Below are 57,671 nucleotides of genomic sequence, written 5' to 3' on the forward strand. Positions count from 1 at the left end.
AATTGATGTTGTTGACGTAGCTACAGGTTGCGTTGCAACAACAGATGTGGACGTTAATCAACCAGCAACACCATTACTATTAACACTAGTTTCTAATGTTAATGCGAATTGTAATTTTGGTGCAAAAGTAAGCGTTGTAGGTTCAGGTGGAACGCCTGGTTATACTTACGCTTATGCTGTGAGCCCAACGGCACCGGCAGCAGGAGCTTACAATACTAGTCCAAGCGCAGTTTTAGATCCATCTAAAGTTTGGATTGCTTATGTAAAAGATGCGAACGGATGTATTGCTCAGTTACCATTGACTATTGCGACAGATCCTCTACCATCAATTGACCCAATTACGGGTGTTTGTTACGATGGTTCTCCAGTAAATGTTACTTTGGTAGGTCATGGAGTTGGTCCATTAACATACAGTATTGGTAATGGATTTAAAACAAGCCCAGACTTTGTGCTTAACGCGCCTGGTACTTATACTTTCTACGTAAGAGATGCTAACAATTGTGATGCAGCTACTCCATACGTTTACCAATTGGATCAGAAATTATTATTAGATGCGGTACTTCAGGATTTAACCTGTGCGGCTCCTAATATGGCAACTGTTACATTAACAGCGACTCAGGGATCTACGGTGTATACAAACTATGATGTTTCATTTAATGGAGGTCCGTTTACACCAACGACATCTCCATACACAACGAATATTGCAGGAACTTATACTTTTAGAGTTACAGATAATAAAAACTGTCAGTCAGTTTCAAAACCTGTAGTGGTGAATCCTATCGTGATGCCTACTATAGCTACTTCGGAATTCAACGTAAGTTGTAACGGAGGAAACGACGGAAGCATTACAATTACTGCCGGTAGCGGACTTGCTCCTTACGAATATAGTATTGATGGTACAACATATCAGGCATCGAATATTTTCGGAACATTAGGTCAAGGTTCTTATACAGTATACGTAAGAGATGCTAAGAAATGTGTAGTGAGTAAAACAGTTTCTATTTCAGAGCCAACTATTTTGAATGCTACTGCTGCAGTTACTCCATTTGGATGTACTGTAACTAATACACCACAGGATGCTGTAGTAACTTTAACGGCTACTAATGGTACACCAGGATATAAATACAGTTTTGATAATGGTGTTACTTTTGGAGATGCTTCAACATTAAATGTAAGCACTATAACAGCTCCTAGAACAGTGTTCTATGTTGTAATTGATGCGAATGGATGTAGAGTTTCAGGAAACGTAACGGTAAATCCTTACACGCCTCCTACTGATATGAACATTACAGCAACACCAATTTATTGTAATACTATGGGAGGAGTTTCTACTGCTACAGTAAATTCAGTAACAGGTGGTGTAGGGCCTTACAAATACGAAATAGTTTCACCGGCAGCGGCTGTTACTAATAATACAACTGGTATTTTCCCTGGATTATTACCAAATACTTATCAAATTAAAGTTACGGATGCTAATGGTTGTAGTACAACAAAAGCTATCGTGATTAAAGAATCTGATAAAATTAAAGCTACTACTCAGTTATTAACGGATGTGTTATGTAATGGAGGAAGCACCGGTACGGCATCATTTGTTGTAAGCGGTTATATTACGCCTGCTGATTATATCTATTCATTGGCACCAGTTGCCGGAACAGCGACTAAAACAGGTGATGTTATAAGCTACACTGGTTTAGCTGCAGGTAAGTATACATTTACAGTAGTAGACAGAATTTCAGGATGTCAGGATCAGGTTGTTGACTTTGAGATTAAAGAGCCTTCAATTTTAGATTTTACATCTACTGCTACAAATACAAATTGTAACAATAAAACGGCTCAAATAACGATCACAGCAACCGGAGGTACTCCTGCTTATCGTTATGCTGCAGTTGTTTCATTGTCAGCGGCTCCAACGGTTTTTGGAACAAATAATGTTATTACTGTTGATACTAACAATGGTGCAAATAGAAATTGGGATATTTATGTACAAGACCTTAACGGATGTCCGGTAATGAAAACTCAAACTATTGTGGAAGATGCATTACCAACAACTCCGTCAGTGGCACCATTTAGCCAATGCCCGGATCCATTAAACGGAACGTATACCTTTACGATTACAGGAGTTACAGGTGTAGCACCAATTGAATATAGTATTGGTGGTGGATTCCAATCCAGCCCAACATTTACAGTAAGTACATCTGGTACTTATGATGTAACCGTAAAAGATGGAAATGGTTGTGAAGTAAAAACGACAGCAGTAGTTAATATTTTCCCAGCTTTGGCTTTAGATGTTAAGATCACAGCTTTACCAGACTGTAACACTAACAATGGAGCTATTACAGCTACAGCTTCTGGTGGTTCAACCCCAGCAAATTATAGCTATAGCCTAAACGGAAACTTTGGTCAGACATCAGGAATATTTACCAATATCGGTCCTGGAAACCATACAATTACTGTAACAGATGTGACTACAGGTTGTACCAGAACCGTTAAATTTGAAATTATACCTGCGACTCCAATTAAAGGATTTACTTTAGCACACACAGATGTTACTTGTAATACATTTACTAATGGAACGATCACTGCAACTATTGATGAAACAGGTGGAAATGACAACCCAATTTACTATTACAGTATTACAGCGGGACCAGTTCTTAGACCTAATCAAACTTCAAATGTGTTCACAGGATTACCAAAAGGTCAATATACAGTAACAGTTACATCTGGAAGAGGATGTAAAGATTTAGAAGATGTTGAAATTTTTGAACCAGCTCCAATTGTTGTTTCTAATGTTGTATTTACTCAGTTTGGTTGTACAGCAGGAACAAACACAAATACAAATGCGACAATTACAGTAAATACTGTAACTGGAGGATCTGGTAAGTATGTTTTATATCAATTCATGAAAAATGGGGTTGAAGTTCAAAATAGTACTTCAAATACTTATACTGTATTTGATCTTACAGGAGGAATTTATACTGTAAATGTTTTCGACGATAAAGGTTGTGTTGGATCATCGACATCGGTAATCGATATTAAGCCTTTTATTAGCCTGGACGATGTTACAGTAACAGTGGATAAAGACATTACTTGTGTAAATAATGAAGACATTACTGTTAAAGCTGGTGTAACGGGTGGTACACCGACACCGACTCAAATAGTTTACACTATTAAGGGAATAGGCGGAAGTACTTTTACTGATACTAACACGACAGGAGTGTTTACAGCATTACCAATTGGTAACTATTTAATTACAGTTGAGAATTCGTTAACTGGATGTAAAATTGAGAAAGCCCATTACGTAACTAATCCAAATACATTCGAGATTAAAGCTACTCCGGTAGTAGCTGAAATTTGTTTTGGAACTGCTGATGGAAGTGTGAACTTAACTTTTGTTGATAATCAAAAACTTCCAAGTGATGATGCAGGTATATTTGATTACACAATTACAGGTCCTGTAAATGTTCCATTAACTCGTTCAGCAAATGCTGGTCCGGTTTCGATTACAGGTCTTCGTGCAGGTCAGTATACGGTAAACGCTACTTTAGTAGGCAAACCATATTGTTCAGTTTCAACTATTTTCTCAATAGGACAGCCTACCGCTGCTTTAGTTGTAACAACAACAAAATCTGAAATCACTTGTGTGGCAGGTAATAATGATGGCGAAATTTCAGCTACCGCAACAGGTGGTTGGGATACGAATTACCAATATGAGTTAGTATTAAACGGAGCAGTTATTGCAAATAATACAGACGGTAATTTTACCGGACTATCTGCAGGTAATTACACAGTTAATGTTAAAGATGGTAAAGGATGTCAGGCATCAGCAACACAATCATTGAAGATTCCTGATCCAATTGTGGTTAGTGCAACAGCAACAGCTTCAGTATTACCATGTTTTGGAGACAGGTCTGGAATAATTACGGTAAACCCTCCAACAGGTGGTCAGGGAAGTAACTATATGTACACCTTGAATATGTTGTCAGAAAATCCGGTTGTTTCATCAGGTCCACAAAGTAACCCTGTTTTCACAGGCTTACCGGCAGGAACTTACAGTATCACAGTTACTGACGGATTTACATGTTCTGCAACATCAGCAAATGTTGTAATTACAGAACCAACAGAAGTAGTTCCAAGTTTAGTGCTGGCAACAACACAGACTTGTAATACACAATCAACACTTACGTTAAGTGCAACAGGAGGTTCTGGTCCATATACATACAGTACCGATCAGACTTTTACAACAACAACTGGTTCATTTGCAACTTCTGTTACCTTCGCGGTACCAGTGGGTAAATACCAATATTATGTAAAAGATGCTAAAGGTTGTGTGGCGAAAATTTCTAACGAAGTTAAAATCGATCCATTAGAGCCATTAGTAATAGAATTAGATGTGACCAATGCAGTAGTAAAATGTATGGGCGAAGCTACAGGAGTTATTGTAGCAAATGCAAAAGGTGGTTTAGGAAACTATATCTATACTTTAGAAAATACTGCAGGTGGTGTGGTTAGACCGGCACAACCTACTGGCAGATTCGAAGATCTTCCAATAGGAACGTATGTTGTAAAAGTAGCTAGTGGTGATTGTCCTGCGACATCAGGCGCTATCGAAATTAAACAACCTGCTACAGCTATTCAGGCTACATTTACACCAACCAATGTTTCTTGTTTTGGAGAAAGTAACGGTCAGATCGTAGTTGCTGCAACAGGTGGTACAGGAGTTATTAAATATGCAATATCACCGGATTTAGATCAGTTTGATGTTAAAAACACATTTGATAAACTTGCACCAGGTAAATATACAGTTATAGCTCAGGATGAAAATGGTTGTTATGTTATCGATGAGATCGAAATCACTCAGCCAAAACCTTTAATCGTTACAGAACTTCCAAACTCTATGATTCCGGAAGTTTGTAAAGGAGATAAAGATGGAGCATTCAGTATCGAAGTTAAAGGAGGTACTGCACCATATAGTGTAAGTCTTGACAATAAAAACGGAACGTATACACAAGGTACGGCAACTCAAACTATATTTGATTTTACTAATCTTTCAGGAGGAGTTCATACCGTTTACGTTAAGGATGCTCAGGGATGTGTGAATGAATTTGTAGAAAACATGCCTTTACCGGTTGTTCTTGATCCAACTACCGTAACCAATTATGATTGTGTGAACAACGCTCAAACAAATATGGTAACCGTTTCAGTAGATGAGAGCAATACAGATCTTACACAAATAGATTATTCACTTGATAGTGATGTAGGTCCTTGGCAGGCAGCAAATATCTTTACCAATATTGCTCCTGGAACGCACTACATTGTAGCAAGACATACGAATGGATGTAAAGTGCCAACGGCAAGTTTTGAAATAAGAGCTTATGAGAAGTTAACACTTGCTGAGTCAACAGGAAAACCTGAAATGAACATCATTTCGGTTACTGCAGCCGGTGGAGCACCTGCTTACGAGTACAGTTTCAACGGAGAGCCGTTTACTTCTTCTAACAAATACAAAATCTACAAAACAGGAGATTATGTAGTAGTAGTAAGAGACCAAAACGGATGTACAGCAACAATAACAGTTCATGCAGTTTATGTAGATGTGTGTCTTGACAATTACTTCACTCCAAACGGAGATGGTGTTTATGACACTTGGGGTCCTGGTTGTACAAACATTTACAACAACCTTGAATTCTCAATCTTCGACAGATACGGTCGTGTAATTGCCAAGTACCGTTACGGACAAAAATGGGACGGTAGATACAATGGTGCCGAATTACCATCAGGAGATTACTGGTATGTTCTTAAATTAAATGACGAGAAAGATGCACGTGAGTTTGTAGGACATTTCACTTTATACAGATAACAAAATAAGAGCCCCTAATGATGTTATCTAAAAAAATTATTACAATGAAAAAGTTTATTTTATCTTTAGTACTCATGGCTGTAACAACAAGTTACAGCCAAGAGTTAAACCTACCGGTTTTTACACAGTATTTAGCCGATAATCCTTTTGTTATTTCTCCGGCCTTCGCAGGTATCGGCGATAACCTTAGAATTAGAGCCAATGGACTTACCCAGTGGGTAGGGATAAAAGATGCGCCGGACAACCAGTCGCTTTATGCCGATTTTAGAGTTTTGGACCGTTCAGGAGTGGGTGTCAATGTGTACAATGATAAGAATGGATATACGCGCCAGACTGGAGCTAAGATCTCCTTTGCGCACCACATTATTCTGGATTATTATTCGAAACAATACTTGTCTTTCGGACTTTCGTACAACTTTAATAGTTTCCGTATTGATATTGACGAATTCAATAACACCATCGAGCATCCTATTTTAGATCCAAGTGTAACCGACAATCGATATACCGCAAACAGCAACTTCGATGTAAGTGCTTTGTACCGTAACAAAGCATTTTATATCAGTTTTAATGCGAATAACGTACTAAAGAAAAACACTAACAAATACAGAGGAGTAGAGCCTAGTTTACTTTCCAATTATCAGGTATATACAGGATTTGTTTTTAAAGACGGAGAAAACAGCCGTATCGAATACGAACCATCGCTTTACTACCAATACTTCGCAAGTGATAAACGTTCTACAACCGATTTTAACTTCAAGTACAGACGTTACAACCGTTACGAGGATTATTACTGGATTGGGGTTTCGTACCGTTTCTTAAACGATCAGTTCCCAAAACCATTATCCGTTGGGCCAATGGTAGGTTTTATGAAATCTAAGTTCTACTTTGGGTATTCGTATCAGGTAATGTTTAACAATTTAGGGAATTACAACACGGGGACACACTCGGTAACTATTGGTTTCGATTTCTTGCAAGCCATTAGTAACTGTCCTTGTACACAAAGCCCGGTTCACGACTAAGCAAACATTTTTAGCGTTTTTAAAGTTAATTTGTTTTTTTTCATAGATTATATCGTTTTTGCTGTTACAGCGGGTTTATTTTTATATTTTTCAAATTTGTTGCAACCTTAAAAGTTCTATATTTGTTTTTCTATCAGAAAAAATTAAAAAATTATCAAATGAAAACTCTAAACGATTTCGACTTTAAAAATAAAAAAGCAATTATCCGTGTGGACTTTAATGTGCCATTGGATGAAAACTTTAATGTAACGGATGCTACACGTATCGAAGCGGCAAAACCAACTATCGATGCAATTTTAGCACAAGGAGGAAGTGTAATTTTAATGTCGCATCTAGGCAGACCAAAAGGAGCAGAAGATAAATATTCGTTAAAGCACATTTTAAAAACAGCTTCTGAAATCTTGGGAGTTCAGGTGAAATTTGCTGAAAATTGTGTTGGAGAAGTAGCAAAGACCGCCGCTACAAATTTACAGCCGGGAGAAGTTTTGTTGCTTGAAAATTTACGTTTTCACGCTGAGGAAGAAGCCGGAGATGTTGCTTTTGCAAAAGAATTAGCATCATTAGGAGACATCTATGTAAACGATGCTTTTGGTACAGCACACAGAGCACACGCTTCAACCACAATTATTGCCCAGTTTTTTCCAACTGAAAAATGTTTTGGAACCTTATTGGCAAAAGAAATAGAAAGTTTAAATAAAGTACTTAAAAATAGCGAAAAACCCGTAACAGCAGTTCTTGGAGGTTCAAAAGTATCTTCAAAAATTACCGTTATCGAAAACATCTTAGACAAAGTAGATCATATGATCATCGGTGGTGGAATGACATTTACATTCGTTAAAGCACTGGGAGGTAAAATCGGAGAATCTATTTGTGAAGATGACAAACAGGATTTAGCTCTAGAAATTTTGAGATTAGCCAAAGAAAAAGGAGTTCAGGTTCACATTCCCGTTGACGTAATTGCGGCAGATAGTTTTTCTAATACTGCAAATACTCAGGTAGTAGATGTAAACGCGATTCCTGACGGATGGCAAGGTCTTGATGCAGGTCCAAAATCTTTGGAAAACTTTAAAAAAGTAATTCTGGAGTCAAAAACAATTTTATGGAATGGCCCATTAGGAGTTTTCGAAATGGAGTCCTTTGCTAAAGGAACGATTGCTTTAGGTGATTATATTGCTGAAGCTACAGAAAATGGTGCCTTCTCATTAGTAGGTGGTGGAGATTCTGTTGCAGCAGTAAAACAGTTCGGTTTTGAAGATAAAATGAGTTATGTTTCTACCGGAGGTGGAGCTATGCTTGAAATGTTAGAAGGTAAAATTTTACCTGGAATCGCCGCGATTTTGGACTAAAAAATCACAATTAACATTTTTTTACATAGTTTTCTTCAATAAACTGTTTAAGTTTGTAAAACTAAGGTTTCTGTAATTTATTGAATTATAGAATTTTAAAAAAATGTTATATGATTGTAAAAAAAATAGTAATAGTGGTTTCCGCTTTTTTTTCTATTTCTGTGGTCGCACAGAATGTTACAAAAGCAGATGCTGAAATTAAACCGGTTGTAAAAATATCGTATTTAGATTCTGTTAAAAGTACCTTCAAAAAAAATGAACTGGCAACACGTGTTGACAGTCTTTGGATGAACGAATTAGTAAGTCTCGATATTTACGACGATTTAACAAAAGACATTCAAACCATTAACACAGATGTAACAGTTGATGAAGAACTGCCTACAGATTTGCTAAAACAGCGATTGCAGGCAATGAATGGGAAATCACCTTTTAATATTGAATACAATCAGGGATTAGAAAACATTATAAAGTCATTTCTTAAGAATCGTAAAAAATCGTTTTCACGATTGATGTCTTTATCAGAATATTACTTTCCAATTTTTGAAGACGCTTTTGCCAAACAAAATGTGCCTTTAGAAATTAAATATTTAGCCGTTGTAGAATCTGCTTTAAATCCTAAAGCAGTTTCTAAAATGGGCGCCACCGGACTTTGGCAATTCATGTACGGAACCGGAAAACAATACGCACTTAAAATAGATTCTTATATCGATGAACGCAGTGACCCGCTTAGAGCAACTGCCGCGGCATCAGAATATATGACTAAAATGTTCAGCATCTTTGGTGATTGGGAATTGGTTCTGGCCTCTTACAACTCAGGACCAGGAAATGTGACCAAGGCCATTCGTCGTTCCGGTGGAAAAACAAAATATTGGGACATTCGAAGCCATCTTCCAAAAGAAACTCAAGGTTATGTACCCGCTTTTTTAGCCACCATGTACCTTTTTGAATACCACAAAGAACACGGGATCAATCCACAAAGAGCCGTTGTTAAAAATTTTGAAACGGATACCGTTCAGATCAAAAGCCAAATGACATTCAAACAAATTGCTGATTTGTTAGACATGCCGCAATCTCAAATTCAGCTTTTAAATCCATCGTATAAATTAAACGTCGTTCCTTTTTATCAGGGTGAGGAGCATTATCTGCGTTTACCGAAAGAGAAAATTGCCACCTTTGTTTCAAACGAAGACAAAATTTATGCCTATGTGGCTTACCAATCGCAGAACAAAACCATTCCGGTTCAATTGGCGATGAGGACAGCCCCAAGAGCCAAATACATTGCGAAAGCCAAAGAAAAAGAAGAATCTCCTAAAGAAATTCAGTTTTACAAAGTTCGTAAAGGGGATAATCTGGGAGCAATTGCCGAAAAGTATAACGTAAGCATTGTAGATCTGAAGAAGTGGAACAATCTGAAATCAAACTCAGTGGCCTTTGGAAGAAATTTAAAAATTAAATCTGAAATAGAGGCAGTTGTTAAAAATCCTAAAGAAGCTAAAGCAACACTTGCAATAGATAAAAAATCAGAAGAGGCTATTGCTTCAGCAGATGATAAAGATAAAAATAATGCACAACCGCAGGAATATGTAGTAGCTGCCGGAGACAATTTAGGCAGTATTGCAAAGAAATTCGGTACGACTATTGCGGAGTTGAAAGAACTTAATAGTCTAACTTCAAATAATATTGGTTTGGGGAAAACATTAGTGATTTCTAAAGCAGTTCCTGAAATTGTAGATGAGAATGCTGTAACAACCGCTATTGCATCAAACAATTCAATTGATTCGTTTAAGAAAAAAGCAACATCAAAAGCTTTGGGTGAAGACTATTATGTTAAAAAAGGAGATTCGTTGTATAGTATTTCTAAAAAATATCCGGGAGTAACTATTTCCGATATTAAAAAATGGAATAATATTAAAGACGGAGACATTAAACCCGGAATGAAACTTAAAATAAACGGATAATTCAAAATCTTATATAAATTTGGGTTTTATTTCATAACTTAAGAGAATGAATAAAACCCATTTTTTATTAATACTACTTTCGCTGCTGTTCATTTCATGCTTTAAAAATAACAAGCAGACTGAATCTGTGTCTGGAAAAACCAATACTATTTCCGTCATTATAGACGATCAATTGTGGTATGGTGAAGTAGGCGACAGTATCCGAAATAAATTTGCCTCACCGGTTTTAGGACTTACACAGGAAGAACCAATATTTACCATCAATCAGTATCCGGCTCGTTTGCTGGAAGGTTTTGTTACCGACAGTCGTAGTATTATAGTGGTAAAAAAAGCTGTTGCTGATAAGTTCGAAGTCACACACAGTGCCTCGCTGCCTCATAATACTTTTAGAATTTACGGAAAATCGGTAGATGATATCATATGCAGTATCGAACTCAATTCCGCGCAAATTATTAAGGTAATCCGCGATACCGAAATCAAAAAAATTCAGGAAGATAACAGTAAATCCCTGTTGAATCCGGCGATTATAAAAAACAAATTTCATGTCGATCTTCAGATACCCGTTGGATATGAATACATGTTGCACAAAAAGAACTTTATCTGGCTTAAAAAAGACATCATTAGCGGAAATACCAGTCTGCTCATCTATCAAATTCCGATTCGCAGTTTTGAAAAAAGCTCAAATGTAGTAGACAACATTATCCGTATGCGGGATTCGGTTGGGTACTACATCAAAGGCAAGGAACCCAAAACACGTATGATTACAGGAGAGGCTTATGCTCCCTATTTCTCGACGATTTTATTAGATGGAAAAAAAGCTTTTGAAACTAAAGGCACCTGGGAGCTTAAGAATGATTTTATGGCCGGACCTTTTATCAACTATGCCATTGTTGACGAAATGTATAACCGAATTCTGGTAATCGAAGGATTTTGTTATTCACCCTCCAACGAAGAACGTGATTTAATGTTAGACCTGGAAGCGATAATAAAATCAGTTAAAATTGATAAGAGGTAAATCCGTCGCTCTGAAAGAGCTTCAGCTAAAGCATAGTGCAACGCACTATGAAGCATGTAAAAAGTTTGTTTGCGCCCTGAAAGGGCAAAAGCCCAATACCAAAATTATCAATTTGCAGCTTTTTATAGAAATCATGTTAAGTTTTTAGTAATGAGGTGACAAACTAATTTTTCTTAATTTTGTTTTACAACTAACATTAAAACAGATCATTATGAAAAATTTAATTGCAGCATTATTACTAGTCATGTGTTTTGCTTCCTGTAAAAAAGAGGCAAAGACAGCAACTGAAACAGTAGGCTCTTCTGATAGTATTAAAAAGGAAGAACCAATAGCAGAACAACCGGTTGATTCGGCAGCACAAATGAAAGCCTGGCAAGAGTATGCAACCCCTGGGGCTCCTCATAAATTAATGGCGGATGAGGTTGGAACCTGGAATTGTGACATGACTTTCTGGTCAGAACCAAACGGGAAACCTGAAAAAGCCACTTCAACAGCAAACGTTAAAATGATTCTTGGAGGACGTTATCAGGAATCGAATTATCAAGGAACCATGATGGGGCAAGCTTTTGAGGGTAAAAGTACATTAGCTTACAACAATGCCAGTAAAGAATACACCACCACTTTTATCGATAATATGGGAACCGGTATGCTGGTGGCAATGGGTAAGTACGATGAAAGTACCAAAAGTATGGAGCTAAAAGGGGACATGGTTAATCCCGTAAACGGCAAAAAAACACCCTACAGAGAAATTTATACCATTGTAGATGCTAAAACACGTAAAATGGAAATGTTTGATGTAAAAAATGGGGAAGAGTTCAAGAGCATGGAAATCATTATGAAGAAAAAATAGGATTCTCATTTCATCATAAAGTATAAATCCCGATTGCAGTTTGTAATCGGGATTTATAGTTAAGAATATTTGGTATAATTTTGTTTTTAGCGTAAGTTAGAACCGTAAACAATAAGACAAAAACAATAAACAAAGAGCAAATGGAGCTAAAATGGAAAATAAAGCCTTTTGAGGCGTTAAATGTAAACGAGCTATACGATTTACTCAAATTAAGAAGTGAGATCTTTGTAGTCGAGCAAAACTGCGTTTATTTAGACCTTGACGGTAAAGACAAGAAAGCATTACATCTGATTGGGGAATACGATGGAAAAACAGTCGCGTATGTACGTTTATTCGATGCGGGGATTAGTTTTGATAATGCTTCGATCGGACGTGTGGTGGTAGATGCCAATTACCGCGACCGAAAATGGGGACATGATCTGATGCGTGAAGCAATTGCAGCCATAAAATCAAATTTTAATAAAGATGCGATTACGATTGGAGCTCAATTATATTTAAAAAAATTCTACGAAAGCCACGGATTCGTGCAAACCAGCGAAATGTATCTGGAAGATGATATTGAGCACATAGAGATGGTCAGAAGCTGATTGATAGTGAAGACTATTAGTTAGAGATTTATTTCTTTAGATTTTAAATTTTGTCAAAATCATATAGAAGTCTTATTTACTTTATTAAGTAGATAAGACTTTCCTTTTTTTTATGATTTGGATAACATTTTTGAAGACTGGATTTCTCTAATTTAGGTTGCGATTAATGTCTAATAAAATAAATAGTATATGAAAAGAAGAATACTGGTTTTTGTGTTTTTAGTTTTTAATGTCTTATGTTTTGGTAATAGTAGGGAGGTAAGTAGTGATGAAAATCAACGCATCGAAAATTTGGCGAGCCTTGCAAAAATTTGGGGATTTTTAAAATATTATCATCCCAATGTAGCTAAAGGTAATTTCAATTGGGATGAGCAATTGGTTACAATGATTCCTAAAGTTGAAAGCGCAAAGAACAGAGAGGATTTATCAAAAGTTTATTTGGACTGGATTGCAACCTTAGGCGTTGTAGAAGAATGTAAATCATGTAAAGATGTGTCCTCAAAAAATTATTTTGATAAAAACTTTGATCTTGCCTGGGCGGATAATTTAGCTGTTTTTACACCGGAGCTTTCTCGTAAACTTAGATACATTGAAGAAAATAGAGCACAAAGTAATAGCTACTATGTCACCAAAAGTTCAAGAGATAATGTTGAAGTCAGAAATGAATCAAAATATAAAGATTTTGAATATCCGGATAAAAATTATCGGTTACTAAGTTTGTTCAAATATTGGAATACAATTGAATATTTCTTCCCCTATAAATATTTAACGGATCAAAAATGGAGTACAGTTCTGGAGGAAATGATTCCTCAGTTTGAAAAAGCCAACAATGCGACTGAATATCAATTGGCATTGCTTGTAACCGTTATTAAACTTGACGATACACATGCAAGTTTGTATACGGATAAGAACTTTGAGTTTTTTGGGAAAAAGTATATTCCGGCTTTCAGTAATGTAATTGAAAATAAAGTTGTTATCGTTGGAATTTACAGCGATTCACTCGCGAAAATAAATGATATCAGAAAGGGGGATATTATTGAAGAAATTGAGGGTGAAAATGCTTTGAAAATAATGGCTGATCGAAAAAAATACGTAAACGGTTCAAATAATAGCACCAAAGCTAAGAATTATAACCATCATCTGTTTAATGGTTCAACGGATTCAGTAAAAGTAAAAATAAGAAGAGATGATGTTGTTCTGGTAAAAATGGTAAAACGTTACAAAGGATCAGATTTAAAATCAAACTTGAGTCGCACCAAAGAAAAATTTAATTTGGATGCAAACAATATAGGATATATTAATTTGGCTAATATAGAAGTAAATGATCAGGACGAGATTATGGAAAAGCTGAATTCGACAAAAGCTTTAATTATAGATATTAGAAACTACCCTCCACTGATGCCTTATAGAATTGCGAGAAGACTAAGTTTTGAAAATAAAGAGTATGTCAAGTGTATTGCCCCTGATTTAAAATATCCAGGAAGGTTTATTTGGAAAAAATCTCTCGTGATAGAGCCATTAAAAAAATCATATTATAAAGGAAAAGTAGTTTTGTTGGTTAATGAAGAGACCCAAAGCAGAGCGGAGTTTGTGACTATGCTTTTACAAACGGGTGATAATGTTACGACTATTGGCAGCCAGACTGCGGCAGCGGACGGTGATGTGTCCCGACTTGAATTTTCCGGCTTTGAAACGGCTATAAGTGGACTAGGTGTTTTTTACCCCGATGGAACCGAGACACAAAGAAAAGGGGTCAAGATCGATATAGAGGTTCGCCCAACAGTTAAAGGAATTCAGGAAGGGAAAGATGAGGTTTTGGAGAAAGCAAAAGAATATTTAGTAACAGAAAAGAGCTAGAGGATTATTGTTTTTAAATCTTAGTAATCAAAAATTCAACACGACGATCCAGATTATCACCTTTTCCCAACGGGTATTTATTCCCGCAACCCTGATAAGTCATTCGGTTTTTGGAGATTTTTTTGGAGCTGAGGTAGTAAAAAACAGTTTTGGCGCGGTTCCAGGAAAGCCTTCTTTCATTGGTTGCTCTGTCAATTCCGTCGGAGTAGATATCAGGGGTGCAGCAAACATGACCTCTGATTTCGAATTTTAAACCATTTTGTTTTTCTAAGATTGCGGCAACCTTATCTAATTCCTTTTTAGAGTTTGAAGTAAGTTTTGAACTTCCGATATCAAATAAAATATTGTCTAAAAAGATCTTGTCACCAATTTTAAGTTTATTAGGAAATGAGTTGTAAATTCCTTTACCAAAGCTGTTTTTCTTTACAGCAATTAAGTCAACCCGCCGGTTTCGGGTACGGGTTTCATGTAAGTTTTCAATAGTGTCAGGCCGTACAACCACACGGCCTTTTCCTTCCAGAATAACAATTTTGCCCTGGTTGAAGCCTGCGCGAACCAATAAGTTTTGGATGGTGGCTGCGCGATTGTTAGACAAACGAAAGTTGTATTCGTCGTTTCCGCGATCATCACAATAGCCATATATTTGTACCGACTCAACTTTAGAGGTGTCGATACTTTTAATAAAACGGTTTACAACTTCGGTTTGTTTCGGTGTAAGGTCGAACTTGTCAAATTCGAAATAAATGGTTTCAATAGGTTTTTGCTGTGCCGATAAATTGTAAATAAGAAACAGAAATAGAACTCTGTAAAGCTTCATTTTTTTACATTTTTAAAATCGTTTTATACTCGGTCTGGTTATTTAATACGTTTACTGCTTTTTTAATTTCTGAATTGTTTTTAATGTAATATTGATACAAACCTTCCTGATACTGATATCTTTTAATCAGTTCTTCCTGTATCAGGTTTCTGATCTCCTTTTGATTTTTATCCAGCAGAGTGCTTTCGCTTTTTTCAAGAGCTGCCTGTAATTGTTGGTATTCCGTAGCAATAGTTTCGTCTATTTTTTCATTTTTGGCTGCAGCCATCATATTTTTCAACGCCACTTCCGATTCCGTGTCAAAACTAATTTTGTTGGTTTTCAGGAACTGTTTAAAACTGCTGTAATCAGCATCTGTAATCGTTGGTGTTTTGTCTCCTAAGTTTGGATTCTTGTAATAGTACGTGGTAGCATAATCAAAGATCCCATCATTTTTTAGCAAGGCCGTTGTAATCGGACTCATTTTGGTTTCGTCCAGTTCGATATCCGGTAAAACACCGCCTCCATCATAAACCGTTCTTCCTTTTCGGGTTTTAAAAGCATTGAAATTTTTAGCATCCGTTTTTTGAGCCACACCATTTTTGTCTTTATGGGCATAATCCAAAGCCTGAATACAACGTCCGGAAGGCGTGTAATATCGTGAGATTGTCACTTTCAACTGAGTTCCGTAAGTTAAGTCAACAGAGCGCTGCACCAAACCTTTTCCGAAACTGCGGCTTCCCAGAATTACGGCACGGTCTAAATCCTGTAAAGCTCCGGAAACAATTTCTGAGGCTGAAGCACTTCTGCCATTGACTAAAATGGCCAAAGGAATCGCAGTATCAACAGGTTCTTTAGTTGTTTTATAAATGTTGTTGTGTTTTTCGATTCTTGATTTTGTCGTTACAATAACCTCATTCTTCGGAACAAATAAATTACAGATATCAATAGCTTCATTGAGCAAACCACCCGGATTCCCTCTTAAATCCAGAACGATTTGTGTAGCACCGTCCGCTTTAAGTTTCTCAAGTGCGTCTTTCACCTCGTTGGATGCTTTTCTGCTAAAGTGCGCCAGAACAATGTATCCTGTTTTAGCATCGATCTTTCCAAAAAATGGAACTGATTTAATATCCACTTCATCCAAAACGAGTTGAGTGGTGAAGGTTTGCCCTTGTCGGAGGTATTTGATGTTGATTTTCGTGTTTTTAGTTCCCTTCATTAATTGCGAAGCATCATCTTTAAAATCGGCAATCAAAACATCACCAATCTGAATGATTTCGTCTCCCGCTTTCAGTCCGGCCTTGTCGGCAGGATAGTTTTTATAAGGTTCACGAACAATTAAACGGTCTTTTTTTCTTGAGATCAAAGCGCCAATCCCGGTATATTCTCCGGTATTGTTGATTTTAAAATTCACCACATCCTGTTCGTTAAAATAAACCGTATAAGGATCCAGACTGCCCAGCATGCTTTTAATGGCTTTGTCCATCAAGTCACCGGGGTTGGTCTCGTCAACATAATTCGTGTTTACGGCTTTAAACAGCGTAGTGAAAATTTCGATTTGTTTGGCAATTTCAAAAAAGTCGTCTTTGAAACTGGTTCCGATAAATAAAAACCCTGCAGCAACAGCAGGTATGATGAATTTCTTCTTGAAATAAGGATACATGATTATATTTTTTTTCTTTTAAATCTTTTTCTAATAAAGTAGACAAGTACGCAAAATACGATTATAAACGGCCATATACTAATGATCGAAATTAAAAAATCGGACAGGCTGAAAAATCCGGATTGAATAGCAGTCCATATTTTAGAACCATAAGAAATCTTAACGCCTTGTTTTTGAGCTATGGTTTTGTAAAATGATATCGTTACAGTACTTTCTGAAACGCGGCTTTCGAGGTATTTTAACTGACCTTCTTTGGCTTCAATTTCTTCACGAATAGCCGAAATTTGTTTTTCAATTTCCAATATTTCACTAATCTTAGTAGCTTTTTGTAAAATCTCTAAATAGCGGGCTTCAAGTTTACGTTTTGTGTTTAATCTTGAAGTTAGGTCAATGTATTGTTCGGTAACATTTTCTGCTGAAATCTCTTTTTGTTCAAAGTACGAAACACCCTTAGAAACTGCATTTATAAAAGAATCAAAGTTAGCACTGGGAACGCGAATCGTTATGGTTCTGTAAATGTTGTCATATTCTTTGCCTTCAGAATCATTCTGAATGGTGGCTTTATTGGCAACAATCGCAGTTTGGATTTGTTTGAAAGTATCCTCTAAATCATTGGTTTCGAATCGAAGTGAAGCCTGCTTAATAATTTTTTGTGATATCTGTGGCGCATCCGGGGCAGCGGGGTCATACTGTGCATCTGACGCTGCAGCGGATTCATTTTTTGGAGTAAGCTTGACGGCGCTAACCATCATATTAGCAGATGATTCCTCATTTTTACTGCAACTTGAAAAGCCTAAAAAGAGCAAGAATAAAAATAAAATATAGCGCATAATATTTCAAATTAAATTTAAAACTACAATTTTTTTATAATTTTTCGTATAATTTGATAAATAAAGTTGCCTTAAAACGATTACAATTCTGTTTTATTTTCAGAATCAGGGGTTTTATTTACCTGTTGAAGGAATTTCTCAAAAAGCTGAATGGTCTTGGTGTTGATTTCGTCATAAGAGAGTCTGTCTTTCGTTTGATAAAAAAACATCAATGAGTAGGGCTGTGAAATGTTATCCAAAAGTAAGTGTTTGTTCAGTCGGTACGTTTCTCTTAGAACTCGTTTGAAGTAATTTCGGTCTACGGCCTTTTTGAAGTATTTTTTAGAAACCGAAACGCCAATTTTGATTTTTTCTGGTGAATTTTCTTCTGCCGGAGCATAAACCAAACGCAAAGGATATTTTGAAACCGATTTCCCTTCAGAAAACAGTAAAGTTATTGTGGTTTTGCTCTTTAAGCGTTCATTTTTAGGGTAAGTGAAGTTCATTTAATTCAGAAAAAATTTGCAAATTTTAGGGCAAAGGTACAATTAAACCAGAAAAACGGTTATTGTTTTCAATTTTTATACCGCTAAAAATTTATTTATTACTTTTGGGCATTAATTTTTTAAGCATGCAAAAGATAATTTCGTACCCCATTTCCGTAATTTATTACTTGTGTTTTGGTTTTTGTCTGGCGGTATTTCACCCGATACAATGGTTCTGCCTGAATGTTTTTGGGTATCAGGCACATAAAAAAAGCGTAGATTATCTGAATTTCTTCCTGTTAAGATGTACCAATCTGGTGGGAACAAGATACACCGTTAGTGGAGTAGAGGGTATACCAAAGGGAGTTCCAATCATTTTTGTTGCGAATCACCAAAGTATGTACGATATCGTGACAATGATTTGGTACTTTAGACGATTTCATTGTAAATTTGTAAGTAAGAAAGAGTTAGGAAGCGGAATCCCGAGTGTGTCTTATAATTTACGCCATGGAGGATCTGTCTTAATCGACCGAAAAGACCCTAAACAAGCGATTCCGGTAATCAAAGGCTTGTCTGAATATATCGAAAAAAATACCAGAGCCGCTGTAATTTTTCCTGAAGGAACAAGAAGTAAAACAGGAAAACCTAAAGAGTTTGCACAAAGTGGTTTAAAAATCTTATGTAAATATGCGCCGTCTGCTTATGTAGTGCCGGTAAGTATCAATAATTCATGGAAAATGGTTCGTTTTGGAATGTTTCCGGTTGGATTAGGAAATCATTTAACTTTTACAGCACATAAAGCAATGGCCGTAAAAGATTATGATTTTGCCGATTTAATGGCTTTGACAGAAAAAGCAGTGGTAGAAGGAGTAAATGAGTATAAATAGATTTTTGTTTTAGTACAAACGAAAACTTAAATCCCAATCTTAAATAAGTAATGTCTATAAAAAACATTAGATTAGAAGTAATGCAGTTTTTGGAAAAAAACGTGGATAGCTTCGTTGAACAGTATTTAATTCCAGTGGAAAAAATTTGGCAGCCGTCAGACTTTTTGCCTAATTCTGAAGGAGAAAATTTCTTTGAGGAGGTAAAAGAGTTACGTGAAATTGCTAAAGAACTGCCTTATGATTTCTGGGTAACTTTAGTGGGGGATACCATCACTGAAGAAGCTTTGCCAACATATGAGTCATGGTTAATGGATGTAGAAGGAGTCAATCAGGTAGAAAACGGTGGAAATGGCTGGTCGAAATGGATCAGACAATGGACCGGAGAAGAAAACCGCCACGGAGACCTTTTAAATAAATACTTGTATTTGTCTGGTCGTGTAAACATGCGTGAAATCGAAATGACTACTCAGCATTTAATCAACGACGGTTTTGATATTGGAACCGGATCTGATCCGTACAAAAACTTTGTGTACACCAGCTTCCAGGAATTGGCTACTTATGTGTCGCACAACAGAGTGGCACAAATGGCAAAGAAATTTGGGGATAACAAATTGTCTAAAATGTGTAAAATGATTGCAGGCGACGAAATGCGTCACCATCATGCTTACAGCGAGTTTGTTACCCGTATTTTTGCCGTTGATCCAAGTGAAATGATGTTGGCGTTTCAATACATGATGAAACAAAAAATCGTTATGCCGGCGCACTTTTTAAGAGAATCAGGTCAGAAAATAAGCAGTGCTTTTGAGCAGTTTTCAGATTCAGCACAACGTATAGGGGTGTACACCGCTAACGATTATGTTGATATTATGCAAAAGCTAATCAACAAATGGGAAATTGATAAAATTTCAAATTTGACAGACGAAGCAGAGAAAGCGCGTGATTACCTGATGAAATTACCGGCCCGTATGGCAAGAATTTCTGAAAGACTTGTAATCCCTGCAGAATCTCATATCTTTAAATGGGTGGAGCCTGCCAGATTGTAAAGTACAGATTTCTGATTTTAGAGTTTAGATTTGTGAAACTTTAAGCAGAATAGCTGAAAAACATATTGTTGATTGTTGAGGTTTCAAAACTTTGACAATCAACAATTTTTATTTAAAGTGCAAAATACCAGAGTAAATCTGTTTCACCTGCTTGAGGTGTGTGACATTTATCGCAAACTACAAATACTATGAATAATTCCGAACTTATAAATAAAACGATTGCTTTCGTAAAAGAGAAATTAAACGATGCCGAAGGCGGACACGATTGGTTTCATATTGAACGCGTTTATAAAAATGCACTTTTAATTGCCAAAGGAACTGACTGTGATCTTACCATAGTACAATTGGGAGCTTTGCTTCATGATATTGCCGACAGTAAATTCCACAATGGAGACGAGACTATTGGGCCTAAAACAGCTCGTTTATTTCTGGAATCAGAGGAAGTTGCTGAGGAAATAATTCAGCATGTGGTAAACATTATCGAAAACATCTCCTATAAGGGCGGAAATTTTGAAAAGAGGTTTTCTTCTGTAGAATTAGATATCGTTCAGGATGCGGACCGTTTAGACGCAATTGGGGCCATTGGAGTGGCAAGAGCATTTAATTATGGCGGCTTTAAGAATAGAACGCTCCATGATCCTGCAATTGCACCCATAACCAATATGACAAAAGAGGAATACAAAAAGAATACGGCACCAACGATCAATCATTTTTATGAAAAGCTTTTGCTCCTGAAGGATAAGATGAATACCGAAACCGGTAAGCAAATTGCCGCAGAAAGACATCGTTTTATGGAAACATTCCTGGCGCAGTTTTATGCGGAATGGGAGGGGGAGAAGTAGTATTTAGTCTCAGTTTTCAGTTTTTAATAGAGAAGAGGCTTTCGACTCCGCTCAGCCTGACACCAGCAGAATGCTAGTGGAATGTCCCCCTGAGCGAAGTCGAAGGCTTATGGAACCGTAAGTTTTTTTTAAACCTAAGTTTCAGTTTTTAGGCTCTCGATTACTTTGATGCCGTTTTCTGAACAAATGCCTGCACAGCGTTTTTAAATTCTTTGTTCTTCTCGTAATATAAAATGTGACCTCCTTTTATAATCTTTACTTCCCGGTTTGGAAATTGAAACATACGGTAGTGATCCGGTCCAATACTATGATCCTGCGATCCTGTGATTATAAGAACAGGTACTTTTATCAGTGAAGTTTGTTTGGTAAAATTGCTTAAGTAAACGGGCATGCTTAGTGCCTGCTGTCCAAAAGAATAATTTCTTTTAAAACTACTGTCGATACTATCGAGTTTTTCTACGTTCTGTTTGCTGTCAGATAATATCATGTAATCCTTGCCTGCTTTTTTAATGCGTTTCTTTGAAGCTATAAAAGTATCGAGTGCAGTTTCATTATTTTTTACCGTTATGTTTTCACCAAGTGTTTTGCCCATAAAATCAATCTGATTCAGCAACGAATCGTTGATATCCAATGTTGCATTTAAAAGAATTAAGCCCTTAACATGTTCCGGGTATTTTTGAGCGTATGCGGAAGCTAAGATTCCTCCAAAGGAATGCCCCATGATAAATACTTTTTCGGTATTCAGGGTTTTACGAATGTCTTCAATATCTTCTAACATTCTGTTGAGACTGTAATTGTTATCCGGGGAGGATGCGGAACGGCCACAGCCTCTTTGGTCAAAATAGCAAATAGTCAGTTTATCTTCAAGAACATTTCCTCCCATTTCTTCAAACGATTTGCTCCATGCGCCGGGACCACCGTGCAAAAAAATACAGAGATCACCTTTACCGGAAACTTTTAGAAACAAAGGAACTCCATCAGAAGTAACAACGGTACTATCGTTTAGTCTTGCAGGAGTATTGCTTTTCTGGCTGTGTCCATGATATCCAAAACACAAGAGCAAAAGAAAAAGGAAAGAAACTTTCGAACTCATTTTAGAATTTGTTGTTTGAGGTTGAACTTATTTGGTTTTTTAAAACCTGCTAAAAGTATAATTAAAACCACAAATTAAAAAATTAAAAGAGATCCTTTTGATTAGTATTTAGTTGATATATAGAGGAGTAAAGGTTTTTTTTCCGCCGAGACACACTAAGAAAACACAAAGCTTCACAAAGGATTTAAAATCTCTGTGAAGCTTTGTGTTTATTTGGTGAATTAATTATTCTTCTAAATTTAGGGTTTAAGTACTTTTAGTTTATGCGGTAAACCCAATCTATCTGTAAGATTGTGGTCATTATAAAAAGCAGATAAATTAGAAAATCCTTTTGTACAAAGACATATATACCTTTATTGAAATAATTAAAAGTGTTCTTTTTGGGTTCCATTAGCTTTAATAAAAGGTCATTGAAGTAGAACCAGAATATTAAATGAATACTAAAAAAGGATATCGTTCTAAAATCGGATGAATTTATTTTATTGTCAATGAGATTGTATTGGTGCGCTAAATAAACAATTATAAAAAAAGCAGCAATGCCTAAATTGATGTATCGGTTTAAAAGGACTTTTTTAGAAAGAATTAAAAATATGGACAGATTTAAGGTTATGAAGAATAGATAATAAATTAAATTAGTCATCTTTTAAATTTGCTTTTTTAGAATATCTGCCAGCTGTAAGGCTGAGCAAAGTTGTATGGTTTTAAATCTTTGTTCCTATGAATCTCCTTCTAAGAACATCCACAATTGTGATCGCCACAATCTTTCTTCTTTTTAGATTTCCAGAAGAACTTCTTGATGAGGTACCCAACGGCAATGAATAATATGATAAAGGCAATAATTTCTTGTACCATGATCGTTTATTTTAAAAGTTGATACGTTATAAGTGCGACAAAATAAGCAAGACCACTCATCAGGACAAGCTGCATGGCAGGCCATTTCCAGGAATTGGTTTCTTTCTTGGTGATGGCAAGCGTACTGGCGCATTGCATGGCAAAAGCATAAAAAAGCAATAAGGATATACCCGAGGCAAAATTAAAAATCTTATGACCCGTTTCCGGATTGATCTCTTCCTGCATTTTACTTCTTATGGTAGATTCGTTGTCCGTATCTCCAACACTGTATATGGTTGCAAGAGTTCCCACGAACACTTCACGTGCGGCAAAGGAACTAATTAGTGCAATTCCGATTTTCCAGTCGTAACCTAAAGGCGAAATAACAGGTTCTATGGCTCTTCCCATCAAACCGATATAAGAGTTTTCCAGTTTTTGCGAAGCGACCTCATTTTCAAACTGAGTTTCATCTATAGTAGTATCTGCAAATCTTTCTTTTACAATAGTCTCGGCCTCATTAAAATCTTTTCCCGGACCATACGAAGCTAAAAACCACAAGATCACAGATATGGCTAAGATAATTTTACCCGCACCCACTACGAAAGCTTTTGTTTTCTCTACAACATTAATCGCAACGTTTTTGAACAACGGCAATTTATAGCTTGGCATTTCTACCACAAAATAAGTCTTTGAACTAATTTTTAATATTTTGTCCAGGATATAAGAAGCGAGAATTGCGGTTGCAAAACCTAGTAAATACAATAACATCAACGCTAATCCCTGCATGTTTAAGATTCCAAAAAGGCGTTTGTCCGGAATTACCAGTGAAATAATGATCGTATAAACAGGCAGTCTGGCAGAGCAGGTAGTAAAAGGAGTGACCAGAATTGTAATCAGTCGTTCTTTCCAGTTTTCAATATTTCGGGTAGCCATAATGGCCGGAATAGCGCAGGCCGTTCCTGAAATTAAAGGCACGACACTCTTTCCGGACAAACCAAATTTTCGCATGATTTTATCCATCAAAAAGACCACACGGCTCATATAACCGCTTTCTTCTAAAATCGAAATGAACAGAAACAGAAAGGCAATTTGTGGGATAAAAATAATCACACCGCCAATTCCCGGTACAATTCCCTGAGAAAGTAAGTCGGTTAGAATTCCGCTTGGCAGTTCTGCGGCAACCCAGCTGCTTAAGGAAGCAAAAGAGCTGTCTATGAAATCCATAGGAATAGTTGACCAACTGAAAATAGACTGGAAGATCAAAAATAAAATAGCCAGGAAAATAACATAACCCCAAACTTTATGGGTTAAAACACGATCCAGTTTCGCTCTGATATCCTTCGCCATTGAGGCATCTACTTTTAAACCTTCTTTTAAAACATCGTTGATAAACTGATATCGTTTGATCGTTTCCTTTTGCTGTAAGCGTTTTAGTTCCGAATGTGATTTGGTAAAAGTGCTTCTGATTTCATTTCGATCCAGGTTCGAAAAATTCACATCCTGTGTAATTACCAGCCAAAGTTTGTATAACAACTGATTCGGAAAAGCTTCCTGTAGTTTTTCAAAATACGCCTGATCAATAACCGATGCGTTCAGGCAAGGCTCATGCGGAATATTTTTATACGAAACAATTAGTTCTTTCAGTTCTTCAATTCCCAAACCTTTTCGGGAACTTACCAAAGCAATTTTCGTTTTTAGTTTTTCCTCCAGATAAGGAATATCCAAAGTAATACCTTTGCTTTCCATACGGTCTGACATGTTGATGACCAGAATCGTTGGAATTTCAAGATCTTTAATTTGAGTGTAAATCAGTAAATTACGTTTCAGATTTTCGACATCTGTAACCACTACCGCTACATCCGGATATAATTTGTCGTTTTTGTTGAGTAACAATTCAATAACCACACTTTCGTCCATAGAACTGGCATTCAGACTATAGGTTCCCGGCAAATCCAGAATGTTGGCTTTGATATTGTGTGGTAACTTACAGAAACCGATTTTTTTCTCAACTGTAATTCCGGGATAGTTCCCAACTTGTTGATTTAATCCTGTAAGCTGATTGAAAACAGAAGTTTTTCCGGTATTCGGATTCCCGATAAGGGCGACGTTGATATTTTGAATGCTCATTACAAATTGGTTTTGATAAGTTCAACTTCAATTTCACGAGCAGTTTCAACGCGAATGGCAACATGCGAGCCATTAATGTCTAAATATAAGGGGTCGCCAAAAGGCGCAATTTGCAGTAATTCAACTAAGTTGCCCGGCAAACAACCCATTTCTAGTAGTTTTAGAGGAATAAGATCGATATCAAAATCTTTGATAATGGCTTTTTCGCCTTTTTTCAGAGTGTGGATAGTATTTTGCAAGCTTATTTAGATTGAATTTAGATTGCAAAAATAGGCAATTATTCTTTATTTCAAGGTATTTAACACTTGCTGAAATGCTAAATCTTTCTAAAAATAAGGGATTTTAGACCGATTTTAATGAATTTCGCGATTGTTCTTTTGAGGGATTACTCCTGGCACAGAAAATTAATGTCTTCTAAAAGACGTTTAATTTCTTCCTTATTTGTTCCGTCATAAAAACCACGAACACGTCTTTTTTGATCCACCAAAACAAAATTCTCAGTATGCACCATATCGTAAAGCTGATCAGGACGTCCGAGTTTTACAGCCAGGTATGATTTTCGTGCCATTGTATAAATTTCTTTTTTATCGCCCGTAACCAGATTCCATTTGCTGTCGACCACACCATGTTTTATGGCGTAGGCTTTTAGTACAGGAATGCTGTCAACCTCAGGAAATACGGTATGAGAAAGCAACATCACTTTCGGATTGTTTAAAACTGCTTTCTGAACATCCTCCAGATTGGTCGTCATTTTTGGGCAGATTGAACCGCAGGTGGTGAAGAAAAAGTCGGCCACATATATTTTTCCTTCGTAATTCTTCTGATTAATAGTATCTCCGTTTTGATTCACAAACGAAAAATCGGCAATTGTATGGTATTTGCTTTTATATTGAACCGTGCTGTCTACCAGTTCCGGATTTACATCGGCAGGATTGTAAATAGGTAAAGTTTTTTGCGGTTTTAAAGCCGAGTAAAATAAAGATATTGTAACGGTTGAAAATACAATAAGAACAATAAAGAATTTACGGTATTTGTATAAAAAAGATTTCATAAAAGCAATTTGGAGGCAAAAATACGAAAAGCACTTCTCAAAATCCTAAGAGCGCTTAGTTTTTAACAGGTTATAGGGAATGAAATAGGGCTGAAAGCCCAAAAGCATGAGCATGACGCAACGCGCTATGAATGATAATGATGATAATACCCAATGCCCTGTAAGGGCTAAAGCAGATTGACAGCAATAAGCAAATTTTTTATTTTTTGGTTTTCCGAATAGTCTTGTTTACCAAATACAGTCCCGTTAAGGTTACGATGGTACCAATCGCGATCGCCTGCGTAAGGGTTTCTCCAAAGATGAACGAGCCTAAAATCATCGCAACAATTGGATTGATGTACACATAAATACTGCTGATTTCCGTTGGAAGATGCTGCAGCGAATAGATAAATGCGATGAAAGTTAAAACTGACCCAATAAGAACCAGATAGACAATAGACCACAAAGAAGGCAGTGGAATTTCGCTTAGGGGAATATTAACTCCCGCAGCTTCCGTAATTCCAAAAAGAAAAACACTGGAAATCAGCATTTGCAATCCTAAACTGAAATAGGGGTTAAAACTCGATGCTTTCTTCTTTGTTTCAAGTATTCCGAATGCCCAGGTTATGGTAGAAGCCGTCATCAGTATAATTCCGAATTGAAAATCAGGTCGGAGAAAATCAGAGATATAGTCCATAAAAATAACACAAACCCCACCAAAACTGATCAGGATGCCTATCAAAGCCATTTTGGCAATTTTCTGACCGTTAAAGAAGTTGATGATAATAATCCAGATCGGAAATAAAGCACTAATGATCGCTCCAAGTCCGCTGCTCATGTATTTTACACCCCAGGTACTTAAGCCGTTGCTGCATACAAAATTCAAAAAGGACAAAATTAGGATCGTACGCCACTGTTTGCCTTTTGGCCAGGGCTGTTTTTTCAGAAGAAAATATCCGACATATAAAATTCCGCCTAAAAACTGACGAATGGTGGCCAGTTGTAAAGCAGGCATGTGTTTTACTCCTTCTTTAGAGGCCAGCCAGGTGGTTCCCCAAAAAAAACTTACCCAGCATAAAGCCAAAATCGGTAATCCGATAGCTTCAATTTTTCCTGAAACGGCATTCTGAATTTTTGCTTTCACATTTATTTAAATTCGGTGTAACAAATATTCGAAAAAGTATTCTAATATAGAGTTAAAAACCGATGATAAAACATGAAAATATTTCAAAAGATCTATTTTGATGTTATAATAATGGAGTTTTTGCAATTATTTTAAAAAATTTAACATTACGTTCCGGATATTAGGAATACGTTTGTACAACCACCAAAATTTAAATATAAATGAAAAGACAATTTAGCAGACCTTTGTTCTGCGCCCTTTTTTCAGCAGTTTCATTTACAGCAGTCAATGCTCAGAATGCAACTTCCAAAGAACCAGGTATTAATGTTTCGTACATGAATCCTAAAATCAGTGCCGGTCAGGACTTTTTTCAATATGTAAACGGAACCTGGCTGAGTAAAACTGAAATTCCAAGTGATCGTACCACTTGGGGAAGTTTTAATGAATTGATCAAAAAAACAGATAAAGACGCAATGTCTATTCTGAAAGAAGCTTCTAAAAATCCAAAGTACAAATCAGATACCGATCAGGGTAAAGCAGTAAACTTGTTTTCAACGATTTTAGATACAGTTGGGAGAAACAAAGCAGGTATAAAACCGCTGCAGCCTTACTTTAAAAAAATTGATGCGATTAAAAACATCGCTGATCTTCAAAAATACCTGACTGAAATCGGACAGGAAGGTAATAGTGTATTTTTCGGAATTTATATTGGTGCCGATGAGAAAAACAGCTCTAAAAACTCCGTAATGCTTTATCCAAACAGATTAGGATTGCCGGATCAGGATTATTATATCTCTGAGGATAAAGATTCTAAAGAAAAGCGTTCAAAATACGTACTTCATTTGGCCAGAATGATGCAGTTTGCTGGTGAATCTCCGGAAAAAGCAAAGCAAAGTGCTGCCGGAATTTTAGCCTTAGAAACACAATTGTCAAAACCGAGATTGAATCGTGTAGAAAGCAGAGACAGTCGTTTGCAATACAATCCAATGACCGTTGCTGAACTTCAAAAATTAACGCCTGCCATTAACTGGGATGCTTATCTCTCAAGTCTTGGTTTGGCAAAATTGCAGAGTATAGTAGTGACAGAACCTAAATACATGAAAGCTTTACAAACTGTTTTTACAGAGAATAAAGTAGCACTGTGGAAAGAATACCTGAAATGGGATTTGCTGAACTCTTATGCAAGTGAACTGTCAACAGATTTGGAGACGGCTAATTTCGATTTTTACAGCAAGACTTTAAGAGGTGCAATCAAACAATTGCCACGTGAAGAAAAAGCATTGCAGGTGGTAAACTCAAGTGTTGGTGAAGCATTAGGTAAGTTATATGTAGAGAAAGTGTTCCCTGCTGAAGCAAAAGCAAAAGCGGTAGACATGATTCATAACGTAATTCAGGCATACAAAACCCGTATCAATAATTTGAGCTGGATGTCTGCGGCTACAAAGATAAAAGCGATTGAAAAACTGGACAAGCTTACTGTAAAAGTGGGGTATCCGGATAAATGGAAAGACTATTCGGCCCTTGAAATTAAAGATGTAGCAGAGGGAGGAAGTTATTTCGAAAATATGGTAAATCTGTCTAAGTGGAATTTCAAAAAAGGAATCGACAAATTATACAAACCGGTTGATAAAACCGAGTGGGGAATGTCGCCACAGACTGTAAATGCTTATTTCAATCCGTCGTACAACGAGATTGTATTCCCGGCAGCAATCTTGCAGCCTCCTTTCTACAATTATCAGGCAGACGAAGCAGTGAATTACGGTGGTATCGGAGCGGTTATTGGTCACGAAATCTCTCATGGTTTTGATGATTCAGGGGCACGTTACAATGCCGAAGGAAACCTGGTAGACTGGTGGACACCGGAAGATTTAAAACAATTTACGGCACTTGGTACTGCTTTGGCTGATCAATACAGCGCTTTAGAGCCTTTACCGGGCATTCACGTTGATGGTAAATTTACGTTAGGCGAAAATATTGGTGATTTAGGAGGTATTAATGCTGCTTACGATGGTTTGCAGTTGTATTTAAAAGCACATGGTAATCCGGGATTGATTGACGGATTCACTCCGGAGCAGCGTTTCTTTATCTCATGGGCAACTGTGTGGAGAACCAAAACGAGAGACGAAGCCCTTAAGAATCAGGTAAAAACAGATCCGCATTCACCTGGAATGTACAGAGCTGTTGTTCCGGTTCAGAATGTAGATGCTTTTTACGATGCTTTCGGAATTAAAAAGGGAGACAAAATGTATGTTAATCCTGATAAAAGAGTAAAAATCTGGTAATAAAAAAACCATAGAAAACGACGCTAAACCAGCGTCGTTTTTGATTTCTGTAAAGTTCTTCCTCTATTTTTTTCTCACACAGATTTGGGAGATCTTTAATTTTAAGAGTGTACTACAAAAATAAAGGAGTGTAAACCATCTAACTAATCATCGGTATAGAAGCAGGCCGTGGTCTGAAGGCGTTCCCTGAGTCAATTTTATGTGAAAAATTTAACATGACGTTTGGAATAATTAGAATATGTTTGTGTATATACTAAAAACTACAAAGAAAAATGATCAAACAATTACGAAAACCAATGTTTTGTGTTGTTTCTGCAATGGTTACCATTACCGCAGTAAACGCACAAAGTGCAAAACCAAAAGAGCCCGGTATCAATCTGTCTAATATGGATACCAAGGTAAGTCCGAAAGAAGACTTCTTTAAATATGTGAACGGGACCTGGTTAGACAAAACTGAAATTCCTGGTGATAGAAATTCCTGGGGAAGTTTCAATGAACTACGTCAGAAAACGGATAATGATGCACTTGCTATCTTAAAAGAAGCATCAAAAGATCCTAAGTACAAATCCAATACAGATCAGGGTAAAGCGATTGCTTTATTCAATACGATTTTAGATACTGTTGGACGTAATAAAAGAGGAGTTACACCGCTTCAGCCTTTCTTAAAAAAGATCGACGCCATTAAAAATGTAACAGATCTTCAAAACTTCTTTATCGAAATGCAGCCACAAGGCGGTATTGGTTTCTTTGGTGTTTTTGTGGGACCAGATGCAAAAAACAGTAACAAAAATACAGTTAACTTAGGTCCGGGTGGTTTAGGATTATCAGACAAAGATTATTACAACGCTGATGATAAAGATTCAAAAGAAAAACGTGAGAAGTATGAAGTACACGTTGCCAGAATGTTACAGTTTATTGGCGAATCTCCTGTAAAAGCAAAAGAAAGTGCCAAGCAAATTCTGGCTTTAGAAATCGAATTGTCTGCTCCAAGATTAGACCGTGTAGAGCGCAGAGACCGTAGAAAACAATACAATCCAACAGCAATTGCTGATTTAAAAAAGAACACGCCTTCTATTCAATGGGAAAAATATTTTACCGGAATTGGAATGGCAAAATTGGATAGTGTAAATGTGGCGCAACCGCGTTATATGATCGCTTTGGAAAAGACATTTTCTGAAAAGAAAGTAGAGGCATGGAAAGAATACTTAAAATGGTCTTTATTAAACAGAACTGCTTCGACTTTGACTACAGATATCGAAAATGCTAATTTTGATTTCTACGGAAAAACGTTGACAGGTGCTTTAAAACAACGTCCTCGTGAAGAAATGGCGTTACAGGTAATTAATACTGCAACCGGTGAAGCCTTAGGAAAATTGTATGTAGAGAAATTATTCCCTGCTGAAGCAAAAGACAAAGCAAAGAAAATGATTGCTAATGTAATGTTAGCTTACGAAAACAGAATTAATGCATTGCCTTGGATGTCACAACAGACCAAAGTAAAAGCCATTGAGAAATTGAAAAAACTAACTATTAAAATCGGATATCCTGATAAATGGAAAGACTATTCAGCTTTAGAGCTTAAAAATGTAGGGGAAGGCGGAACGTATTTTGACAATATGAGAAGTATCTCAAAATGGGCTTATGCTGAGAACCTGGCTAAATTAGGAAAACCGGTTGATAAAACAGAGTGGGGAATGTCTCCGCAAACGGTAAATGCTTATTTCAACCCATCTTACAACGAGATTGTTTTCCCGGCAGCGATCCTTCAACCGCCTTTTTACAATTATCAGGCAGACGAAGCCGTGAATTACGGTGGAATAGGAGCAGTAATCGGACACGAGATTTCTCACGGGTTTGATGATTCAGGAGCACGTTACAATGCTGATGGTAATCTTGTAGACTGGTGGACACCGGAAGATTTAAAACAATTTACAGCTCTTGGAGGAGCTCTTGCAGCACAATACAGCGCTTTAGAGCCTTTACCAGGAATTCACGTAGACGGTAAATTTACTTTAGGTGAAAATATTGGTGATTTAGGTGGAATAAATGCAGCTTACGATGGATTGCAATTGTATTTGAAAGCCAATGGAAACCCTGGATTAATTGACGGATTTACGCCAGAGCAGCGTTTCTTTATTTCATGGGCTACGGTATGGAGAACGAAATCGAGAGACGAGGCTATAAAAAGCCAGGTTAAAACAGATCCGCATTCACCTGGAATGTACAGAGCTGTAGTGCCAATTCAAAATGTTGATGCTTTTTACAAGGCTTTCGATATTAAAAAAGGAGACAAAATGTACATTGATCCTGATAAAAGAGTTAAAATCTGGTAACAGAAAAACCATAAAAAACGGCGCTAATTTTAGCGCCGTTTTTGTTTTTGTATTTATGAGATCGCAATATAGATATCAACTTCTGCATCTTCAGGATTTTGAGCCTGTTCTCCGTAAATTTCAAAATCTTCGGTATAAAGCCTATCTAAATCCGAGTTCCAAATTTTCATCCATTCGTTAATCACAATGCCGTCGGCCAGATTGCCTTTGGCAGTAAACTTTTGGTAATGAACTCCGGAGATCGTTTTGGCAACCATTCCTTCCGGAATAAGAGTTAGATTTTCTACTACACAGCCCAATATTGTGGTATAAGGACGTGTATAATCCTTTTCATAGTCCGTATAGATACAATAGATCGCATTACTAGTTTTATTGGGAATTTTTTGAAGAATTCCTTCTGACATAAATCGATTCCAAAGTGCCGGAATATCTGTTCCCGATTGGCCATTTTCGTTAGTCGTTCTTATTGAAATACCAATCACATTGAATTTTTGTTCCATCTTACATGTTTTTTATTAAGCTGTAAAGGTAAAATGATGCAATGACAACAGTATGTCAGCAGGAAACGATAATCTTACTTTAAATGGCTGTAAATATAGGTTTCAATCGCTTTTAGTTCTTCATCCGACATCGCCTGTGTTACCGGAAAATTAGTCTTCATAACGGCAAACTGACTCGGATCAACAATAGGGTCAGCTTTTCCTTTCAGGAAAGTAACAATGTCTCCGTTTTTGTCTTTGTATATTTTGGCTATTTCCTGAATACTTGGGCCAATTACTTTTTTGTCCGGCTGATGACAGGAGAAACAGTTTCCCTGTCCTTCAAAAATTTGTTTTCCAAATTCTTCCGGAGTTTTGGCTTTTGCTGTTTCTCCTTCTGAATAAGCTTCCGTTGTAGTTTCAACTGGCGTTTCTGCAGTTTCTTTTTTACAGGATGCAAACGCTAAAATGGCTGATAAGAATAGTATTTTTTTCATGTTATTTGTTTAGTAGTACTGCTGCTTCTTTGGCAAAATAAGTTGTGATAATATTGGCACCCGCACGCTTAATGCAATAAAGTTGCTCTAACATGATTTTGTCGTGATCTAGCCACCCTCTTTCTGCTGCGGCCTTTACCATAGCATACTCACCAGATACCTGGTAAACAGCAACGGGTACCTGAACAGTGTTTTTTATCTCACGAACAATGTCTAAATAAGCGATTCCCGGTTTTACCATAACGATATCTGCACCCTCTTCAACATCTAATAAAGCTTCACGAATTCCTTCAATTCGGTTGGCATAATCCATCTGGTACGTTTTCTTATCTTTTGGGATATTTTGAGAATCTACAGGAGCAGAATCTAAAGCGTCACGAAATGGCCCGTAAAACGCCGAAGCATATTTGGCACTGTAACTCATGATTCCCACATTGTGATGTCCGTTTTCTTCCAATGCTTTTCTAATGGCTAAAACCCTTCCATCCATCATATCACTTGGCGCAACAAAATCGGCTCCCGCTTCTGCGTGACTTAAACTCATTCGGGTTAAAGCATCAACCGTAGGATCATTCAGAAGCTGTCCGTTTTCTATAATTCCGTCATGACCATAAATTGAATAAGGATCGAGAGCCACATCCGGCATTACAATCATTTCAGGAACAGCATCTTTTATTGCACGTATGGTTTGCTGCATCAAACCGTCTTTGTTCCAGGCTTCGACACCTTTATTGTCTTTTAAATGATCGCTGATTTTTACGTAGATGTTCACCGCTTTAATTCCTAAATCCCAGGCTTCTTTTACTTCTTTAATCGTATTGTCCAGAGAATGACGGTAAATTCCCGGCATAGACGGTATGGCTACTTTTACATCTTTTCCTTCAGTAACAAACATCGGAAGCATAAAATCCTGTGGACTTAAACTAGTTTCACGAACTAAAGAACGAATGGATTCATTGGTTCTTAAACGGCGGTTTCTTTGTAATGGGAACATAAAAATTTAGATTTTAGATTTAGATTTTAGATTGCAACCGATTTCTTCGAAATATGATGGAGAATCCTACTTTCTAAAGTGTATTGTTTTTTGTTTTTTTGAAGATTGTGCTACTTTTTAATAAGTGCCACAAAGTTAAAGAAAAAGGAACAGAATAAGGCGTTTAGCCCCCGGTAGAATCCGTTAATATTATCTAAAAATTTGCAGAATATGGCAGTTATGTCTTCGTTCGTGAAGTTTCAAAAAGCAATTGGGGATGTAAATTTAGAATTAACTTTCAGGCTCTGGTTTTTTTGAATATTTACCTATAAATTTGTCTAATGAAGAAATTTCTCGCATTATGCTGTTGTTTACTGCTAACCAGCTGTTTCGAAATAACAGAAAGAATCAAACACCATGACGACCAAAGTGGAGAGTACACACTGATGGTTGACTTTTCGAAATCATGGTTTAAGACAAAATCGGCCATGTGGATGGAAGAGGTTGATGGTGTAAAAATCCCAAACGAACAGGAAATCACCAAAAAACTGGAAGATTTTAAAGTCAAAGCCTTAAAAATTGACGGTATTACCAATATAACCACTAAAACTGATTTTGATCAGTATGTTTTTATTATCAAACTCAATTATGCCAATCTGAAAGCACTCAATGCTGTTGTTAATACGATAAACAATCAGAGCAATCAAGTTCATTTTAGCAGCAATGCCAAAAGTTTTGAAAGGATCGCCTCTTATCCAGTTCCTGAAAAAGTAGTAAAAGATCCAAAGAAAAAGGAAGATCTGGAAGCGGCAAGTATTACAGCGATTTACACTTTTGATAAAGATGTTAAGGCCGTAGAGAATCCGAACAGCAGAATTTCACAAAACAAAAAGACCGTTTTCTTAAAACAAAGTATGTACAGCGTACTTAAAAAATCGGCCTTAATGAACAATACAATCCAATTAACCCCTTGATTTATGAAGCAATTTTATATTTTATTTTTAGTATTAGCCACACATTTGACTTTTGGACAGCTCAATTCAAAACCCTACGATTATTTTGTGCAGTTTAACGGAGATCAGCTTTCGAAAAAAGTAAGCGTTGATCAAATAGTAAATCATCCGCTAATTAGTAAATACAAAGAAGGTAAAGCCAGCCTCGATCTTAAGAAATATGCAGCCCTCTTTAAATTGGATCAAAAGATAACCGTTCATGGTAACTTCACGGACAGTATTCCGTATTATCAGGTGACGCTTCCGATCAAAAACAAAGAAGCAGTGAAGCAGTTCTTAATTGAAGAGCATACAAAGAATAAAAACACAGATTCAGTTGAGGTTCCCGTAATTCAGGATTATGGCAAATACGCTGTTTTTACACCAAAAAATCAAAAGACTTCATTTGTCTGGAACGATAATTATCTGGTGTTGGTTGAATTGACTAAAAAATACAAGCCAAAATCATACGACTGGGAAGACAGAACGCAGGATTCTATTGCGATAGATGAACCTTATCAGGAAACTTCAACGGAAACAACAGAAGAACCTGCGCAATCGGCTGAAGAGGCTGCGGCTAGTGCTGCAAAAGAAACAGAAGAAGCTGTAGCGGTGTCTAATGCAGCATACGAGAAAGCAGAGGCTGATTTTAATCTTTTGCAGAAGGAACAGCAAAGCCTTTTTATCAAGTCACTATTCGAAAATGGATTCACCGCACCTGTTTCTGAAAAAATAAATGGGGCAGCCGATATTTCGTCCTGGCTGAATTACAGTTCGGCTATGACCAGTTTAAATTCAGCTTATGGTCTTTTATCGAAATTCACCAGTTATAATAAGTTTTTACCCATGCAGAATAATGCGGCAAATATGGTAAAAGGAATTAATCTGGATTTTTATTTTGAGAATGATAATGCCCGTATTGAAGAAGTGATTGAATATGCTGAACCGATGGCGCAGATTGTTGGGAAAATGACGGACAGAAAGATTAACAAAAATATTTTCAACTATTTTCCGGATGAAAACCCATTAGGATATATGTCTTATCATATCAATACTAAGGCGGCACTGGAAAAATTTCCAACGTTAGTGGCAGATTTATTTCAAAGTCAGTATTTAGTAAAGGAAGATTTGACGGTTATTACGGATTTAATTTCGACAATCGTAGATGAAGAAGCTACTGCAACGCTTTTTGATGGTGATTTAAGTATGTTTTTATATCATGTAAATGAAGTTGAGGTGACTAAGAAAGTATATGGATATGATGAAAATTACGAAGAGAAGATAACAGAGGAAAAAGTGAAGAAGAACATTCCGTTATTCTCTATGGTATTTACCTCGACGCATCCTACTTTTGGTGATAAGTTAATCCAATTGGGACTTCGCAAAAAATTCCTGGAGCAAAAAGGAGATTTTTATGAAATTTTTGGAACGGAAGACTATGGGACTATTTTTATCAAAAAAGACAAAGATGTGGTTTTGATAGCCAATACTTTAGATTATTTTAATGATGGAAAAGGACTTTTTGTTAAGGAAGCAAAAAAGGAGTTAAAGAAAAATTACATCTCCGGAAAGTTAAATTTTACAAGAGCATCATTTTCTTATGAGAATTCAGGCAAAGCAAAAGGGAAAGATTCAGAAAAATTGAAACGATTGTCAGAGCAGTTTAGTGATATTGCCGTACAGTCTCCTAAAAAGCTGATCGATAACAAATTAAAATTTGAGTTGAGATTAAACGCTTCAAAATCAGATAAAAATGTCATTCTGCAAACGTTGGATTTAGCAGAAGAATTGAGTAAATAATCTAAAGCTCGATATAAAACTAAAATCCCCGAAAGAGATCTGATCTTTTTCGGGGATTTTTTATTCTGATTTTAGAGGATCGATGCCTCATAAATTCCGTTAATGGATTTTTCAAGTTTTGAATTAAATTCATCATCAGACTGACCAAACGTTAGCCCTTCCGAAAGTGCTCGCGAGAAGCTGGCAATCAATCCGTGATTTAGGGCCAGTTTTTGGTTGGCCTCTTCCTGCGCATAACCTCCGGACAATGCCACTACACGTACCACATGAGGATCGGACATTAATTCTTTGTAAAAATCATTTACGGTTGGAATCGAAAGTTTCAGCATCACTTTTACTTCTTTGTCCAGTAAATTAAGCTGCCTGATGATTTCTGCTTTTAGAATTTCTTCTGATTTTTCTTTGTCAGCGCTATAAATATCTACCTCAGGTTCAATAATTGGTACAAGGCCTTTGTTAAATATTTGAAGTCCTACTGCAAATTGCTGTTCAACGACTTCGCGAATTCCAGTAACATTGGCTTCTTTGATTACAGATCGCATCTTGGTTCCGAAAATATTGCGTTCTACAGCGCGAGTTAACAATTCGTTCAGATTAGAAATGGGTTTCATGAGTTGTACCCCGTTTTCGAGCTCAGCAAGACCTTTGTCTACTTTTAGAAAGGGAACGATATTTTTATGCTCCCACAAATAATCAGCAGTCCATTGCCCATCGATTTTGCGGTCCATCGTATTTTCGAACAAAATAGCTCCCAGAATATATTCGCTGCTAAAGGCGGGACTTTTAATAATTCGGGTTCTCATTTCATGTACGAGGGTGTACATTTCTTCTTCGGTTGTATAACTGTTTTCCTGTACACCGTATTGCGCTAATGCTTTTGGTGTACTTCCGCCACTTTGATCTAATGCAGCAATAAATCCTTTTCCGGTTTGCATGCGGTTCAATTGTTCTTTATTCACATTTGCCATACTATTTTATTTTAGATTTTAGAATGAAGATTTTGGATTAAAAAATTACAAACCTATTTTCTGATTTACTTTATCGTAAACTTCTTTTATTTTTTTGGGTGGATCAAATCGGTAACCGGCAGAAAGTTTTAAAGTGGCAACATTATCATTCAATCGCGGATTGACTTTATCGTCCTGGGCAAAACTTACTGTATTAATGCTTGCAAAAGCAAAGAAACGGTCATTATTGTAGGCCAGTTTTAAATTAAAATCTGCTTGATACAGCGCAGATGAATCGCCGTCAATATCATTAATTCCAACTCCTAAAGCAATTCCGGCACCAATTAAAACGCGTTGACTAATTACAAAATTATAAAAATAGGAGGGTGCTATCGAAAAAACATAGATATCGGCGTTTGAAGAATCCGGTGTATTGTTTAGATTGAGATTGGTATAATAAAAAGAAAAAGTCGGAATAAAACTTCCGGAGCTTTTGGTCTGCCATTCGTTTTGGCTTACCAATGTTTTAAAAGAAAACTTAGGATTGAAAACATAAGCCGTAGATCCGCCAATTTTCGTGGTGCGCATATCGGGCAATTGCGCCATTATATTATCATCACTGATATAAAATCCTTTCTGATTGATAAAAGTAAAGGACTGCATCCATTTTTTATAGTAAAAACGGGTATTGAAATTAAAATGCTTGGAATGGGAATCGCCTTTATTTTGGCTAAGAAATTTTGGAGCGAAACCAACAGAAACATCAATGATTTTATAATTCAGATTAAAACCAATCTGTTCTCTTCTATTCGGAGTAAGATTAAGAAATGTTTGTGAACCCTGTGGGCCTGAAGCAATCTGAAAACTATTTGAAGTGTCTATATAATAAACGCTGCCGGTAATTTTATCGTTATAGGATTTAAAATAAGGATTCCGCAGTGAATCGTTTTGAGCAAAACACCCTAAAAAACTTCCGAGAAATACGATATAAATCAGTTTTAAGTTCATTGGTTAAAAATTGCAATTATCTGATATTGGTTCAGAATTTAACAAAGGGGAATTATCATTTTTTAATAGGTCACCCCTTCGGGGTTTAAAAACTAAATCTACAAAAAAATATACAAATATGTCGTCCCGTTGGGACTCTGATATGGATCATTTAAAAAAATCTATAAAGATGTCGTCCTGTTGGGACTCTGCTATGTATTGATTTAGAATTTTTTTGAGGTATTGTATTCGTTTTAGAATTCTATTATTTTTTACAGAGCTCCGAAGGAGCAGCATATCTATAGCATGTTTGTAATGATATATTATTCGTTAACATCATCAAATAAATATTCGTTTTTAAAATCAATGTTAAACAATTTTAAAAAACCGATATATTCCTTTTTGAATGTTTTTGTTTTGTGATGCTCTTCTTGATTTTCAATATATCGTATAACATTTGTCAAATGGGAATGGCTATATGAAAAGGCCCCAAATCCGGTTTGCCATTCAAATTTTCCATTAACCCACTTCCTGTCATTTATGAATTTTGAAGAATTTGCTTTAATATCTCTTACTAAATCCGATATTGACTTATCCGGTTTTAACCCGATCAGGATATGAATATGATCCGGCATTCCGTTAATAGCAATTAGTTTTTGACCTTTATTACTAATAATGCCGGTCATGTATTTATAGAGTTCGTCTTTCCAATTTTTGGAAATCAGATTTTGCCGGCCTTTAACGGTGAAAACAATATGAATGTATAATTGAGAATAGGTGCTTGCCATACTAACAGATTTTTATAGAGATCATCCTTATGGGTTTAAAGACTAAATCTACAAAAATCTATTGACGGGATGTTGTTTTTTGAAAGAAATTTTCTACAAAAAAATAAATAGACTCTATTGCAATTCAATCCAGTCAACAGGATTCTCTAACACCTGAATCAATTTTTCCTCAACACTTCCGGCTTCTGCGTGATGATCGTAAACCCATTGTACATGTGGAGGTAAACTCATTAAAATACTTTCAATTCTTCCGTTGGTTTTCAAACCGAACAATGTGCCTTTATCATGAACTAAATTGAATTCGACATAACGGCCACGACGGATTTCCTGCCAGTTTCTGTTTTCGGCTGTGTATTCCAGATTTTTTCTTCTTTCTACAATTGGAACATAAGCTTCAAGGAAACTGTTGCCTACTTCGGTTACAAAATTGTACCAGTCTTCCATTGACATGGTTTCGGTTGCTTTGCAATAATCAAAGAACAAACCACCAATACCTCGGGCTTCGTTTCGGTGCGCATTCCAGAAATAGGCATCACATTGCTTTTTATACTTAGGATAAAACTCTGGATTATGCTTGTCACAAGCCGTTTTACAGGTCTGATGAAAGTGAATAGCATCTTCTTCAAACAAATAATAAGGCGTAAGATCCTGTCCGCCGCCAAACCACTGCTGAATTATTTTTCTTGGACCTGTACTAGGCGAAGACGAAGTATCGTACATTTCAAAGTAACGCCAGTTCGCATGAACTGTTGGAGCCATTGGGTTTTTAGGATGAAGAACCAGACTTAATCCGCAGGCAAAGAAATCGGCTTCGTCTACATTAAACATTTTCTGCATGGCTTCCGGCAGTTTTCCGTGAACAGCCGAAATATTGACACCGCCCTTTTCGAAAACGGTTCCGTTCTCGATTACACGTGTTCTTCCGCCGCCGCCTTCAGGGCGTTTCCAAAGATCTTCGCGGAATTTTGCAGTTCCGTCAACGGCTTCTAATCCGGCACAAATCTGATCTTGTAATTGTTGTATGTAAGCGTAAAATTTATCTTTCATGGATATTGTATTCTGATTTGAGTAATCCAAAGTAAACAACATCTTCTAATGTTCCGTCACTGTTTTTAAATTCCTCTCTTAATATTCCTTCTTGTTTAAAATGATGTTTTAAAGCAATCTGCTGACTTGCCTTGTTGATTTTTGAGGTACAGATGAATACTTTATTCATATTTAAAGTATTGAAGCAAAAATCTAAGGTTTCGGAAACCATTTTTGAAGTAATTCCTTTTCCCTGATAATCTTCATCAACAAAATAACCCAGCTCACATTTTGAAATGCGATTGTCAATGCTTTTGATGCACAAATAGCCAATTAATGCATTGGTTTTGTTATCTCTTGGATAGAAAAAGTATCCTTCTTTGTGATTTTCTTTGTCTTGGTTGAAAGCAAGAAACTGCTTTGTTTTTGCGAGATCCGGACAGTAAGAAAGTGTGACCGGAAATGTTTTTTGAATGTGGTTTCTATTCTTTTCGATGAGGTTGTAAAATTCCTCAGGAAGAATATTGGCAATCGTATTTGTTTTCCAATCTGTAAAAACCATTAGGATCTGTTTTTGGCCGAAGCAATTTTAGTATTTATCCCGAAAGAAAAAACCTTACTTTCTTGTTGGATATATTCATAAACAGCCAAAGCTTTATGGGTAAAATTATGATTTTCATCCTTAGAGAATTCGATTAAAATATCTCCGAATTGCTCTAAATGTTCCCAATCAAAATGAAGCTTCATTAATAATGTGATCAAATCTTCATTTTTTTGAGAGGATAAAGTTTCAAAATCTAGCCCGATTTCTTTCAGCTGATTTTCAATATTTTCTTTTTCCGTATTATTCAAAGGATAAGGAACAAAAACAAGTGATCGTAACGTCTTGAGGACGTTATCAATTCTTATTTTTTCTTCGTCTCTTAAACCTTTGTTCAGCATTTTTTTAGTTTTTGGTATCAGTCCCAGTTTTCGGTCTCAGTTTTCAGTTTGCCGGCAGGCAGCTGAAAACTGAGACTGCGTACTGAAAATTAGTTTCCGTATTCTTTAACCGCGTCAATAAACGCTTTAGCGTGATCTACAGGGATATTTGGTAAAATTCCGTGACCTAAATTTACGATATATTTGTCTTTTCCGAATTCGTCGATCATTTCGTGAACCATTTTTTTGATGGTTGGAATTGGAGAAAGCAACCTTGAAGGATCAAAATTACCTTGTAAAGTAATATTTCCACCTGATAAATAACGAGCATTTCTAGGAGTGCAAGTCCAGTCTACACCAAGTGCTGAAGCTTTACTTTTACCCATTTCGCCTAAGGCAAACCAGCATCCTTTTCCGAACACAATAACAGGAGTAACTTCTGCCAATGCATCAATAATTTGGTTGATGTATTTCCAGGAGAATTCCTGATAGTCAACCGGAGAAAGCATTCCTCCCCAGGAATCAAAAATCTGAACCGCATTAACACCTGCTTTTACTTTTTCTTTTAGGTATAAAATCGTCGTATCTGTAATTTTTTGTAATAAAGTGTGTGCTGCAATCGGGTTTGAAAAGCAAAATCCTTTAGCAGTATCAAAACTTTTAGAGCCTTTTCCTTCAACAGAATAACAAAAGATTGTCCACGGTGAACCAGCAAAACCAATTAATGGCACTTCGTCGTTCAGCATTTCCTTAGTTAATTTAATGGCATCAAAAACATATCCTAAAGTTTCATTTACATCGGGAACAAAAACCTGATTCACCTGCTCCATTGTACGAATAGGATCCGGAATAATTGGACCTAAATTGTCTTTCAATTCTACATGAATACCCATTGCACGTGGAACCACTAAAATATCAGAGAATAAAATAGCAGCATCAGGAGCAATTCTACGGATTGGCTGAACGGTAATTTCGGCAGCCAGTTCCGGAGTTTCACATCTGGTGAAAAAATCATATTTATCACGTAAAGCTCTAAATTCCGGTAAATATCTTCCGGCTTGACGCATCATCCAAACTGGTGGGCGTTGAACGGTTTCTCCTTTTAGTGCTTTTAAAAATAGGTCGTTTTTTAACATAAGGTTTATATTTTAAACCCGACAGGTTTTTAAAACCTGTCGGGTTTGTTTATTGTTGTTATTTATATTCTTGTAAAACATCCTCAATGACATCTTCAACCGTTGGCTGATCTGCAATAACGATATTTTTGGTAATTTTTTCTAAAGCCTCTGCAGTAGTTTCACCAATGCAAAAGCAGGTTTCTTTTTTAATCGAATTTTCTTTCAGATAACTTTGTACACCTGATGGACTGAAAAACAGAATAGCATCAACGGGAGTCTTTATTTTCTGAGGGGTCAAAGAAGTATTATAAACCTGAATTTCATTGAATTTTATTTCAGCATCTTTTAAAGCTTTTGGCAATGTTTCTCTGCGAAGATTTCCGCTGAAAAAAGTATAACTTTCACTGCGGTATATTAAAGTAATAATTTCGGCTAAATCGGCAGCATAACCAGTGTAAGCGACAACATTGAATCCGTTTTCTGATAAGAGGATCTTGGTTTTTAAGCCAACGCAAAATACATTTTTACTTTTCAGTTCTTCCGATTTGGGATGGGAGAGAACACTATGAACGGCATTCTGACTTGTAAAAATCAAATTATCGTTGAGGTCTTTTATTTCGAAAGGTTTGTTTTCGGTTTGAATAAAATCGGCTTCAATAACTTCAAGATGAGCGGTTGTTAAGGCTTGTCTTTGCTCTGTTGAAAGCTTTTTTGTGGATAATATTTGAATTGATTTACTCATTATTTTTTCAAAGATTCTTTAATGGCTTGCATCAATTCTGTTCCGCCGTTGTTTAGAATTTCCTGAGCAGCAAAGAATCCCAGTTTTTTCCACTCTCCAATTTCAACAGTCTTGTTGATTTCCAGTTTTTGTTTTCCATCAACCGAAAGTAAAACACCCTGAAAGTGAAGTGTGTCCTCTTCTTCATTATAGCGAACCAAAGCTCCGATTGGTGCCGTACAACCCCCTTCAAGAGTTCTTAAAAACTGGCGTTCGATATAGGTGCAAATTTCAGTTTCAATATCGTTTAATTGTGAAAGAGCTTCAAGGGCATAGTTGTCATTTTCCATAGCGACAACCACCATGGCCCCTTGTGCCGGTGCGGGAATCATCCAGTCCAGATCGATATAATTTTCCGGTTTTAAGTTGATACGCTCCAAACCTGCTGCAGCAAAAACAGCCCCGTCCCAGTTGTTGTCCTGTAATTTTTGCATACGGGTATTAACATTTCCGCGTAAATCGACAACAGTATGATTAGGGTATTTGTTGAACCATTGCGCCTGACGACGTAAACTTCCGGTTGCGATTGTACTTGGATTGGCAAAATCAGGATTTCCTTTATGAACCAGAATATCAAGAACATTGGCTCTTTCTAAAACTGCTGCCTGAACAATACCTTTTGGTAAAGCTGTAGGTACATCCTTCATCGAGTGAACGGCAATATCTACGTCACCATTTATCATAGCAACATCTAACGTTTTGGTGAAAATTCCGGTGATGCCAAGTTCGTAAAGCGGTTTGTCAAGGATAATATCACCTGTAGATTTTACTGCAATAATTTCGGTTTTATAACCCAGATCGTTTAGTTTTTTCTCGACCGTGTGTGCTTGCCAAAGTGCCAATTCGCTATCGCGGGTTCCAATTCTGATTGTTTTTTCTGCCATTTTTATATTTTAACCATTAAGATATTAAGGTTCATTTAGCTTTGTGTTGATTTTTTAAGCTAATGAAGCTGCTAATCTATTAGTCTTGCAAAATAATCATTTACAAGTGGTTTCATTGATTTTGTTATATTTAGAGTATTGAAATTAATTAATAGTCCTTGAGGTCTTTGCAATAATTTCATATAAGTTAAAAGTTGTGCTTCATGAATTGGTAATAGATTTTCTATTGCTTTCAGTTCAACAACGACACAATCATTAACAAGAAGATCAATTCTTAAATCAGATTCCAACTCAAGATTATAATATTCTATTTTAACACTCAGCTGCTGTTTAACATCGTATCCATTTTGTTCTAATTCATATTTGAGGCACTTTTCATAAATGCTTTCTAACAAGTCCCGGGCCTAAGGCTTTATGCACTTTTATAGCAAAACCGGTAATTTCGTAAGCCAATTGAGTTACCTCCTTTTTTGTCATAGAACTTTTTGTATTTCAACGATTAAGATATTAAGGTTCATTAAGCGTTGTGATTAATTTAAGAAAGTTAAGTTTCAAATCAGTTTTGCTTAATTCCCTTGACAAAGCTTGGATTAATGAATCTTAGATATCTTAATGGTGAAAACCTTAAGATGCTTTTATTTTGAAGACTTTCTCGATCCATTCGATGCTTTCATCAACCATGGTGTCGTCGTCTTTTAAGTGATTGGCAAAATGAGTAGTGATTTTCTGGATGATTCTGTTACTGATAATCTCAGCCTGTTCCTCATTAAAATCAGCAATTTTTCTGCTTTGAAAATCTAATTCCGAGTTTTTAATCGCGTTTAGTTTTTCTTTCAAAGCATTAATGGTAGGAGCAAATTTACGGCCTTTAGTCCAGGTTATAAACTCTTCTTTAACTTCTTCTATAATGGCTTCGGCAGCAGGAATATGCAGTTTTCTGTTTTCCAGCGTTTCATCTGTCAACTGTGATAAATAATCCATGTGAATCAAGGTCACGCCTTCTAACTCCTCAACATTTTCATTAACGTTTTTCGGAATAGATAAATCCAGAATCAATAAAGGTTTTTTAAGATTCAGGATCGCTTTGTCAACCGTTGGGTTTTGAGCCCCGGTTGCTACCACGACCACATCAGCTTTTTGAAGCTCAAGATGTAATTCGGAGTAATCTTTAACAATAAGATTCAGTTTTCCGGCTAATTTCTCTGCTTTGTCTTTCGTACGGTTGATTAAGGTGATGTGTTCGTTTTTAGTATGTTTTACTAAATTCTCGCAGGTATTTCTCCCTATTTTCCCGGTTCCGAAAAGCAGAATGTTTTTGTTTCCGATATCTTCTACATTTTTAAGAATGTATTGTACCGAAGCAAAAGAAACCGAAGTGGCTCCTGAACTGATTTCTGTTTCGTTCTTGATTTTTTTACTCGCCTGAATCACGGCGTTTACGAGTCTTTCCAAAAAAGCATTGGCTAAACCCATTGATTTCGAATGGGTAAAACTGGTTTTGATTTGAGAGATAATTTCAAAATCACCTAAGATTTGACTGTCTAAGCCGGTTCCTACGCGAAACATGTGATTGATCGCTTCCTGATTTTTATAAACGAATCCTACTTTCTGAAAAGCATCAACAGATCCGTTACTATTATCGCAAATTAACTTTATTAATTGAAAAGGATGTTCTGCAAAACCGTAGATCTCGGTTCTGTTGCAAGTCGAAGTGACAATTAAACTTTCTATTCCCTCTTTTTTAGCCTGTTCCAACAAATGTGTTTTGGCAACTGCATCCAGACTAAATTGACCTCTGACCTCAGCATCAGCTTTTTTATAACTCAGACCAACTGAATAAAAATAAAGGTGTTTCGGTACGTTATTGTTTTCCATAAATTCACTTTCATAAAAGTGCAACAAAATTATCATTATAGTGTTTAGAAAAATAACGCTAAAAGTACTTTTTGTATCGCTACATGTTTTTTTGTTTCTAAACAGCTGTTTTTATGCAAAAAGAAGTATTTTTGTAGCAAAATCAAGTTGTTAGAAAAGGTTTGTTTAGAGTGATTCTAAATAACATTCTCTGTTTACGCTAATTTTTGTTTCAAAAAAATATCGCTATGAGTTCTCAGGAAATTATTAAAATCGAAGATGACTTTACGCTGATCCGTTTTCAAAACGACAGTTCAGAGCTCTTTTTGGGGCAGCATGAAGTAGGTAGTGGTCTGATACAGTTTCATTTCGGGATAAAAGGCAACGCTAAATTTTTGTTCAATCAGGGGACTTATGCTCTGGAATTGAAAGAAGAAAAATCGCTCCTTTTGTACAATCCACAAAAAGAATTACCATTGAATTTAGAACTTTCTCCAAATTCCTGGGTGATTTCGGTAATCGTATCGATCAAAAAATTTCACGCGTTGTTTTCTGCTGAAGCAGATTATATTACTTTTTTAAGTCCTGATAATAAGGACAAAAAATATTATAACGAAGGAAATATTAGTCCCTCTATGGCTATTGTGCTGAGTCAGCTGTTTCATTACAACCTGCATCCGTCCATAAAAAACCTTTATTATAAGGGAAAAGGATATGAATTACTGAGTTTGTATTTTAACCGAACCGAAGATCCAAATGCAGAACAATGTCCGTTTTTGATTGATGAAGATAATGTTTTGAAAATAAGACGAGCCAAAGAAATTATCATTGCAAATATGGCTGAACCACCGGGTTTGCAGGAACTGGCAGATGAGATTGGTCTAAACCTGAAGAAACTAAAAATGGGTTTCAAACAAATTTATGGCGATACAGTGTACGGATTCCTGTTTGATTACAAAATGGATTTCGCCCGAAAACTGCTCGATAGCGGTTCGTATAACGTAAACGAAGTTGGACTGAAAATCGGTTATAGCACAGGGAGTCATTTTATTGCGGCATTTAAAAAGAAGTTTGCTACAACTCCGAAAAAGTATTTGATGTCGATTAATGCAAATGTTTAAGTTTTAAACAACCGGAACGATAATAAAGTGCCAGGGCAATTTCAGAAATGAACTTGAAAGAATATGCAAAATCTGCGTGAAAATTTCTAACGAATCAATTTTTGATATTAGACAATAAACAAAAAGTAACATTTATCATATTTCTAAAAAGCTGCAAGCGCTACTTTTGACGAAATTTTTTAAAACAAACATATTAAAAGCTTAAAGCTTAGAGCTTAAAGCCTAAAGCAAAAAAAACATAATGAAAGGCGTATTATTAGTAAACTTAGGATCTCCGGAAAGCCCGGAACCAAAAGATGTAAAACCATACTTAGACGAATTTTTAATGGATAAATACGTGATCGATGTTCCATATTTATTAAGAGCTTTGTTGGTTCGTGGTATTATTTTAAGAAAAAGACCGGAAGAATCAGCACATGCTTATGCGAAAATATGGTGGGATGAGGGTTCTCCTTTGGTCGTGCTTTCTGAAAGAATGCAAAAAAAGGTTCAGCCTTTGGTAAATGTACCGGTGGCTTTAGCAATGCGTTACGGAAGTATGACCATCGAAAAAGGACTTCAGGAATTGCATGAAAAAGGTGTTACAGAGGTATTGCTTTTCCCTTTATACCCGCAATACGCGATGGCTTCGACTTTGACTATTTTAGTTAAGGCAGAAGAAATTCGTAAGAAGAAATTTCCACAAATGACTTTTACAGATGTTCCTGCGTTTTACAATAAACCGGATTATATCAAGAATCTGGCTGATTCTATTCAGAAACATTTAGTTGGTTTTGATTACGATCATTTATTGTTCTCGTACCATGGAATCCCGGAACGTCATATTCGTAAAACCGATGTGACGAAATCACACTGTAAAATTGACGGATCTTGTTGCAATACACCTTCACCTGCGCATGATTTTTGCTACCGTCATCAATGTTATGAAACAACCAGGCAAGTCGTGAAGTTATTAGGACTTCCTGAAGACAGGTATAGCTTAACATTTCAGTCACGTTTAGCGGGAGACAAATGGCTGGAGCCTTATACTGATGTTGAAATTGATAAGATGCCAGCAAAAGGAATCAAAAATTTGGCGGTTGTAACACCAGCTTTCGTTTCGGATTGTTTAGAAACTTTAGAGGAAATCGCAATGCGTGCCAAAGAAGATTTTGAAGCAAACGGAGGTGAAGAGTTTTTGGCAATACCTTGTTTGAATGACGACGACGAGTGGTGCCAGACAGTTGGAAATTGGATTAACGATTGGGCGAAATAAAAAATAGAATAAAGAGTAAAGAAAAAAGACTTTATAATGGAGTACTACAATTACTTAAAATCACTACATCTTATATTTGTAATCACTTGGTTTGCAGGATTATTTTACATCGTGCGTTTATTTGTATATCAAATAGAAGCCAGTGAAAAACCGTCTCCCGAAAAAGAGATTTTACAGGCACAGTACAAAATAATGGCCTATCGTTTGTGGTACATTATTACATGGCCCTCAGCTATATTGGCCAGTATTTTTGCTTTTTGGATGCTGCTTTTTACAGATTTGGGTAACGCTTGGCTTAAAATGCCCTGGATGCATGTAAAATTGTGTTTTGTATTTCTATTGTATCTCTATCATTTAAAATGCCATCAGATTTTTAAACAATTACAGAATGATGAGGTGAAATATTCCAATAACTTTATGCGTTTGTGGAATGAAGGCGCTACCATCATACTATTTGCAGTAGTTTTTTTAGTAGTTTTAAAAAGTGCCATCAACTGGATTTTTGGTGTGATCGGAATTATTTTATTCTCAGTTCTGATCATGTTAGGATTTAGATTTTATAAAAGAATAAGAGAGAGGAAATAGTTTTTTAGTTTCAGGTTTCAAGTTTCAAGTTGCCAATCGTCAAGAAACCTGAAACTTGAAACCTGAAACAAACAAAACAAAAACTATGTTTAACAACTTCAAAATGTCTATGCTTTCGCTGCGTGTCAGGATTTTCCTGTCGATGATTGTATTGATTGTTGTGGCATCGTTTTTATTAGCTTCTATTTCTATTATTCAGTTTAAAAACGAAGCAAAAGAATACCATCAGGAACGTTTGGAACGCAAAGAGAATGCGGTGAAGGAACACATCAATTATGTGCTTTCCACGACAACATATCCTTTAAAAACTGCCAATCTGGATTTAATTTTTAAAGATAAAATTCACGAACTGGCTCAGATTCATAAAATCGAAATCAATATTTACAGTCTTGACGGAAAATTATTGAAGTCCTCAAAGGAGTCTTTCGCCGTTGATAAAGTTGCTCCTCCAATTCCCGAATACATTCTGAAATTAGTGCGTTCTTCTATCGAAAAACGTTTTGTAGATATTAAAACCATTGATGGTGTTAAAAACAGATCGTCTTACAGTTTGATTAAAGACGAAAAGTTCAAACCGTTGGGGATTCTAAACCTTCCCTATTTAGAAGACGACGGGTACTACGACAATGAGCTGAATACCTTTTTGATTCGTTTAAGTCAGGTATATTCTTTCATGCTTATTGTGGCTTTTGGATTGGCTTATTTTTTATCGACTTATATTACAAAATCACTTAAAACAATTTCGGATAAACTGGAAGAAACTAATTTAGACCAGAAGAACGAGAAGATCGTTTTAGAAGCTAACAGTAAGGAAGTCAATTTCTTAATAAAGGCTTATAACGGAATGGTCGATAAACTGGAGACCAGTGCTATAAAATTAGCTCAAAGTGAACGTGAAGAGGCATGGCGCGAAATGGCGAAACAAGTAGCCCACGAAATCAAAAATCCGCTTACACCGATGCGTTTGACTGTGCAGAGTTTTCAACGCAAGTTTGATCCAACTGCACCGGATGTTAAGCAAAAACTAAATGATTATTCAGAGACCTTAATTCAGCAAATCGATACCATGACAGCGGTGGCATCGGCATTCTCGAACTTTGCTTCGATGCCGGCACAACAAAACGAAACCTTAAACGTGGTTGAGGTTGTGGAGCTTGCTTTAGATATTTTCAATGAAGATTATATCGTTTTTGAAAGTGAAGAGGAGGAAATTATCTCCAAGATGGATCGTACACAATTGATACGGGTTATCACCAATCTTGTTAAAAATGCGACACAGGCAATCCCGGAAAGTCAATTTCATAAATCGATTGTAGTTACTGTAAAACGTATAGACGACGATGTTGAAATTGCTGTAAAAGACAACGGTATCGGGATTCAGAAACAGGATATCAGCAGAATTTTCGAGCCAAAATTTACCACAAAAACAAGTGGAATGGGACTTGGACTCGGAATTATCAAAAACATCATCGAAAATTACAAAGGAACAATTACCTTTGAATCAACTTACGGAAAGGGAACCACATTCAGAGTTTCTTTACCGATAACAAACTCATAAAATTAGCATCATGAACTACGAAAATATTTTAATCTCAATAGAAGAAAGAATTGCGACCGTAACCATCAATAGACCGACCAAATTAAATGCGTTAAACAAAGCTACGATCAGTGACTTAAGTAAAGCAGTGAAGTTGTTGGGTAAAAATGATGATGTTCGTGTTATCATTATCACCGGAAGTGGGGAGAAGGCATTTGTAGCCGGAGCTGATATTTCGGAATTCGCCAATTATACCATCATCGAAGGAGCGCAATTGGCGGCAGAAGGACAGGAAACTTTATTTGATCTTATTGAAAATTTGAAAAAACCTGTAATTGCGGCTGTAAATGGTTTTGCTCTTGGTGGAGGATTGGAATTGGCAATGTCTTGTCATTTCAGAGTAGCCTCAGACAATGCTAAAATGGGCTTGCCGGAAGTAACTTTAGGATTGATTCCGGGTTATGGAGGAACGCAGCGTTTACCACAATTAGTAGGGAAAGGCCGCGCGATGGAAATGATTATGACCGCTGCTATGATTGGTGCAGAAGAGGCCAAACAATACGGTTTAGTGAATCATGTAGTGCCACAAGCAGAGCTTTTGGATTTTACTACCGGAATCGCTCAAAAAATTATTAAAAATGCACCATTTGCAATTGGTAAAGCCATTAAAGCGATCAATGCGAACTATACCGATGGTAAAAATGGTTTTGATACCGAGATTAAATCATTCGGAAAATGTTTCGGAACTCAGGATTTCAAAGAAGGAACAACGGCATTTTTAGAAAAACGTAAAGCTGAATTTACTGGGAAATAAGTTATTCCACAAAGTCACACGAAGACAGCACAGAGGTTCACAAAGAAAACTTATATAAATCTTTGTGCAACTTTGCAATAAAATGATAGACTGAGGTTTTAAAAACTTAGAACCTCAGCATCTCAGAACCTTAGAACCTTAAAAAAATGTACGAACCAATATTTGCCCTTTTTTGTGAACGAGTTAAAGAAAGCATCCAGGCGGGAACTTTCGCAAAATTGACTTTGGCCAAAACAATGGGAGATACCGAGATTAAGAATATTTATTTTCGTTTAGTTTTGAATGAGGATAATACCTTCTCTATTTCTTTAACAACCAGATACAAAACCGAAGAAATTGAAAGCGTTCATACCTTAGACGAAGCCCTATTGGTATTAGGAACTTATATTAAAAATCCATTTTTAACAGCTTTATTGTTTACCACAGATAATGACTTGACGTTTAAGGTGAACAAGAAGAATGCTGGAAGTATTATCGAACAGCCACCGACGTTTAAAAACGCTTCTCCGGTTATGCTGGAAATGATCGAGAAAGGGATCGTTTAAAGTATACTATTTATCGTTACGGTTATTGTGTAGAGAAATGGTTTGAAGCAAAGGCCTCGTTCCGATGGAACTCTATTGTGTTTTTGCATTTTTTGGGTCAACGGATTAAAATCCGTTGCTACAATATGTTCCGTTCCTTTGGAACTTTAATGGTATGGTGTGTTTCCAGATTATCGAATTAAAATCTATTGCGATATCATTTGCCATTTCTCTGAAGTTATGATTAAAAGAGAGCCATAGGCTCGTTCTTTAATTTTGTAGGGATGGATTTTAATCCGTCCAAACGATAAATTCCCACAAGATTGAGAGCCCGTAGGCTCGGCTCATTTATGGAGATCTAAAAAATCTTTATCCATTAACGAATAACAAACCTCTAAACCAGCTTGACAAACAAGTTAGACGCAATTTTATTCGAAATAGACAATTCCCGTCCATCAACCTTAATTTTAACGGATAAATCAAACGATTCTTTCGATAAAAGATCAATTTTAGAACCCAAAGCAATTCCTTGTTTGTCCAGATACTTTAAAAACTCTGAGGAAGTATCTTTTACACCCACACAAACCCCGGTTTGATATTCTGTTAATTCTGAAAGCAATTGTTTTTCGATTTTAACAATCCGTCCGTTGGCATCGGGAATCGGGTCTCCGTGAGGATCTTCGGTCGGATTTCCCAAAAAGTCATCCAGACGATTAATCAGTTGCTCGGATTTGATGTGTTCCAGCTGTTCGGCAATATCATGAACTTCATCCCAGGAAAAGTTGAGTTTTTCTACTAAAAAGACTTCCCATAAGCGATGTTTTCTAACGATCATTTTGGCGGCCAGCTTTCCATTCTCCGTCAGCGAAACACCCTGATACTTTTTATAGTTGACTAAATCCTTCTCCGACAATTTTTTAAGCATATCAGTAACTGATGAAGCTTTAGTTTCCATCATTTCAGCAATGGCATTAGTGCTCACTTCAGCATCGTTTGAAGCTGTAAGGTGGTATATGGATTTAAGATAGTTTTCTTCTGAAAAAGTCATTTTTTTTGAGGTTCTAAGGTTCTGAGGTTCTGAGTTGCTAAGTTAAAGGACTCTAACAGAAAACCTGAGGACCTTAGCAGCTTAGAACCTTAGCCACTTTATTTAACAATTAGCAAAGGTATAGAAATTTTGTGTCTCAATTTGTCTACTGTTGTGCCAAACAAAATATCTTTTAGTCCGGTGTGGCCATGGGTTCCCATTACTAAAATGTCGAAATTACCAAAATTGATAATTTCCGGAATAACACTGTTGGGTTTTCCAAAGCCAAGTTCTGTTTCGATTTTGAAACCTTTTAAAGACAGCATCTCTTTGTATTCTAATAATAGCTTTTCGTCGATAGTCGTTTCATGATCGTCGACATTGCCTCCATACATCAAAGCTCCAACAGTTTCAACGATGTGAATTAAGGTGTATTGCGCGTCGATTCCGCCCAGTTCAAAGGCATTGTTGAGCGCAACTTCATCTGCCTTAGAAAAATCGACTGTAATCGCTATATTTTTCTTGCCATAGCTTTCTTTTGGCGTATAGACTAATTTTAAATGATGTGGAGAATGATTCTCGATATTTGACTTTATTCTCGTCACAAAAGGCTTGAATACGATGTAAAGCAATAAAGCCAGAAATCCAAAGGCAAGCGGAACTACTGTCAACCAGAGAAAGGTTGGATTATCAGAGTTTTGCAGCCACGAAGTGATTTCGTCATATACCAGCTTTGCATTCAGAGTTACTATAATCGAAGCAATAATCCATGCGGCGACCTGTGTCGTTCTTGAAATATGAAAACCTTTCATTTTGGTTTTATCGCTCACGAAATGAATTAGCGGAATAATCGCGAAACCAAGCTGTAAACTCAGAATAACCTGACTTAGAATCAATAATTTTCCTGTTACGCTTTCGCCATAAATTAAAATGACTACTACGGCAGGCACGATGGCAATCAATCGTGTTAAAATTCTTCGTACCCAAGGCTGGATGCGTAAATTCAGGTAACCTTCCATTACAATCTGACCGGCTAAAGTTCCTGTTACTGTTGAGCTTTGTCCTGCAGCAATTAAAGCTACCGCAAATAGAATTGGCGCCCATTTAGTTCCCAGTAAAGGTTCGAGAAATTGATGCGCATCCTGAATTTCAGCCACTTCAAACATTCCGTTTTTGTAAAAAGTAGCAGCTGCAAGGATCAGAATGGCTGCATTTACAAAAAAGGCCAGATTTAAGGCGATAGTCGAATCTATAAAGTTGTATTTCAATGCCTGCTTGATTCCGGCCGGAGTCCTGTCGAATTTTCGGGTTTGTACGAGTGATGAATGTAAATACAAATTATGAGGCATCACCGTGGCACCAATAATTCCGATGGCAATGTACAAAGCGGCAGAACTTGGAATTGAAGGAACCAGACCGTAAATAACTTTATCCAGTTCAGGTTCTGCAAAAATCATTTCGAATATAAAAGAGAAACCAATGATCGCTACCAATACAATAATAAAAGCCTCCATTTTTCGGATTCCTTTGTTAATCAGGAATAGCAATAAGAAAGTATCCAATACGGTAATTAAAACCCCCTCGATTAATGGTATGTCAAACAAAAGATTAATTCCGATCGCCATTCCCAGAACTTCGGCAAGGTCACAGGCGGCAATAGCAATTTCGGCTAAAAAGTATAAAATGTAATTGATAGATCTGGAGTAAGTCTCCCGCGATGCCTGCGCCAAATCACGTTGAGTCACAATTCCAAGCCTTGCACTTAAGCTTTGAAGGAGCAACGCCATCAAATTACTCATTAGTAAAACCCAAAGTAAAGAATACCCAAACTGACTTCCGCCGGCAATATCTGTCGCCCAGTTTCCGGGGTCCATATAACCGACACTTACCAGGTAAGCCGGTCCTAAAAAGGCTAATATTTTTCTAAATCCTGTTTTTTTATGTTGTGTTGCAACCGATTGGTGTACTTCTTCTAAAGATTTGGTCATTGTAAAAATGTTGTTTGAACAAATATAGGGATAAATTACATCTGCACAACAATATTTTTAGACAAGTCTAAATCTTAATTGTTTGAATTCAAACAATTCGGACACAATCCTGACAAGGTGAAGTTTATCTCATTTACTTTATAATTGTGCGGAATAATATAGCTTGGTTTTACATTTTCCAGACAAGTGACCTCGAGACATTTTTCACAACTGAAATGAGCGTGATTGTGAATGTGTACTCTTTGGGCATGATGATGGCATTTGGCATACTTTACGGTACCGTCAAGATTCACAATTTTATGAACGATATCTTCATTTACTAAGCGGTCTAATATTCTATAGACGGTCACACGATCGCACAAATCATCAATCTGTTTGTGAATTTCGGTATGGGACAAGGCGGTTTTAGATTTGTCAAAAATCTCTAGAACCGCTGTCTTTGCTGCTGTATTTCTTGTTGTTTTCATTTTTAGAGCATTAAAAAAATTAACGCAACAATGTTGCATTAAAAATAAAATTCTATATTTGCAACATAATTGCATTAAGCAAATGTACTGAAAATGAAGAAAACAACGACACCTTTTTACGATATACTAGGAATCTCAAGTGCTGCCATTTGTCTGGTTCATTGTCTGATATTTCCGCTACTTACTATTTTGCCTTTGGGCATTAGTCATAATCCATTTATCGATTTGACCTTTGCTTCAATAGGTTTAATTGCAATTGTCAAAATTATTAAAAAATCAAGTCTTTTGGTCGCTATAACTTTGATTTTATCGATATCTCTGATTTGGATCAGTATTCTGAGTGAAATGATACTGGATGTTCATTTGGATCTGATTTTTATTGGCGGTATCGGAATGATTATCGGACATCTTCTAAATTATAAAAACCACAAACACATTTAGTAATGAAAAAACTACCCGTAACCGTTTTAAGCGGATTTCTTGGCGCAGGAAAAACAACACTTCTCAATCATATTCTTCACAACAAAGAAAACCTTAAAGTTGCTGTTATCGTAAATGACATGAGTGAAGTTAATATAGACGCACAGCTTGTGAAGAAGGAGTATACCTTGTCCAGAACGGAAGAAAAACTGGTCGAAATGACCAATGGCTGTATTTGCTGCACCCTGCGAGAAGATTTAATGCTTGAAGTTGAAAAACTGGCCAAAGAAAACAGGTTTGATTATTTGCTTATCGAAAGTACAGGTATCAGCGAGCCCATTCCGGTAGCGCAGACTTTCTCTTTTGTGAACGAAGAGGAAAATATTGACTTGTCCAGATTCAGTTACATCGATACCATGGTGACTGTTGTAGATAGTTTTAATTTTTTTAAAGATTTTGGTTCGGCCAAAACACTGCGGGAGCAAAACTTATCCGATCTTGAAAATGACAATAGAACGATCGTCAACCTTCTGGTAGATCAGGTAGAATTTGCTAATGTTATCATTTTGAATAAAACAGATCTCGTTAGTATCAGATCATTGGAGTTTTTGAGAACTTCTATTCAAAAGCTGAATCCTGTGGCAAAAATAATCACTTCGGTTTCAGGTAAAATAGATCCAAACGAAATTATGAACACGGGATTATTCAATTATGAAGAAGCCGAGAATTCAGCGGGTTGGATTCGGGAATTAGAAGGTATTCATACACCTGAAACAGAAGAATATGGAATTAGTTCTTTTGTATTTCGGGATCCCAGGCCTTTTCATCCCAATCGATTGTGGAATTTTTTTACATCCGATTTTCCCGCCAGCATCATTCGAAGTAAAGGACTGCTGTGGATGGCATCCCGACCGGAACAAGCCATAAACTGGAGTCAGGCCGGTGGATCAATGAAAGCCGAAGGGGCCGGAGTCTGGTGGGCAAGCATGCCGTTAAGCGAACGAATGACCTTTAATAATTTTGTTGAATTTCAGGATATTATAGAAGAACGATGGACTTCTAATTTCGGCGACAGACTCAATGAACTTGTTTTTATTGGTCAGAAAATAAAAGAAACAGAAATTCTTAACGAGCTTGAAAAGTGCCTTTGTACACCAGATGAGATTGTAGATTATCAGGATGGATTTTTCCCGAAGAAAGATCTTTTTCCCATACCAAGAACTTCTTAAAAATAGAATATAGTGATACAGAACAATAAATACGATGTTATAATTATTGGCGGCAGTTATAGCGGGCTTTCGGCTGCAATGAGTCTGGGGCGTTCTTTGCGACAGGTTTTGGTGATAGACAGTGGTTTGCCTTGTAACCGACAAACGCCTTATTCACATAATTTCATCACACAAGATGGTGAAAAACCTGCCGTTATTTCGGCGAAAGCTTTAATTCAGGTTGATTTTTACGATACGGTTCATTTTTATAACGGATTAGCGATTCAGGCATTGAAAACAAAAGAAGGATTTGAAATCAAAACAGAATTCGGAAAAGTGTTCATTTCTAAAAAGTTATTGTTTGCAACCGGAATAAAAGATTTACTACCCAAAATTGACGGTTTTAGCGAATGCTGGGGGATTTCAATATTGCATTGTCCGTATTGTCACGGCTATGAGGTCAAAAACGAAAAAACAGCAATTATCGCTAATGGTGATATGGGGTTCGAATATGCAAAACTAATTTCGAACTGGACGAAGGATTTAAGAATATTAACGAACGGAAAATCAACTTTTACCGTAGCGCAATCTCAAATTTTACAGCAACATAAAATTAAGGTTATAGAAGATGAGATTACTGGCGTAAAACAGGAAAACGGAGATATTCAGGAGCTTATTTTCAAAAGTCAAGTGGCAATTGAAGTAAAAGCTATTTATTTCAGAGCGCCTTTTGAGCAACATTGCCCACTTCCGGAAGCTTTAGGCTGTGAATTGACAGAACAAGGTTTGTTGAAAGTAGATGCGTTTCAAAAAACAACAATTCCCGGAGTTTTTGCCAGTGGTGA

General features: G+C 36.6%; 50 protein-coding genes and 1 pseudogene (2 of these 51 running past the window's edge). 24 read left to right on the forward strand and 27 right to left on the reverse strand.

Annotation, left to right across the window (positions count from 1 at the left end):
- The 8 genes from BHE19_RS05460 to BHE19_RS05495 form a co-directional block, all read left to right on the forward strand.
- Positions 1–5,857, forward strand: partial view of a T9SS type B sorting domain-containing protein gene (locus BHE19_RS05460; RefSeq protein WP_070906254.1) — the 3' portion only. The gene continues 11,624 nt to the left of window position 1, outside the view; 5,857 of the gene's 17,481 nt are visible here — the last part of the coding sequence; its start codon lies off the left edge, out of view; the stop codon is at positions 5,855–5,857.
- A gap of 44 nt (positions 5,858–5,901) precedes the next feature.
- Positions 5,902–6,876, forward strand: coding sequence for a PorP/SprF family type IX secretion system membrane protein (locus BHE19_RS05465; RefSeq protein WP_070906579.1), 975 nt, complete (start codon positions 5,902–5,904; stop codon positions 6,874–6,876).
- A gap of 158 nt (positions 6,877–7,034) precedes the next feature.
- Entirely contained in the window at positions 7,035–8,222 is a 1,188-nt protein-coding gene (locus BHE19_RS05470) for a phosphoglycerate kinase (RefSeq protein ID WP_070906580.1), read from the forward strand.
- A gap of 110 nt (positions 8,223–8,332) precedes the next feature.
- Positions 8,333–10,180: a LysM peptidoglycan-binding domain-containing protein gene (locus BHE19_RS05475; RefSeq protein WP_070906255.1), complete on the forward strand. Its 1,848-nt coding sequence runs from the start codon at positions 8,333–8,335 to the stop codon at positions 10,178–10,180.
- Between the two features lie 46 nt (positions 10,181–10,226).
- Complete coding sequence (locus BHE19_RS05480) at positions 10,227–11,195, forward strand: DUF4837 family protein (protein ID WP_070906256.1); 969 nt, start codon at positions 10,227–10,229, stop codon at positions 11,193–11,195.
- Between the two features lie 211 nt (positions 11,196–11,406).
- Positions 11,407–12,045, forward strand: coding sequence for a DUF1579 domain-containing protein (locus BHE19_RS05485; RefSeq protein ID WP_070906257.1), 639 nt, complete (start codon positions 11,407–11,409; stop codon positions 12,043–12,045).
- Positions 12,046–12,185: 140 nt separating this feature from the next.
- The gene (locus BHE19_RS05490; protein WP_070906258.1) at positions 12,186–12,632 is read left to right on the forward strand and encodes a GNAT family N-acetyltransferase; all 447 of its coding nucleotides are present in this window, start codon (positions 12,186–12,188) and stop codon (positions 12,630–12,632) included.
- Positions 12,633–12,821: 189 nt separating this feature from the next.
- The gene (locus BHE19_RS05495; protein WP_070906259.1) at positions 12,822–14,489 is read left to right on the forward strand and encodes a S41 family peptidase; all 1,668 of its coding nucleotides are present in this window, start codon (positions 12,822–12,824) and stop codon (positions 14,487–14,489) included.
- Positions 14,490–14,502: 13 nt separating this feature from the next.
- Here the strand turns inward: BHE19_RS05495 and BHE19_RS05500 are convergent, their stop codons facing one another.
- The 4 genes from BHE19_RS05500 to rnpA all read right to left on the reverse strand — a co-directional run bounded on the left by BHE19_RS05500 (position 14,503) and on the right by rnpA (position 18,263).
- The gene (locus BHE19_RS05500) at positions 14,503–15,306 is read right to left on the reverse strand and encodes an OmpA family protein (protein ID WP_017495794.1); all 804 of its coding nucleotides are present in this window, start codon (positions 15,304–15,306) and stop codon (positions 14,503–14,505) included.
- A 4-nt stretch (positions 15,307–15,310) separates the two neighbouring features.
- Positions 15,311–16,948: a S41 family peptidase gene (locus BHE19_RS05505; protein ID WP_070906260.1), complete on the reverse strand. Its 1,638-nt coding sequence runs from the start codon at positions 16,946–16,948 to the stop codon at positions 15,311–15,313.
- A 2-nt stretch (positions 16,949–16,950) separates the two neighbouring features.
- On the reverse strand, positions 16,951–17,778 hold the full coding sequence (locus tag BHE19_RS05510) for a DUF4349 domain-containing protein (RefSeq protein ID WP_070906261.1): 828 nt from the start codon (positions 17,776–17,778) through the stop codon (positions 16,951–16,953).
- An 80-nt stretch (positions 17,779–17,858) separates the two neighbouring features.
- Positions 17,859–18,263 (reverse strand): ribonuclease P protein component, encoded by a 405-nt coding sequence (rnpA, locus tag BHE19_RS05515; RefSeq protein WP_017495797.1) that lies wholly within the window; start codon positions 18,261–18,263, stop codon positions 17,859–17,861.
- A 125-nt stretch (positions 18,264–18,388) separates the two neighbouring features.
- On the opposite strand from rnpA, the gene BHE19_RS05520 reads away from it, so the two are divergent.
- From BHE19_RS05520 to BHE19_RS05530, 3 genes are all read left to right on the forward strand, one after another.
- On the forward strand, positions 18,389–19,129 hold the full coding sequence (locus BHE19_RS05520; protein ID WP_070906262.1) for a lysophospholipid acyltransferase family protein: 741 nt from the start codon (positions 18,389–18,391) through the stop codon (positions 19,127–19,129).
- A gap of 50 nt (positions 19,130–19,179) precedes the next feature.
- On the forward strand, positions 19,180–20,172 hold the full coding sequence (locus BHE19_RS05525) for an acyl-ACP desaturase (protein ID WP_070906263.1): 993 nt from the start codon (positions 19,180–19,182) through the stop codon (positions 20,170–20,172).
- A gap of 188 nt (positions 20,173–20,360) precedes the next feature.
- Positions 20,361–21,014, forward strand: coding sequence for an HD domain-containing protein (locus tag BHE19_RS05530; RefSeq protein WP_070906264.1), 654 nt, complete (start codon positions 20,361–20,363; stop codon positions 21,012–21,014).
- Positions 21,015–21,174: 160 nt separating this feature from the next.
- Here BHE19_RS05530 and BHE19_RS05535 read toward each other — a convergent pair whose 3' ends face one another.
- The 6 genes from BHE19_RS05535 to BHE19_RS05555 all read right to left on the reverse strand — a co-directional run bounded on the left by BHE19_RS05535 (position 21,175) and on the right by BHE19_RS05555 (position 27,239).
- Entirely contained in the window at positions 21,175–22,107 is a 933-nt protein-coding gene (locus BHE19_RS05535; RefSeq protein ID WP_070906265.1) for an alpha/beta fold hydrolase, read from the reverse strand.
- 729 nt (positions 22,108–22,836) lie between these two features.
- Positions 22,837–22,959 (reverse strand): FeoB-associated Cys-rich membrane protein, encoded by a 123-nt coding sequence (locus BHE19_RS22240; RefSeq protein ID WP_083342470.1) that lies wholly within the window; start codon positions 22,957–22,959, stop codon positions 22,837–22,839.
- Between the two features lie 6 nt (positions 22,960–22,965).
- The gene (gene feoB, locus BHE19_RS05540; protein WP_070906266.1) at positions 22,966–25,065 is read right to left on the reverse strand and encodes a ferrous iron transport protein B; all 2,100 of its coding nucleotides are present in this window, start codon (positions 25,063–25,065) and stop codon (positions 22,966–22,968) included.
- On the reverse strand, positions 25,065–25,304 hold the full coding sequence (locus BHE19_RS05545; protein WP_017495803.1) for a FeoA family protein: 240 nt from the start codon (positions 25,302–25,304) through the stop codon (positions 25,065–25,067). The genes feoB and BHE19_RS05545 overlap by 1 nt, the downstream gene beginning before the upstream one ends.
- A 146-nt stretch (positions 25,305–25,450) precedes the next feature.
- On the reverse strand, positions 25,451–26,116 hold the full coding sequence (locus BHE19_RS05550) for an SCO family protein (protein WP_070906267.1): 666 nt from the start codon (positions 26,114–26,116) through the stop codon (positions 25,451–25,453).
- A gap of 199 nt (positions 26,117–26,315) precedes the next feature.
- Positions 26,316–27,239 carry a DMT family transporter gene (locus tag BHE19_RS05555; protein WP_070906268.1) on the reverse strand — a complete coding sequence of 308 codons (924 nt, stop codon included), beginning with the start codon at positions 27,237–27,239 and terminating at the stop codon, positions 26,316–26,318.
- Positions 27,240–27,439: 200 nt separating this feature from the next.
- On the opposite strand from BHE19_RS05555, the gene BHE19_RS05560 reads away from it, so the two are divergent.
- Together BHE19_RS05560 and BHE19_RS05565 are read left to right on the forward strand one after the other, a co-directional pair.
- Positions 27,440–29,500 (forward strand): M13 family metallopeptidase, encoded by a 2,061-nt coding sequence (locus BHE19_RS05560; RefSeq protein WP_070906269.1) that lies wholly within the window; start codon positions 27,440–27,442, stop codon positions 29,498–29,500.
- 272 nt (positions 29,501–29,772) lie between these two features.
- The gene (locus tag BHE19_RS05565; RefSeq protein WP_070906270.1) at positions 29,773–31,833 is read left to right on the forward strand and encodes a M13 family metallopeptidase; all 2,061 of its coding nucleotides are present in this window, start codon (positions 29,773–29,775) and stop codon (positions 31,831–31,833) included.
- 53 nt (positions 31,834–31,886) lie between these two features.
- On the opposite strand, the gene BHE19_RS05570 is transcribed toward BHE19_RS05565, so the two are convergent.
- The 3 genes from BHE19_RS05570 to hemB all read right to left on the reverse strand — a co-directional run bounded on the left by BHE19_RS05570 (position 31,887) and on the right by hemB (position 33,803).
- The gene (locus BHE19_RS05570) at positions 31,887–32,333 is read right to left on the reverse strand and encodes a GyrI-like domain-containing protein (protein ID WP_070906271.1); all 447 of its coding nucleotides are present in this window, start codon (positions 32,331–32,333) and stop codon (positions 31,887–31,889) included.
- A 74-nt stretch (positions 32,334–32,407) separates the two neighbouring features.
- Entirely contained in the window at positions 32,408–32,809 is a 402-nt protein-coding gene (locus BHE19_RS05575; RefSeq protein ID WP_070906272.1) for a c-type cytochrome, read from the reverse strand.
- A gap of 1 nt (position 32,810) precedes the next feature.
- Positions 32,811–33,803, reverse strand: coding sequence for a porphobilinogen synthase (hemB, locus tag BHE19_RS05580; protein WP_070906273.1), 993 nt, complete (start codon positions 33,801–33,803; stop codon positions 32,811–32,813).
- Between the two features lie 320 nt (positions 33,804–34,123).
- Here hemB and BHE19_RS05585 point away from each other — a divergent pair, with 320 nt between their 5' ends.
- Entirely contained in the window at positions 34,124–34,756 is a 633-nt protein-coding gene (locus BHE19_RS05585; protein ID WP_070906274.1) for a hypothetical protein, read from the forward strand.
- Positions 34,757–34,759: 3 nt separating this feature from the next.
- Entirely contained in the window at positions 34,760–36,574 is a 1,815-nt protein-coding gene (locus tag BHE19_RS05590; protein ID WP_070906275.1) for a hypothetical protein, read from the forward strand.
- A gap of 71 nt (positions 36,575–36,645) precedes the next feature.
- Here BHE19_RS05590 and BHE19_RS05595 read toward each other — a convergent pair whose 3' ends face one another.
- The 11 genes and pseudogenes from BHE19_RS05595 to hemA form a co-directional block, all read right to left on the reverse strand.
- On the reverse strand, positions 36,646–37,533 hold the full coding sequence (locus BHE19_RS05595) for a fructose bisphosphate aldolase (RefSeq protein WP_070906581.1): 888 nt from the start codon (positions 37,531–37,533) through the stop codon (positions 36,646–36,648).
- 54 nt (positions 37,534–37,587) lie between these two features.
- Positions 37,588–38,529 (reverse strand): DUF4421 family protein, encoded by a 942-nt coding sequence (locus tag BHE19_RS05600; protein WP_070906276.1) that lies wholly within the window; start codon positions 38,527–38,529, stop codon positions 37,588–37,590.
- Between the two features lie 302 nt (positions 38,530–38,831).
- Positions 38,832–39,296, reverse strand: coding sequence for an IS200/IS605 family transposase (gene tnpA / locus BHE19_RS05605; protein WP_070906277.1), 465 nt, complete (start codon positions 39,294–39,296; stop codon positions 38,832–38,834).
- Between the two features lie 114 nt (positions 39,297–39,410).
- A complete protein-coding gene (gene hemF, locus BHE19_RS05610) occupies positions 39,411–40,343 on the reverse strand; it encodes an oxygen-dependent coproporphyrinogen oxidase (protein WP_070906278.1) in 933 nt (310 codons plus the stop codon).
- Positions 40,333–40,884 carry a GNAT family N-acetyltransferase gene (locus BHE19_RS05615; RefSeq protein WP_070906279.1) on the reverse strand — a complete coding sequence of 184 codons (552 nt, stop codon included), beginning with the start codon at positions 40,882–40,884 and terminating at the stop codon, positions 40,333–40,335. The genes hemF and BHE19_RS05615 overlap by 11 nt, the downstream gene beginning before the upstream one ends.
- The gene (locus tag BHE19_RS05620) at positions 40,884–41,264 is read right to left on the reverse strand and encodes a hypothetical protein (protein WP_070906280.1); all 381 of its coding nucleotides are present in this window, start codon (positions 41,262–41,264) and stop codon (positions 40,884–40,886) included. The genes BHE19_RS05615 and BHE19_RS05620 overlap by 1 nt, the downstream gene beginning before the upstream one ends.
- Positions 41,265–41,353: 89 nt before the next feature.
- Entirely contained in the window at positions 41,354–42,379 is a 1,026-nt protein-coding gene (gene hemE, locus BHE19_RS05625; protein WP_070906281.1) for a uroporphyrinogen decarboxylase, read from the reverse strand.
- A gap of 58 nt (positions 42,380–42,437) precedes the next feature.
- Positions 42,438–43,103 (reverse strand): uroporphyrinogen-III synthase, encoded by a 666-nt coding sequence (locus tag BHE19_RS05630; protein WP_070906282.1) that lies wholly within the window; start codon positions 43,101–43,103, stop codon positions 42,438–42,440.
- Positions 43,103–44,026 (reverse strand): hydroxymethylbilane synthase, encoded by a 924-nt coding sequence (gene hemC / locus BHE19_RS05635; RefSeq protein WP_070906283.1) that lies wholly within the window; start codon positions 44,024–44,026, stop codon positions 43,103–43,105. Before hemC ends, BHE19_RS05630 begins: the two co-directional genes overlap by 1 nt.
- Positions 44,027–44,097: 71 nt before the next feature.
- A pseudogene (locus BHE19_RS05640) lies at positions 44,098–44,503 on the reverse strand (GxxExxY protein).
- 147 nt (positions 44,504–44,650) lie between these two features.
- Entirely contained in the window at positions 44,651–45,901 is a 1,251-nt protein-coding gene (gene hemA / locus BHE19_RS05645) for a glutamyl-tRNA reductase (RefSeq protein WP_017495823.1), read from the reverse strand.
- A gap of 227 nt (positions 45,902–46,128) precedes the next feature.
- Between hemA and BHE19_RS05650 the strand changes: the two genes are divergently transcribed.
- From BHE19_RS05650 to BHE19_RS05675, 6 genes are all read left to right on the forward strand, one after another.
- Positions 46,129–47,001 (forward strand): AraC family transcriptional regulator, encoded by an 873-nt coding sequence (locus BHE19_RS05650; RefSeq protein WP_017495824.1) that lies wholly within the window; start codon positions 46,129–46,131, stop codon positions 46,999–47,001.
- Positions 47,002–47,242: 241 nt separating this feature from the next.
- Positions 47,243–48,256, forward strand: a complete 1,014-nt coding sequence (gene hemH / locus BHE19_RS05655) for a ferrochelatase (RefSeq protein ID WP_070906284.1) — start codon at positions 47,243–47,245, stop codon at positions 48,254–48,256.
- A 36-nt stretch (positions 48,257–48,292) separates the two neighbouring features.
- Positions 48,293–48,841, forward strand: a complete 549-nt coding sequence (locus BHE19_RS05660; protein WP_070906285.1) for a CopD family protein — start codon at positions 48,293–48,295, stop codon at positions 48,839–48,841.
- Positions 48,842–48,983: 142 nt separating this feature from the next.
- Complete coding sequence (locus BHE19_RS05665; protein ID WP_017495829.1) at positions 48,984–50,399, forward strand: ATP-binding protein; 1,416 nt, start codon at positions 48,984–48,986, stop codon at positions 50,397–50,399.
- 10 nt (positions 50,400–50,409) lie between these two features.
- Positions 50,410–51,192, forward strand: a complete 783-nt coding sequence (locus BHE19_RS05670; RefSeq protein ID WP_070906286.1) for an enoyl-CoA hydratase/isomerase family protein — start codon at positions 50,410–50,412, stop codon at positions 51,190–51,192.
- A gap of 146 nt (positions 51,193–51,338) precedes the next feature.
- Positions 51,339–51,737 carry a hypothetical protein gene (locus tag BHE19_RS05675; RefSeq protein WP_070906287.1) on the forward strand — a complete coding sequence of 133 codons (399 nt, stop codon included), beginning with the start codon at positions 51,339–51,341 and terminating at the stop codon, positions 51,735–51,737.
- A 373-nt stretch (positions 51,738–52,110) separates the two neighbouring features.
- Here the strand turns inward: BHE19_RS05675 and BHE19_RS05680 are convergent, their stop codons facing one another.
- The 3 genes from BHE19_RS05680 to BHE19_RS05690 form a co-directional block, all read right to left on the reverse strand.
- Positions 52,111–52,764 carry a metal-dependent transcriptional regulator gene (locus BHE19_RS05680; RefSeq protein WP_070906288.1) on the reverse strand — a complete coding sequence of 218 codons (654 nt, stop codon included), beginning with the start codon at positions 52,762–52,764 and terminating at the stop codon, positions 52,111–52,113.
- A 98-nt stretch (positions 52,765–52,862) separates the two neighbouring features.
- Entirely contained in the window at positions 52,863–54,731 is a 1,869-nt protein-coding gene (locus BHE19_RS05685) for an Nramp family divalent metal transporter (RefSeq protein ID WP_070906289.1), read from the reverse strand.
- Positions 54,732–54,805: 74 nt separating this feature from the next.
- Positions 54,806–55,198 carry a Fur family transcriptional regulator gene (locus BHE19_RS05690; RefSeq protein WP_017495834.1) on the reverse strand — a complete coding sequence of 131 codons (393 nt, stop codon included), beginning with the start codon at positions 55,196–55,198 and terminating at the stop codon, positions 54,806–54,808.
- Positions 55,199–55,291: 93 nt separating this feature from the next.
- On the opposite strand from BHE19_RS05690, the gene BHE19_RS05695 reads away from it, so the two are divergent.
- The 3 genes in view from BHE19_RS05695 to BHE19_RS05705 are tightly spaced (at most 15 nt apart) and all read left to right on the forward strand, a layout consistent with a single transcriptional unit that may run on beyond the window.
- The gene (locus BHE19_RS05695; protein WP_070906290.1) at positions 55,292–55,639 is read left to right on the forward strand and encodes a MerC family mercury resistance protein; all 348 of its coding nucleotides are present in this window, start codon (positions 55,292–55,294) and stop codon (positions 55,637–55,639) included.
- A gap of 2 nt (positions 55,640–55,641) precedes the next feature.
- Complete coding sequence (locus BHE19_RS05700; protein ID WP_070906291.1) at positions 55,642–56,847, forward strand: GTP-binding protein; 1,206 nt, start codon at positions 55,642–55,644, stop codon at positions 56,845–56,847.
- A 15-nt stretch (positions 56,848–56,862) separates the two neighbouring features.
- Positions 56,863–57,671: the 5' portion of an NAD(P)/FAD-dependent oxidoreductase gene (locus BHE19_RS05705; protein ID WP_394332169.1), read on the forward strand. 103 nt of this gene lie beyond the right edge of the window; the window shows 809 of its 912 coding nt (coding positions 1–809); it begins with the start codon at positions 56,863–56,865; its stop codon lies off the right edge, out of view.

This window comes from Flavobacterium tructae (genome assembly GCF_001853485.1).
In the GTDB taxonomy this organism is placed as follows: Bacteria; Bacteroidota; Bacteroidia; order Flavobacteriales; family Flavobacteriaceae; genus Flavobacterium; species Flavobacterium tructae.

What these genes read in the sequence shown, in the direction of transcription:
- BHE19_RS05680 (WP_070906288.1), bottom strand. Translation starts at nt 52,764, where the DNA reads ATGACTTTTTCAGAAGAAAACTATCTTAAATCCATATACCACCTTACA.
- BHE19_RS05465 (WP_070906579.1), top strand. Translation starts at nt 5,902, where the DNA reads ATGAAAAAGTTTATTTTATCTTTAGTACTCATGGCTGTAACAACAAGT.
- BHE19_RS05685 (WP_070906289.1), bottom strand. Translation starts at nt 54,731, where the DNA reads ATGACCAAATCTTTAGAAGAAGTACACCAATCGGTTGCAACACAACAT.
- rnpA (WP_017495797.1), bottom strand. Translation starts at nt 18,263, where the DNA reads ATGAACTTCACTTACCCTAAAAATGAACGCTTAAAGAGCAAAACCACA.
- BHE19_RS05660 (WP_070906285.1), top strand. Translation starts at nt 48,293, where the DNA reads ATGGAGTACTACAATTACTTAAAATCACTACATCTTATATTTGTAATC.
- BHE19_RS05585 (WP_070906274.1), top strand. Translation starts at nt 34,124, where the DNA reads ATGAAGAAATTTCTCGCATTATGCTGTTGTTTACTGCTAACCAGCTGT.
- BHE19_RS05695 (WP_070906290.1), top strand. Translation starts at nt 55,292, where the DNA reads ATGAAGAAAACAACGACACCTTTTTACGATATACTAGGAATCTCAAGT.
- BHE19_RS05590 (WP_070906275.1), top strand. Translation starts at nt 34,760, where the DNA reads ATGAAGCAATTTTATATTTTATTTTTAGTATTAGCCACACATTTGACT.
- BHE19_RS05620 (WP_070906280.1), bottom strand. Translation starts at nt 41,264, where the DNA reads ATGCTGAACAAAGGTTTAAGAGACGAAGAAAAAATAAGAATTGATAAC.
- BHE19_RS05690 (WP_017495834.1), bottom strand. Translation starts at nt 55,198, where the DNA reads ATGAAAACAACAAGAAATACAGCAGCAAAGACAGCGGTTCTAGAGATT.
- BHE19_RS05630 (WP_070906282.1), bottom strand. Translation starts at nt 43,103, where the DNA reads ATGAGTAAATCAATTCAAATATTATCCACAAAAAAGCTTTCAACAGAG.
- BHE19_RS05550 (WP_070906267.1), bottom strand. Translation starts at nt 26,116, where the DNA reads ATGAAATCTTTTTTATACAAATACCGTAAATTCTTTATTGTTCTTATT.
- BHE19_RS05615 (WP_070906279.1), bottom strand. Translation starts at nt 40,884, where the DNA reads ATGGTTTTTACAGATTGGAAAACAAATACGATTGCCAATATTCTTCCT.
- BHE19_RS05505 (WP_070906260.1), bottom strand. Translation starts at nt 16,948, where the DNA reads ATGTATCCTTATTTCAAGAAGAAATTCATCATACCTGCTGTTGCTGCA.
- hemH (WP_070906284.1), top strand. Translation starts at nt 47,243, where the DNA reads ATGAAAGGCGTATTATTAGTAAACTTAGGATCTCCGGAAAGCCCGGAA.
- BHE19_RS05565 (WP_070906270.1), top strand. Translation starts at nt 29,773, where the DNA reads ATGATCAAACAATTACGAAAACCAATGTTTTGTGTTGTTTCTGCAATG.
- BHE19_RS05485 (WP_070906257.1), top strand. Translation starts at nt 11,407, where the DNA reads ATGAAAAATTTAATTGCAGCATTATTACTAGTCATGTGTTTTGCTTCC.
- BHE19_RS05560 (WP_070906269.1), top strand. Translation starts at nt 27,440, where the DNA reads ATGAAAAGACAATTTAGCAGACCTTTGTTCTGCGCCCTTTTTTCAGCA.
- tnpA (WP_070906277.1), bottom strand. Translation starts at nt 39,296, where the DNA reads ATGGCAAGCACCTATTCTCAATTATACATTCATATTGTTTTCACCGTT.
- hemA (WP_017495823.1), bottom strand. Translation starts at nt 45,901, where the DNA reads ATGGAAAACAATAACGTACCGAAACACCTTTATTTTTATTCAGTTGGT.
- BHE19_RS05600 (WP_070906276.1), bottom strand. Translation starts at nt 38,529, where the DNA reads ATGAACTTAAAACTGATTTATATCGTATTTCTCGGAAGTTTTTTAGGG.
- hemC (WP_070906283.1), bottom strand. Translation starts at nt 44,026, where the DNA reads ATGGCAGAAAAAACAATCAGAATTGGAACCCGCGATAGCGAATTGGCA.
- hemF (WP_070906278.1), bottom strand. Translation starts at nt 40,343, where the DNA reads ATGAAAGATAAATTTTACGCTTACATACAACAATTACAAGATCAGATT.
- BHE19_RS22240 (WP_083342470.1), bottom strand. Translation starts at nt 22,959, where the DNA reads ATGGTACAAGAAATTATTGCCTTTATCATATTATTCATTGCCGTTGGG.
- BHE19_RS05700 (WP_070906291.1), top strand. Translation starts at nt 55,642, where the DNA reads ATGAAAAAACTACCCGTAACCGTTTTAAGCGGATTTCTTGGCGCAGGA.
- BHE19_RS05510 (WP_070906261.1), bottom strand. Translation starts at nt 17,778, where the DNA reads ATGCGCTATATTTTATTTTTATTCTTGCTCTTTTTAGGCTTTTCAAGT.
- BHE19_RS05480 (WP_070906256.1), top strand. Translation starts at nt 10,227, where the DNA reads ATGAATAAAACCCATTTTTTATTAATACTACTTTCGCTGCTGTTCATT.
- BHE19_RS05670 (WP_070906286.1), top strand. Translation starts at nt 50,410, where the DNA reads ATGAACTACGAAAATATTTTAATCTCAATAGAAGAAAGAATTGCGACC.
- BHE19_RS05490 (WP_070906258.1), top strand. Translation starts at nt 12,186, where the DNA reads ATGGAGCTAAAATGGAAAATAAAGCCTTTTGAGGCGTTAAATGTAAAC.
- BHE19_RS05470 (WP_070906580.1), top strand. Translation starts at nt 7,035, where the DNA reads ATGAAAACTCTAAACGATTTCGACTTTAAAAATAAAAAAGCAATTATC.
- BHE19_RS05535 (WP_070906265.1), bottom strand. Translation starts at nt 22,107, where the DNA reads ATGAGTTCGAAAGTTTCTTTCCTTTTTCTTTTGCTCTTGTGTTTTGGA.
- BHE19_RS05530 (WP_070906264.1), top strand. Translation starts at nt 20,361, where the DNA reads ATGAATAATTCCGAACTTATAAATAAAACGATTGCTTTCGTAAAAGAG.
- hemB (WP_070906273.1), bottom strand. Translation starts at nt 33,803, where the DNA reads ATGTTCCCATTACAAAGAAACCGCCGTTTAAGAACCAATGAATCCATT.
- BHE19_RS05525 (WP_070906263.1), top strand. Translation starts at nt 19,180, where the DNA reads ATGTCTATAAAAAACATTAGATTAGAAGTAATGCAGTTTTTGGAAAAA.
- BHE19_RS05665 (WP_017495829.1), top strand. Translation starts at nt 48,984, where the DNA reads ATGATTGTATTGATTGTTGTGGCATCGTTTTTATTAGCTTCTATTTCT.
- BHE19_RS05570 (WP_070906271.1), bottom strand. Translation starts at nt 32,333, where the DNA reads ATGGAACAAAAATTCAATGTGATTGGTATTTCAATAAGAACGACTAAC.
- BHE19_RS05500 (WP_017495794.1), bottom strand. Translation starts at nt 15,306, where the DNA reads ATGAAGCTTTACAGAGTTCTATTTCTGTTTCTTATTTACAATTTATCG.
- hemE (WP_070906281.1), bottom strand. Translation starts at nt 42,379, where the DNA reads ATGTTAAAAAACGACCTATTTTTAAAAGCACTAAAAGGAGAAACCGTT.
- feoB (WP_070906266.1), bottom strand. Translation starts at nt 25,065, where the DNA reads ATGAGCATTCAAAATATCAACGTCGCCCTTATCGGGAATCCGAATACC.
- BHE19_RS05520 (WP_070906262.1), top strand. Translation starts at nt 18,389, where the DNA reads ATGCAAAAGATAATTTCGTACCCCATTTCCGTAATTTATTACTTGTGT.
- BHE19_RS05650 (WP_017495824.1), top strand. Translation starts at nt 46,129, where the DNA reads ATGAGTTCTCAGGAAATTATTAAAATCGAAGATGACTTTACGCTGATC.
- BHE19_RS05575 (WP_070906272.1), bottom strand. Translation starts at nt 32,809, where the DNA reads ATGAAAAAAATACTATTCTTATCAGCCATTTTAGCGTTTGCATCCTGT.
- BHE19_RS05475 (WP_070906255.1), top strand. Translation starts at nt 8,333, where the DNA reads ATGATTGTAAAAAAAATAGTAATAGTGGTTTCCGCTTTTTTTTCTATT.
- BHE19_RS05675 (WP_070906287.1), top strand. Translation starts at nt 51,339, where the DNA reads ATGTACGAACCAATATTTGCCCTTTTTTGTGAACGAGTTAAAGAAAGC.
- BHE19_RS05495 (WP_070906259.1), top strand. Translation starts at nt 12,822, where the DNA reads ATGAAAAGAAGAATACTGGTTTTTGTGTTTTTAGTTTTTAATGTCTTA.